Below are 41,809 nucleotides of genomic sequence, written 5' to 3' on the forward strand. Positions count from 1 at the left end.
CCTTGACGAGCATCGCCCGATCCTCGGGCCGGGTCGGTTCGCCGTCCTTGGCCTGGGTGAACTGCACCGCTGACAGGCCGTCAGCGGTCGGGTCGAGGACGATCGGGACGACACTGCCGTCCGCGTAGACCATGTCACCGGACCAGGAGTCCTTGCTCCGAAGCCGGGCGCTGGGCCGGTTCCGGCCGTGCTCCAGCCGTACCCGCTTCAGCTCGGCCGGATCGATCCGAACGGTGAAGGGGATCCGGTCACCGGCGGCCTCGCCGAGTTCCACGACGTGGTCGAGGACGTCGGAGCTGCCGTCCTCGGTGTGCTCCAGGGCGAGGACGACACCCTCCGACAGGATGGGCTCGGGGCGCAGCGAGCCGCTCAGCTCGATCAGGCCGTCGACGGCCCTGGCCGCGGAGACCTTGGCCTTGACGGTCTCCACGCGCAGGCTGAGGTGCTGGTCGGTCATCTCGGGGACGAGCCGCACGTCCTGGTCCACCCAGATCGGGGTGGGGACCTGGCCGGAGCCGGTCGTACCCTGCTTGATCCGGGTCCGCCGGGGCCGGCCGGCGCCGAACTGCGCCAGAGTGACGTCCCAGCTGCCGTCCTTCCACTCGCCGCGCTTCTTCAGGCGGTCCGGGTTGACCGCCACCGACCAGCCGGACCAGTCGGCGTGGCGGAACGGCAGGTTGGGGTTGTGCGCGGTCACATCGGGGCGGCGCACGGTGCGGGTTGGCAGCACCAGGGTGCGCTTGCCCTTCCTGCGGCGCAGCATCAGCGCGCGGACCGAGTCGTAGCGCTGCTCGGCGCCGAGGTTCTTCTGGAAGGCGTAGCCCTCCAGCTTGAGCTCGCCGTCCCGCCAGGTGACCGCGTCCAGGGTGGCGTGCAGGCCGACGGCGGCGACCAGCGACGCCACCGAATCGTCCAGCGGGGGACTGTCCTTGAGCACGGGGTAGGCCGCCTTGGGCCGCAGCGTGCCCCGGGTCGGGATGGCCCGCGGGTACTCCTTCTCGAACTCCAGGATCGCCAGCAGGTCGGCCATCCGGCGCTTGGCCGTCAGCCAGTACTTGATCCGCAGCCCCTCGGGGAGCTTGTGCAGCAGGGCGGGGTCGATGTCGTCGATGACCAGGCCGACGTGGTCCAGGAAGGCGGCGTGGTAGTCCTCGCCGGCCCTCGGCAGCGACCGGAAGAACATCTCCAGTTCCTCGATCAGGACATTGTGGTCGTAGGCGCGCAGATGGGCGTCGAACCGCGGATCGGACCCGGCCCTGGCCTTGAGGAATGCGCGGACCATGCCGATCGAGGCCAGCCGGTCGATCAGGCCCTTGGGGTCGGTGCTGTTCTGGGTGATCGACTTGGAGCCGACCTCGCGCATCCGCCACAGGTAGATCGGCTCCGACAGGGCGTCGACACGCTTGGCCAGGTAGTGCAGCGGGATGCTCACCGGGGCGTCCTCGTACAGGATGCCGGGGTACTGCATGGCGTGCTCGTCCCAGAAGCTGCGCCGGTAGACCTTGTTCCAGGCGGTGCGGTCGGTGACCAGCGCCGGGTGCTCGCTGATGTGGGTGCCGATCCTGGTCTTCCAGAACGGCGCCTGGTGCACCCAGGACGGGTTCGTTCCCACGGCGCGGAAGCGGTGCACATTGCCGGCCACGAAGTCCGACCCGGACTGCTCCAGGGTCTCGATCATCAGCTGGTACGCCGTGGGCGGAACGATGTCGTCGCTGTCCACGAAGGCCAGGAACTCGCCGTCCGGGTGCATCTCGGCGGTGCCGGTGTTGCGGGCCGGGCCGAGGCCCTTGTTCTCCTGCTGGACCAGCCGGAACCGGGGGTCCCGCTGTGCGAACGCCTCGGCGATCACGGCGCTGGAGTCCGTGGAACCGTCGTCGACCATGACGACCTCGAAGCGTTCGAAAGTCTGCGCGGCGAGGGATGCCAGGCACTCCTCGAGGTACAGCTCGACGTTGTAGATCGGGACGACCACGGAGAGGCGGGGAGCCATGAGGGGCGGCGGGCCTTTCTGGGACAAAAGGGACTCGTTCGCGCTGGCGCGGCCACAGGACACGACACCCAAGGCCGGGTCGGGCGCCCCTGCGCGAACGGGGCGATGGGTGCTCTGTCTACAAGCTAGTAGACGGTCAGCTGAACGCCTTGCAAGCCAGGCAAGAACTATGACTGAGGCTAGTTTGAAACCGCGCTCAACACGGTTAGCGCCAAGGCAACATCGGCCCAACAATCGCCGACCTGGACATGGCTCGGAGCATACCCAGAGGTTTCACAGAGATTTCCAAGGTTGTGCCCACCCGTTCAGCGAGTGAACCGACGGGCTGCCGGCTGATCCTGGATCATGGCACTGGCCTGGGCTTTTTCCGTTCCGTGGGAGGGGGTCGGAGATTGCGACGGCAGGTCGGGGGTGCACAGAAGAGGCGGGGGCGTGGCTCGCTTCCGTGTCGAACCTGTGAGCCGGGATCGGCGGCGGTGCATCAGCGGCTCGTTCCGGGTCGCCGGAGGCAGGTAAACCCAAGCGTGCGATCCACACGGTTCTCTGAACGGTCGTCCCGGGCGCGGGCCTCGCGCTGAGGCCCCCGCGGCGCACGCCACGACCCCCGGCCACCACCAAGGCCTGCGCGAACGCGACTGCCCGTGCGATTGCTTGAATCGTTTTCTGCAGCCGTGTCGACGGCCTGCGTCGGACCGCTGCCGCAGCCGTCTTCCTCTCTTGACGGGCAGAACGGGCCGGGTTAGATTGCCCCTGCGTGAAACGATTCATTAAAGATGACAGGGAACCCCATGACGGATCTGTCCGCAGTCAAGGCGGCGCTGAAGGCACAGGAGATCGAGACTCCCTCCTGGGGCTACGGCAACTCGGGTACGCGCTTCAAGGTGTTCGCGCAGCAGGGCGTACCCCGGGACCCGTTCGAGAAGCTCGACGACGCCGCCCAGGTGCACGCCGCGACCGGGGTGGCGCCGAGGGTCTCGCTGCACATCCCGTGGGACGCGGTCGAGGACTACGCCGCGCTGGCCGCCTTCGCCGGGAGCCGGGGGCTGCAGCTGGGGGCGGTCAACTCCAACACCTTCCAGGACGACGACTTCAAGCTGGGCAGCGTGACCCATGCCGATCCGAAGGTGCGCCGCAAGGCGGTGGACCACCTGTTGCAGTGCGTGGACATCATGGACGCCACCGGGTCGCGGGATTTGAAGCTGTGGTTCGCGGACGGCACCAACTACCCGGGCCAGGACGACATCACCGGCCGTCAGGACCGATTGGCCGAGGCGCTGGCGGAGGTGTACGCCCGGCTGGGCGACGAGCAGCGGATGGTGCTGGAGTACAAGCTGTTCGAGCCCGCGTTCTACACCACCGACGTGCCGGACTGGGGCACGTCCTACGCGCACTGCCTGAAGCTGGGGCCCAAGGCCAAGGTGGTGGTGGACACCGGGCACCATGCGCCGGGCACCAACATCGAGTTCATCGTGGCGTTCCTGCTGCGCGAGGGCCGGCTGGGCGCGTTCGACTTCAACTCCCGTTTCTACGCCGACGACGACCTGATGGTGGGTTCGGCCGATCCGTTCCAGCTGTTCCGGATCCTGCACGAGGTGGCCAAGAACGGCGGCTTCGCCCCGGAGAAGCAGGTGGCGTTCATGCTGGACCAGTGCCACAACATCGAGGGCAAGATCCCGGCGGTGATCCGCTCGGTGATGAACGTCCAGGAGGCCACCGCCAAGGCACTGCTGGTCGACCTGGACGCGCTGGCCGCCGCCCAGCAGGCCGGTGACGTGCTGGGGGCCAACGCGGTGCTGATGGACGCCTACAACACCGACGTCCGCCCGCTGCTGCACGAGGTCCGCGAGGAGCAGGGGCTGAACCCCGACCCGCTGGCCGCCTACCGCGCCTCGGGCTGGCAGGAGCGCATCGTCGCCGAACGCGTCGGCGGCCACCAGGCCGGCTGGGGCGCGTAGCGGGCCCCCGAGCCGCTCTCAGGATTTCTCCCCACCACGTCTTTCGACCGAGGACACCCACCATGCCGCTCCACCCCGAAGTCGCCGCGCTGCTGGCGCGCTCCAACCGTCTGGGCGCCGATGCGCGCAACACCAACTACGCCGGCGGCAACACCTCCGCCAAGGGCACCACCACCGACCCGGCCACCGGCGCCGAGGTCGAACTGCTGTGGGTCAAGGGCTCGGGCGGTGACCTGGGCACGCTGACCGAGTCCGGGCTGGCGGCGCTGCGGGTGGACCGGCTGCGATCCCTGGTCGACGTGTATCCGGGAGTGGAGCGCGAGGACGAGATGGTCGCCGCGTTCGACTACTGCCTGCACGGCCGCGGGGGCGCCGCGCCCTCCATCGACACCGCCATGCACGGCCTGGTCGACGCCGCCCACGTGGACCACCTGCACCCCGACTCCGGTATCGCCCTGGCCTGCGCCGCCGACGGCGAGAAGCTCACCGCCGAATGCTTCGGCGACACCGTGGCCTGGGTGCCCTGGCGGCGTCCCGGCTTCCAGCTGGGTCTGGACATCGCGGCGATCAAGCGTGACAACCCGCAGGCCGTCGGCTGCGTCCTGGGCGGCCACGGCATCACCGCCTGGGGCGACACCAGCGAGCAGGCCGAGGCCAACTCGCTGCGCATCATCCGCACCGCCGAGGCCTTCCTGGCCGAGCGCGGCAGGGCCGAGCCCTTCGGCCCGGTGCTGGACGGCTTCGCCGCGCTGCCCGAGGCCCCGCGCCGGGACCGGGCCGCCGCGCTGGCACCGCTGATCCGCGGACTGGCCTCCACCGACCGCCCGCAGGTGGGCCACTTCGACGACAGCGACGCCGTGCTGGACTTCCTGGCCCGCGCCGAGCACCCCAGGCTGGCGGAGCTGGGCACCTCCTGCCCGGACCACTTTCTGCGCACCAAGGTCCGCCCGCTGGTCCTGGACCTGCCCGCCACCGCGTCCCTGGAGGAGGCGAAGGCCAGGCTGGCGGAACTGCACGAGGACTACCGCACCGAGTACCAGGCCTACTACGACCGCCACGCCACCGCCGACTCCCCGGCGATCCGCGGCGCCGACCCGGCGATCGTGCTGGTGCCGGGGGTGGGCATGTTCTCCTTCGGCAAGGACAAGCAGACCGCACGGGTGGCCGGCGAGTTCTACCTGAACGCGATCAACGTGATGCGCGGCGCCGAAGCCGTCTCCTCCTACGCCCCGATCGAGGAGTCGGAGAAGTTCCGCATCGAGTACTGGGCCCTGGAGGAGGCCAAGCTCCAGCGGATGCCCAGGCCCAAGCCGCTGGCCACCCGGGTCGCGCTGGTCACCGGCGCGGGCTCCGGCATCGGCAAGGCCATCGCACACCGCCTGGTCGCCGAGGGCGCCTGCGTGGTGGTCGCCGACCTGAACACCGACAACGCCGCCGCCGTCGCCGAGGAACTGGGCGGCCCGGACAAGGCCGTCGCGGTCACCGTCGACGTGACCAGCGAGGAGCAGATCGCCGAGGCGTTCAAGGACGCGGTGCTGGCCTTCGGCGGGGTGGATCTGGTGGTCAACAACGCCGGGATCTCCATCTCCAAGCCGCTGCTGGAGACCACCGCCCGGGACTGGGACCTGCAGCACGACATCATGGCCCGCGGCTCCTTCCTGGTCTCCCGCGAGGCCGCCCGCACCATGGTCGAACAGGCATTGGGCGGCGACATCGTCTACATCGCATCCAAGAACGCGGTCTTCGCCGGCCCCAACAACATCGCCTACTCGGCCACCAAGGCCGACCAGGCCCACCAGGTCCGGCTGCTGGCCGCCGAACTGGGTGAGCACGGGATCAGGGTCAACGGGGTCAACCCGGACGGGGTCGTGCGCGGTTCGGGGATCTTCGCGGCAGGCTGGGGCGCCCAGCGCGCGGCCACCTACGGCATCGCCGAGGACAAGCTCGGCGAGTTCTACGCCCAGCGCACCATCCTCAAGCGCGAAGTCCTGCCCGAACACGTCGCAGCCGCGGTGTTCGCACTGACCGGCGGCGACCTCACCCACACCACCGGCCTGCACATCCCCGTCGACGCCGGCGTCGCCGCCGCCTTCCTGCGCTGACCCCGGCCCCGTCCGCCCCGAACTCTCCCCACCAGGTTGCTCGTGTGCCCCCACATTCGGAACTGAAGCCCCTGCCCCCGCCCGCCGCAACGCCGGCCACAAACCCGGCCGCAACGCCGGCCGCAACCCAGGCCGTCTTCGCGGCGGCCGACCTCGGCGCCACCAGCGGCCGCGTCGTCCTCGGCCGGGTCGGGCCCGGCCGGCTCGACCTGACGGAGGTGCACCGCTTCGCCAACACCCCGGTGCGGCTTCCCCAGGGTCTGCACTGGGACATCCTGGCGCTCCATCAGGGAGTGCTCGAAGGGCTGCGCGAGGCGGCCAGGTCAGGCCAGGTCGCCTCGATCGGGGTGGACAGCTGGGCGGTGGACTACGGGCTGCTCGACGCCACCGGGAGGCTGCTGGGCAACCCGTACCACTACCGGGACGGGCGGACGGACGCCGTCGCCGACCAGGTCCGCGGGAAGATCGGGGCGGCCGAGCTCTACCGGGCCAACGGACTCCAGCACCTGCCCTTCAACACCCTCTACCAGCTGGCCGCCGAGGCCGGCAGCCCGCAGTTCCTGGCGGCACGTCAGCTGCTGCTGATCCCGGACCTGCTGACGTACTGGCTGACCGGGCAGGTCGGCGCGGAGGCCACCAATGCCTCCACCACCGGCCTGCTCGACGCCGGTACGGGGGCCTGGTCGGGTCCGCTCGCCGAGGCGGTGGGTGTCAACCCGGGGCTGCTGCCGCCGCTGCGCCGTCCCGGCGACAGCTGCGGGACCCTGCTGGCTGCACCGGCCGAATCGACCGGGCTGCCGCGAGGCACCGAGGTGACGGCGGTGGCCTCCCACGACACCGCGTCAGCAGTCGTGGCGGTGCCCGCCGACCGTCCGGACTTCGGCTACATCTCCTGCGGGACCTGGTCGCTGGCCGGACTGGAACTGGGCGCACCGGTGCTCAGCGAGGCCTCGCGGAGCGCGAACTTCACCAATGAGCTCGGCATCGACGACACCATCCGCTACCTGCGCAACATCATGGGCCTGTGGCTGCTCAGCGAGTCCCAGCGCACCTGGCGGGCCCAGGGCAGGCCGTGTGATCTGTCCTTCCTGCTCGCGCAGGCCGCGAAGGCGAAGCCCTTTGCCGCGGTCATCGACCCCGACGCCCCGGAGTTCCTGGCCCCCGGCGACATTCCGGCCCGGATCGCCGGCTACTGCGAGCGCACCGGGCAGCGCCCGCCGACCGACCAGGGCTCGCTGGTGCGCACCGTTCTGGAGGGCCTGGCACTGGCCCACGCCCGGACGCTGCGCCAGGCAGCCGAGTTGTCGGGACGCGGGATCGAGGTGATCCATCTGGTGGGCGGCGGCAGCCGGAACGAGCTGCTGTGCCAGTTCACGGCCGACGCCTCCGGCCTTCCGGTGGTGGCCGGTCCCACCGAGGCCACCGCCCTGGGTAATGTTCTGGTCCAAGCGCGCGCCCACGGCCTGGTCCACGACCGGGCCGGAATGCGCCGCCTGGTCGCCGACACCCAGCCCCTGACCCGCTACACCCCGAGTGGCGACCGATCCGCCTGGACCGCGGCAGCGGCCCGTATCGGCTTGGTCTGAACGTCCACTGAACGATCGCAAGGAGCCGCGATGCGTGTCGCACTCTTCCCGACCTGCGTCAACGACGCGATCCATCCGCGCACCGGCCAGGCCGTGGTGGTGCTGCTGGAGCGGCTGGGTGTGGAGGTCGACTTCCCCGCCGCGCAGACCTGCTGCGGCCAGCCGCAGTTCAACACCGGCTACCGGCGGGCGACCGAGCCGTTGGTGCGGCGGATGGCCGAGGCCTTCGAGGGCTACGACCACGTGGTCAGCCCCTCGGGCTCCTGCACGGCCATGGTCCGCGACAACTACCCGCGGATCGGCGCCAAGGCCCGGGCCGAGGGACGCGGTGCCGGTCTGGCCCGGGCGGCGGAGTCGCTGGTGCCCCGGGTGCTGGAGCTGACCGAATTCCTGGTGGACGTACTGGGGGTGACCGATGTGGGGGCCTACTACCCGCACAAGGTCTCCTACCACCCGTCCTGCCACGGCCTGCGGATGCTGGGGCTGGGGGACCGGCCGCGCCGCTTGCTGGAGGCGGTCGAGGGCCTGGAACTGGTCGACCTTCCGGGGGCGGAGGAGTGCTGCGGCTTCGGCGGCACCTTCGCCGTCAAGAACCCGGACGTGTCGGCCGCGATGGGCGCCGACAAGGTGAACAACGCGCTGGCCAGCGGGGCGGAGGTGCTGTGCGGGGCGGACAACTCCTGCCTGCTGCACATCGGCGGCACCCTGCGCCGGGCCCAGGCGCCGATGCGTGCCGTGCACCTGGCCGAGATCCTGGCCTGCACCACGGCCGACCCCACCGGCGCCACCTGGGCGGCCCCCAAGACAGGGAGCAGCGTATGAGCGACACCTATCTCGGCATGCCCTCCTTCCCCGAGGCTGCCAGGGAATCGACCAAGGACACCCGGCTGCGGGCCAATCTGACCCATGCCACCCACACCATCCGCGACAAGCGGGCCAAGGCGGTGGCCGAGCTCGACGACTGGGCCCGGCTGCGCGAGGCGGGCAAGCGGATCAAGGATGAGACGCTGCGTCATCTGGACGAGCACCTGATCCGCCTGGAGCAGCAGGTGGTCGCGGCCGGCGGCACGGTGCACTGGGCGGCCGACGCCGCCGAGGCCAACCGCATCGTCGCCGACCTGGTCAAGGCCATCGGCGGCGCGGACCCGGACAAGCGCGAGGTGGTCAAGGTCAAGTCGATGGCCACCCAGGAGATCGGCCTGAACGAGGCGCTGGAGGCGGAGGGCATCGCCGCCTACGAGACCGACCTGGCCGAGCTGATCGTCCAGTTGGGCGACGACCGGCCCTCGCACATCCTGGTCCCGGCCATCCACCGCAACCGCGGTGAGGTCCGCGAGATCTTCGCCGAGAAGATGGGGGAGTGGGGCCGTCCGGCCCCGGAGAACCTGACCGACCGTCCGGCCGACCTGGCCGAGGCGGCGCGGCTGCATCTGCGGGAGAAGTTCCTGCGCGCCAAGGTCGGTGTCTCCGGAGCCAACTTCATGGTGGCCGAGACCGGCACGCTGGTGGTGGTCGAGTCCGAGGGCAACGGCCGGATGTGCCTGACCCTGCCCGAGACCCTGATCTCGGTGGTCGGCATCGAGAAGGTGGTGCCGACCTGGCGGGACCTGGAGGTGTTCCTGCAACTGCTGCCGCGCTCCTCGACCGCCGAGCGGATGAACCCCTACACCTCCACCTGGACCGGCACCACGGACGGCGACGGACCCAAGGAGTTCCATCTGGTGCTGCTGGACAACGGCCGCACCGCCACCCTGGCGGACGAGGTCGGCCGCCAGGCCCTGCGCTGCATCCGCTGCTCGGCCTGCCTGAACGTCTGCCCGGTCTACGAGCGCGCCGGCGGCCACGCCTACGGCAGCGTCTACCCGGGGCCCATCGGCGCCATCCTCACCCCCCAGCTGCGCGGCACCGCCAGCGCCGTCGACGCCTCGCTCCCCTTCGCGTCCACGCTGTGCGGGGCCTGCTACGAGGTCTGCCCGGTGGCCATCGACATCCCCGAGGTCCTGGTCCACCTGCGCGAGCAGGTCGCCGAGGAAGGCGTGGGCCACCGCGCCGAGCGGGCCGCGATCGGGGCCGCGACCTGGCTGCTGGACCACCCGGCCGCCCTGGGCGCGGCCGAACGCGTGGCCGCCAAGACCCGAAAGCTGCACCCCAAACGGCTGCCCGTCGGACCGGCCAAGGCCTGGACCGACAGCCGCGACCTGCCCGAATTCCCGGCAGAACCGTTCCGCGACTGGTGGAAGAAGAACCGCCGATGACCGCGCCCACGACCTCCGCCCGCGATCGGATCCTGGCCCGCATCCGGGCCGCGGTCGCCGACGCCCCCGAACCGCCACCGGTGCTCCGCGACTACCGCGACAGCCACCACCCGGCCGACCCGGCCCGCCTCCTGGACCTGCTGGCCGAGAACCTGGCCGACTACCGGGCCCTGGTCCACCGCTGCACCGAGGCCGAACTGCCGGCCCTGATCGGCCGGATCCTCGCCGAACGCGGCTCGCACACCCTCCTGGTCCCGGACGGCGTCCCCGAGCCGTGGCTGACCGACGCCCGGGTGGACCTGGTGCGGGACGACCCGCCGCTGGCACCCGACCGCCTCGACGCTGTGGACAGCGTGCTGACCGGCTGCGCCCTGGCGATCGCGGAGACCGGCACCATCGTGCTGGACGCCGGACCGGGCCAGGGCCGCCGCGCGCTCACCCTGGTCCCGGACCACCACCTGTGCGTGATCCGTGCCGCCGACCAGGTCGTCGCCTCCGTCCCGCACGCCATGCCGCGACTGGACCCGGCACGTCCGCAGACCTGGATCTCCGGTCCCTCGGCCACCAGCGACATCGAACTCGACCGCGTCGAAGGCGTCCACGGCCCGCGCACCCTGGAGGTCGTGCTCGTCGAATGAGCCCCCGTGCCTGAGCCGCGGCAGTACAGCGCCCGCCTCCCGGCCGCCACCGCCCCCCGTTCCGCTCGGGGGGCGGTGGCGGCTTTCAACGTTTCAATGGGACTGCGCAACCGACGGCGGTGACGTTATTGAATCGTGTCAATCCGGGAATGCTGCCCCGCCGACACGCATCTGCGCAGGTCGGAGTCGGTCTGCCGATCCAGGTGAACCGCTCCGAGCAGCAATCTGGCTGAATCGGGACATCGAGCATCCCTTGACGCGCCCACAGCCCGAAGCTAACTTCACGGCAACTCCTTTGAAACATTTCACAGCCCGGTCGCAGTAGCCCGGAGAGCCAGGAGACCTTCCATGACCCACCCCGCACCGGACCAGGTCCCGGTCCTCGCGCTCGAGGGGGTGAGCAAGTCCTTCGGCGCCGTCCGAGCCCTCCGCGGGGTCTCCCTGCAGCTGTTCGCAGGCGAGGCGCACGCACTGGCGGGCGAGAACGGCGCCGGCAAGTCCACCCTGATCAAGGCGCTGGCCGGAGTGCACCGGCCGGACGAGGGCACCGTGCTGCTGGACGGCGAGCCCGTCGTCTTCCACGGCCCCGCCGACGCCCGGGACGCGGGTGTGGCCGTCATCTACCAGGAGCCGACGCTCTTCCCGGACCTGTCGGTGGCCGAGAACATCTTCATGGGCCGTCAGCCGCGCCGCTCGCTCGGCCGGGTGGACCACCGGTCGGTCCGCGCCGCCGCCGCCGAGCTGTTCCGGCGGCTGGGCGTGGACCTGGACCCGGACCAGCCGGCCCGCGGTCTGTCCATCGCCGACCAGCAGCTGGTCGAGATCGCCAAGGCGCTGTCCTTCGACGCCCGGGTGCTGATCATGGACGAGCCGACCGCCGCGCTGACCGGCAGCGAGGTGGCCCGGCTGTTCGGCGTGGTCCGCTCGCTGCGCGAGGAGGGCGCCGCGGTGCTGTTCATCTCGCACCGGCTGGAGGAGGTCTTCGCACTCTGCCAGCGGGTCACCACCCTGCGGGACGGCGCCTGGATCGCCAGCGAGCCGGTCGAGGGCCTCGGCGAGGACGACCTGATCCGCCGGATGGTCGGCCGCGATCTGGACGAGCTCTACCCCAAGCTCCCCGCCGAGGTCGGCGCGGTCGCGCTCAGCGTTCGCCGGCTGACCCGGGAGGGCGTCTTCACCGATGTCTCCTTCGAGGTGCGCAGCGGGGAGATCGTCGGACTGGCCGGCCTGGTCGGCGCCGGACGCAGCGAGGTGGCCCGGGCCGTGTTCGGCGTGGACCGCTGGGACGGCGGCGAGGTCCAGGTCGGCGGCAAGCCGCTGAAGCCCGGCGCCCCCAGCCTGGCCATGGCCGCCGGGCTCGCCCTGGTCCCCGAGGACCGCAGGGCCCAGGGGCTGGTGATGGGCATGTCCATCGAACGGAACATCAACCTCACCGGACTGCGGGCCACTTCCCGCGCCGGGGTGATGAACCGCGGCGGCGAGCGCAGCCGTGCGGTCGACTGGGCGGTCCGGCTCCAGGTGAAGTACGCCCGGCTGGCGGACCTGGTCGGCACTTTGTCCGGCGGCAACCAGCAGAAGGTGGTGCTGGCCAAGTGGCTGGCCACCTCCCCGAGCGTGCTGATCGTGGACGAGCCCACGCGCGGCATCGACGTCGGCACCAAGGCCGAGGTGCACCGGCTGCTCTCGCAGCTCGCCGGCGAGGGCGTCGCGGTGCTGATGATCTCCTCCGACCTGCCGGAGATCCTCGGCATGGCCGACCGGGTGCTGGTCATGCACGAGGGCCGGATCGCCGCCGAGATCCCCAGGGCCGAAGCCACCGAGCAGTCGGTGATGGCGGCGGCCACCGGCGTCACCGGGAGGGCGGCATGACGACCACCGCGGAACCCGTGCGGGTCGCGGTCCCCCCGAGCGGGGGACTGCTGGACCGGGTGCTGAAGATGCGTGAGCTCGCCATCCTGGCCGTCCTGGTCCTGATGCTGGCGGCCACCCAGATCGACAACAGCGCCTTCCTGTCCCAGCAGGGCATCAAGGACCTGCTGCTGAACGCGACCATCCTGGTGCTGGTCGCGGTCGGCGAGGCGATGGTAGTGATCACCCGCAATGTCGACCTGTCGGTCGGCTCGGTGCTGGGCATCACCGCCTTCGCGGCCGGCGACTTCCTCCAGGGCGGCGGCAACCCGCTGCTGGCGGTGGTGCTGGCGGTCGCCCTGGGTGCGGCCTTCGGCGCGCTCAACGGCCTGCTGGTGAGCATCGGTCAGGTCCCGGCCCTGGTGGTCACCCTGGGCACGCTCTACATCATCCGCGGCGTCGACTCCATCTGGGTCGGCTCCCGGGAGATCACCGCGAGTGTGCTGCCCTCCGGTTTCGTCGACTTCGGCCACAACGGGCTCTCCGCCCTGCCCTACCTGGCGGTGCTGGCCGCCGTGGTCCTGGTCGCGGTCGCCTACTTCCTGCGCAACTACCGCAGCGGCCGCGAGTTCTACGCCCTGGGCTCCAGCCCGGAGGCGGCCGGACTGGCCGGGGTGCCGGTCCGCAAGCGGATCCTGGCGGCCTACATCGCCTGCGGCGCCCTGGCCGGACTCGCCGGCGCGCTCTACCTGGCCCGCTTCGGCAACGTCGACTCCGGCACCGGCAGCGGCTACGAGCTCACCGTGGTGAGCGCCGTGGTGGTCGGCGGCGTCGCCTTCACCGGGGGATCCGGCAGCGTCTACGGGGTCGCCCTCGGCGCCCTGCTGCTGACCTCCATCAACAGCGTCCTGCCCTCGATCGGCGTCAGCTCGGTCTGGGTCCAGGCCATCGACGGAATCCTGCTGCTCCTCGCCATCGCGGTGGACCGGGTCCTGGCCCTGCGGGTCACCGGGGTGCTGCGCAAGAGGGCGGCAGAGACAAGGAGCGCCCGCCATGGCTGACACCGACATCGGCACCGGGACCGACAGCGCCACACCCTTCACCGCCCGACCGCGGTCCTTCCGGATCGGCGACGCGGTCCGCTGGGACACCGTCGTCGGGGCGCTGCTGCTGGTCCTGCTGGTGTGCTCGTTCTCCTTCGTGGACAACTTCGGCAACGCCCTCAACCTGTCCTTCCTGATCGGCAACACCCTGCCGATCGCCCTGATCGCCCTGCCGATGACGCTGCTGGTGGTCTCCGGCGAGATCGACCTGTCGGTCGGATCGACCGCGGGACTGTCCGGGGCGGTGATGGGCGCGCTGTGGAACGCCGGCTACCCGATCGAGACGATCATCCCGATCTGCCTGCTGCTGGGCGTCGTCTGCGGGCTGGTCAACGGCCTGCTGGTGACCCGGCTGGGACTGCCCTCACTGGCCGTCACCATCGGCACCCTGGCCGCCTACCGGGGCATCGCCCAGATTGTGCTGGGGGCCAACTCGGTCACCGACTTCCCGCAGCAGTACCTGGACTTCGGCTCCGGGCGGATCGCCGGGACCTTCATCCCCTATGCCGCGATCCCCTGGGCGGTGCTGCTACTGGTGGCCGCGGTGGTGCTGCACGCCACCCCGGTCGGACGCTCGCTGTTCGCGGTGGGCGCCTCCGAGGAGGCCGCGCGCTTCAGCGGAGTGCGGGTCAAGCGGCTGAAGCTGTCCATGTTCGTCGCCACCGGCTTCATCTCCTCGCTGACCGGCGTGTTCTGGGTACTGCACTACGCCAGCGCCCGCTACGACAACGCCACCGGCCTGGAACTGTCCGTGGTCGCCGCGGTGCTGCTCGGCGGGATCGACTTCGACGGCGGCAAGGGGACCCTGGGCGGCGCGGTCGCCGGGGTGTTCCTGCTCGGTGCGCTGCAGAACGTGATGAGCCTGGTCAATGTCTCGGCCCAGTCCCAGATCGTGGTCACCGGCGTGCTGCTGGTGATATCGGTCCTCGGTCCGCGGGTCGCCCGGCAGCTGTCCGTCGCCCACGCCCGCAGACGCACCCTCACCGCATCGGCGCCGGTGCCGGTCGCGACTCCGGCCGGGCACACCTGAGCCGTCCCCTCCCTCCCTCCATCTGCTCCCTCCCTACGCATGCCACCCCCATCCGCAGGCTCCAGCCTGCCCCTGTGCTGCCCGCAGCAGCGAGAGGAACCCGACATGACCCAGAGAATCGCCCCTGCCGGCCGTCTCGGCGTCGCCCTGGCCGTCACCGCCACCGTCGCCCTCGGGCTCAGCGCCTGTGGAGGCACCACCAAGAACTCCACCGACAAGGCGGCCTCCTCCGCCCCCGCCGCCGCGGTGGGCTCCTCCGCCGACCCGAACGCGTCCACCAAGACCGGGCTGACCGTCGCCTTCCTGCCCAAGCAGGTGAACAACCCCTACTTCACCATCTCCGACAACGGCGGCAAGACCGCGCTGACCACGCTGGGCGAGAGCTACAAGGAGGTCGGCACCAGCAGCGGCACCGACACCGCCGGACAGGTCTCCTACGTCAACACGCTGACCCAGCAGAAGGTGTCCGCGATCGCGGTCTCGGCGCAGGACCCGGCCGCCCTGTGCACCGCGCTCAAGCAGGCCATGAGCAACGGCATCAAGGTCGTCACCTACGACTCGGACACCGACCCCGGCTGCCGGCAGCTGTTCATCTCCCAGGCCAGCTCCGAGGCGCTGGGCCGCAGCGAGGTGGACCTGCTCGGCAAGCAGCTCAACTACACCGGTGACATCGCGATCCTGTCGGCCGCGCAGACCGCGACCAACCAGAACACCTGGATCGGCTACATGAAGGACGAGCTGAAGAAGCCCCAGTTCGCCAAGATGAAGCTGGTCAAGGTCGCCTACGGCAACGACGACGCGCAGACCTCGTTCCAGCAGACCCAGGGCCTGCTGCAGCAGTACCCCAACCTGAAGGGGATCATCTCCCCGACCACCGTCGGCATCAAGGCCGCCGCCCAGTACCTGTCCGGGTCCAAGTACAAGGGCGCGGTGCAGCTGACCGGTCTGGGCACGCCCAACGACATGCGCGCCTACGTCAAGAACGGCACCGTCCAGGGCTTCGAGCTGTGGGACCCGGCCAAGCTCGGCAGCCTGGCCGCCTACGCCGCCACCGCGCTGGCCTCCGGCCAGATCACCGGCGCGCAGGGCCAGACCTTCAAGGCCGGCTCCCTGGGCACCTTCACCGTCGGCGCCCAGGGCGTGGTGGTGCTCGGCGAGCCGACCGTCTTCACCAAGTCCAACATCGACCAGTTCAACTTCTGACCGCCCGCCCCACCCCGTGTGCGGGTGCCGCCACCACCCGGTGGCGGCACCCGCAGAACTGGAGCACGCCGTGCAGCGCGTCTGCTTTCTGCTGAAGGTCCGCCAGGACCGGCTGGACGAGTACCGCGAACGGCACCGGGAGGTGTGGCCGGAGATGCAGGCCGCGCTGACCGCGGCCGGATGGGGGAACTACTCGCTGTTCGTGCGTGAGGACGGCGTGCTGGTCGGCTATCTGGAGACCGAGGACTTCGAGGGGGCCCGGGCCGCCATGGCCGGCACCGAGGTGAACGCCCGCTGGCAGGCCGAGATGGCGGAGTTCTTCGATTCCCCGGACGGCGCTGCGCCGGATGCGGCGATGCGTCCCCTGACCGAGGTGTTCCACCTGGTCTGACGGGTGACTTGGCGCTCGAACGCGGGCGTGACCCCATACGATGAGCAGTCACCGGAGGTCCGGAACCCTCCGGTGTCGGCATGAGGCGGCAGGACGGGCGCGTGGCACAGATGGTGGGTATCAAGGACGTGGCCCGGCAGGCCGGTGTCTCGGTCGGCACGGTGTCCAATGTGATCAACCGACCGGACATGGTCTCCGAGGAGACCCGGTTCCGGGTCCAGGCCGTGATCGCACGCCTGGGCTATGTGCGCAGCGAGTCCGCCCGGCAGTTGCGGGCCGGTCAGAGCCGGATCATGGCGCTGCTGGTGCTGGACATGGGCAACCCCTTCTTTGTGGACGTGGCGCGCGGCGCGGAACGGGCCGCGCGGGCGGCCGGGCTCGGGGTGATGGTCTGCAACAGCGGCCAGAGCGCCGCCGAGGAGGCTGAGTACCTGTCGCTGTTCGCCGAGCAGCGGGTGCGCGGGGTGCTGCTGACGCCGTCCGACGCCAGCGGGCGCAATCTGGATTCCTTCCGGCGCCACCGGATCCCGTTCGTGCTGGTGGACCGGGTGGCGGCCGGCTCGTCCGAGTGCTCGGTCTCGGTGGACGACGTGGCCGGCGGCACCCTGGCGGTCCGTCACCTGCTGGCCGAGGGCCACCGTTCGATCGCCTATGTCAGCGGTCCCGGCCATCTGCAGCAGATCAAGGACCGCCGGCTCGGCGCGCTGGCCGCCATCGACGAGGCGGGTCTGTCCCCGGAGGTCCTGCAGGACGTGCCGACCGAGGGCCTGAACGTCGCGGCCGGCCGGGACGCGGGCGCCAGGCTGCTCGGCCTCACCAGCCGGCCCACCGCCGTGTTCTGCGCCAACGACCTGCTGGCCCTGGGCGTGCTGCAGGCCTTCTACGCGGCCGGCGTCAGCGTGCCGGACGAGCTCGCCATCGTCGGCTACGACGACATCGAGTTCGCCGCGGCCGCCGCCGTCCCGCTCACCTCGGTCCGGCAGCCGGCCCTCACCATGGGCGCGATGGCCGCCGAACTGCTGCTGGAGGAGACCGACGACGAGGCCGGCACCCACCGCCACCAGCGGGTCGTCCTGCAGCCGGAACTCGTGGTGCGCAACTCCTCCCTGGGCCGCCGCAAGCCGTCCTGACACCCGGAACCCGCTTCTCGCGTCGCTTCTATTGACGGCTCACAGCCAACGCTCATAGATTTCCAGCAGGTAAGGCAATGAAACGTTTCACGCTCCTCTCCCTCGGCATTCCCCCTACGGAGAACCTTTTATGACGACGCCTCAGCGCGCTCCTCGCCGACCAAGCCGGAAACGAAGCACCGCCCTCGCCGCAGCCCTGGCCGCACTGGCCGTCGCGGCCCTGCCGGCGGCGCACGCCAGCGCCTCAGCCGTCCACCCCGCCCCCGGCGCGCCGACCGCCCGCCCCTGGGACGCCTACAACCTGGCCCCCGCGAGCCGCACCGTCAGCCCGGTCCGGGTGACCCGTACCACCGGCACGGTGACCGGCGCGAGCACGGCGCCGCACGGCGGGGCGGTGACGCTGACCGGAGCCGGCTCCTCGATCACCCTGGACTTCGGCAAGGAGGTCGGCGGACTGGTCAGCCTGCACTTCACCGCCGCGAGCGCGGCCGGCCAGCAGCTGGGCCTGGCCTTCAGCGAGTCCTCGCAGTACATCGGCCCGGACGGCGACGCCAGCAACGGCGGCTCCGGCACCGACGGCGCCGTCTACGCCGACACCGCACCCGGTACCGAATGGACCCTGCCGCAGGCCTCGCTGCGCGGCGGCTTCCGCTACCTGACGCTCTTCGACAAGTCCGGCGGCCCGATCTCGTTCGACCAGGTCTCGCTGGCCATCAGCTTCGCGCCCACCATGGCGGACCTGCGCGACTACGACAACTACTTCTACTCCAGCGACCCGCTGCTCAACCGGATCTGGTACGCGGGCGCCTACACCGTGCAGACCAACACCATCGCGCCGGCCACCGGCCGGATCTGGGGCCCGCCGGCCACCGGCTGGGACAACAGCGGGACCGTCGGCACCGGCGCCACCGTGCTGGTGGACGGGGCCAAGCGGGACCGCACGGTGTGGCCCGGCGACCTGGGCGTTTCGGTCCCCACCCAGTACGCCTCGCTGGGCGACCTCACCCCCACCCGCAATGCGCTGACCACCCTCTACCAGCACCAGGCCGCCTCCGGCGAGCTGCCCTTCGCCGGTCCCGAGGTCAACTTCTACGGCTCGGACACCTACCACCTCTGGACCCTGATCGGCACCGCCAACTACTACCAGTACTCGCACGACAAGGCCTGGCTGGACACCGAGTGGTCCAACTACCAGCGCGCTCTGGCCTTCTCGCCCGCCAAGGTCCAGCCGGACGGGCTGATGTCGGTCACCGGCACCGCCGACTGGGCCCGCAGCGACCAGGGCGGCGAGAACATCGAGGCCAACGCGCTGTTCCACCAGGCCTTGACCACCGGCGCCGCACTGGCGGCCATCGAGGGCGACCAGGCCTCGGCCACCGCCTGGAGCACCGCCGCCGACAAGGTCGAGACCGCCGTCAACGCACTGCTCTGGGACGACGCGGCGGGGGAGTACCGCGACAACCCGGCCAGCGACCTGCACCCGCAGGACGGCAACTCGGCGGCGGTCTGGTTCGGACTGGCGCCGGCCGGCCGCGCCAAGCGCGTCAGCGCCTCGCTCACCACCGCCTGGAACGCCTACGGCGCCACCACGCCGGAGAAGAACTCGGAGATCGCCACCTTCCCCGGCTCCATGGAGATCCAGGCCCATCTGCAGGCCGGCGACGCCACCCAGGCCCTGGACCTGATCCGCCGCGAGTGGGGCTACATGCTCGACTCCCCGCTCGGCACCGGCAGCACCTTCTGGGAGGGCTACCTGGCGAACGGTCAGTTCGGCTACGGCGGCGCCTACATGAGCGCCTCGCACGGCTGGGCCACCGGGCCGACCTCGGCGCTCACCTTCGACGTGCTGGGCATCAGCCCGCAGTCCGTCACCGGCGGCTACGCCCTGAAGCCCCAGCCGGGCGACCTGGCCGACGCCCAGGGCTCGCTGAAGACCCCGCTCGGCGACATCAAGCTGGCCTGGCAGCACAACGTCAAGGACCGCAGCTTCACCGAGCAGGTGGACGCGCCGACCGCGGCGGTCGACGAGGTGGACGTGCCCACCTTCGGCGCCCCCGTCCAGGTGGCCGTCAACGGCAAGCGGGTCTGGAACGGCCGCACGGCCACCGGCTACGGCGCGCACCTGGCGGGCGACTACGTGGTGCTGCACGGCGCCCCGGCCCGGGCGTCGATCAGCAGCCAGGCGGTCGCCTCGGTGCCGACCACGCTGACCGTGGCCGCCACGTCCACCACGACCGCCCCGCTGCAGGCCGGGCACACCATGACGCTGCCGGTCACGGTCAGCGCGCAGGGCGACAGCCTGCTGCACGGTCAGGTCACCGCGAAGCTGCCGGCCGGCTGGACCGCCGACCCGGCGGCCTTCACCCTGGACACCCGCGACGGGCCGACCGACGCCGTCGTCCGACTGACCCTGCACGCACCGGCCGGCGCCACCGGCGCCCCGCAGTCCGTCGGGGTCACCGCCACCGCCGGCCGCGCCACCGCGCGGACCAGCACCCCGGTGCTGGTGTTCGGCAGTTGGCCGCAGGCCACCACCGCCGACGCGTCCAGCGCCCACGCCCCCAATGTCTTCAACGGGCAGACCCGCACCTACGACGCGGCCAACGCCGTCGACGGCGACCTCGCCACCTTCTGGAACGACGACACCTCCGGCCGGTACCCGGACACCCTCAGGGGCACCTCGCCGTCACCGGTCACCCTGAACGGGGTCGGCTTCGCCTCCATCGTCGACGGCGTGCCCACCGACTTCACCGTGCAGACCTGGGACGGCACCGCCTGGACCACCCGGGCCACGGTCGCCGGCAACACCGCGCTGGACCGCTGGATCCCCTTCGACAGCCCGGTCACCACCTCGCAGGTCCGTCTGGTCGTCACTGCTTCGCAGACGCAGAACGGCAATTTCACCAGGGTCGCCGAATTCACCCCGTAAGTCCGGAACGCTCCCGGAAATCCCGCGGACCAGCGGTTTCCGCAGGCCGATCCAGACTTCTGATTTGAAACGTTATACCCCGCTGTCCACCCAACAGCACCACAGGAGCCCGCCATGCCCAGCCCACTCCTGCCCGCCCGCCGTGCGCGGACCGTCCAGGCCGCAGTCGTCGTCGCGGCCCTCACCGCCACGCTCTCCGTGTCCCATCCGGCCTCGGCCCACCCCGCCCCGGCCGCCCTGAGCCGCGGATCCGCGCCCGACTGGCAGCAGTACGTCCAGGCGCCCGCAGGCCGCTCCGTGCAGCCGGTCGCGGTCGTCGCCACCACCGGCAGCGTGACCGAGCCGAAGGGTGCCCTCGGCAAGGGGACCGCGACCCTCACCCGGGCCGCACCGGCCGCCAAGCCGGCCTGGCCCACCGGCACCACCGCCACCGCCTCCTCCTTCCACGACGGCAACAACGGCAACGACGGCCTCCCGCGGACCTACGTCCCCGGGAACGCCGTCGACGGAAGCACCGACACCTTCTGGAACGACGCCTCCGCCGCCACCTATCCGGCCTGGCTGCAGATCACCAGCCCGACCGCGGTGGAGCTGCCCGGCATCACCGTGCTGTCCAACAGCGACGGCGTCCCGCAGGACTTCACCGTGCAGACCTGGGACGGGACCGTCTGGACCACCCGGGCCACCGTCACCGGCAACACCGACGTGCAGCGGGCCGTCTCCTTCAGCGCACCGGTGAGCACCACGCAGGTGCGCATCACCGTGACCAAGGACCAGGCCAGTGCCAAGGGCGAGTACACCCGGATCAACGAGGTCTGGCCCGGACCGGTCGCCGCCGATCCGCCGGCGCCAAGCATCACCCTGGACTTCGGCAAGGTGGTGGTCGGCTACCCCAGGATCAGTTTCGCCGGGGCCTCCGGGAACAGTCCCGGGGTCCGCCTCGCCTTCTCGGAGACCCTGCAGTACCTCAGCGACCGCTCCGACTTCACCCGCTCCGACGTCGGCGGCGGCCCCGGCACCGACCAGTACGCCGTGCCCCCGCAGGGAGGCGTCTGGACCGACAGCAAGACCTGCCTGAGCGGGACCAAGGTGTGCTCGGACGGCCTGCACGGCTTCCGCTACCTGAAGATCAGCCTGGACGCGCTGCCGGCCGACGCGCCCTACACCCAGGCCCAGGGCGCCGTGAAGATCAACGGCGTCTCCCTGGACTTCACCCCGTACCTGGGCACCCCGGCCAGCTACACCGGCTGGTTCGAGTCCTCCGACCAGCAGCTCAACCAGTACTGGTACAACGCCTCCTACACCAACGAACTGGTCACCGACACCTTCCGCTCCACCGACGTCGACCCGCGCGGCGCCGACAGCCCGAGCCTGGACGGCAAGCTGGTCCTGCAGGACGGCGCCAAACGCGACCGCGACCCCTACGTCGGCGACATCGCGGTCTCCGGTCGCACCACCTACCTCACCCACGACACCGCGGTCGCGGCCCGCAACGTCCTCGCGGACCTGGCGGACCACCAGCGCTCCGACGGCTGGATCCCCCCGGCGTCCATCAACAACTACACCCTGCCGCTGTTCGACTATCCGATGTGGTGGGTCACCAGCAGTTGGGACTACGTGCTCTACAGCGGCGACACCGCATACGCCAAGAGCTACTACCCCAACCTGCTCAAGGTCCTGGACAGCTGGTACCCCAGCGTCACCGACGCCGACGGCCTGCTCTCCAAGGGCCTCAACGGAACCGGCGGCTACGGCGACTACGCCTTCCTGCCCCGCGCCGGCGAGGTCACCTACTACAACACCCTGTACGTCCAGGCCCTCAAGGACGCCGCGGCCCTGGCCCGCTCGCTGGGCCGCACCGCCGACGCCGACCGCTGGCAGCAGCGGGCGGGCACCGTCGCCACGGCGATCAACGCACACCTGTGGGACAGCAGCACCGGCGCCTACCTCGACTCCGCCACCGGACCGGCCCGGCACGCCCAGGACGGCAACGGGCTCGCCGTCGTCGCCGGGGTCGCCAGCCAGGCGCAGGCGACCTCCGCGCTGGACTACCTGGCCCAGAAGACCGCACTGCCCTACGGCAACTCCTTCATGGACAACGACACCCTGGTCTCCGACGGCGCCCAGCGCGTCTACGCCTTCACCTCCTACCCCGACATCCAGGCCCGCTTCCTGAGCGGACAGGCCGACTCCGCGATCGACGAGATCAAGCGCCTCTACGGCTGGATGACCGACCACGGCCCCGGCATCACCGACTGGGAGGGCATCGGCGCCGGCGGGTCGCTGTACGAGGGCGCCTACACCTCCGCCGCCCATGGCTGGTCCACCGGCGTCGTCCCGGCCCTCACCAACGACCTGCTGGGGGCCACCCCCACCGGACCCGGCTTCAGCACCTGGACGGTCCAGCCCCACCCCGGCACGGTCACCTGGGCCCGCGGCCAACTCCCCACCCCGCACGGACCGCTGACGGTCAGCTGGACCCGGGGCAGCGGAGCCCAGCAGTTCTCACTGACCGTCACCGCCCCCCACGGAACCTCGGGGGAGGTGTCCGTCCCGGTCACCGGCACGGCCGTGGTCCGCCTGGACGGACACACCGTCTGGAACGGGAGCAGCGCCACCCGATCGGGCGCCACCCTGCAGAACGGCTACCTCACCCTGTCCGGGGTGCAGCCAGGCACCCACACCGTCACGGTCACCCGCACGGGCGCATAGCCCGCAGCCACCGGCCGACCCCCGACGAGAAGGAGAACAACCCCCGTGACCTGGTTCGGAACGAGAAGGGGCCGGCCCCCGCGCCGGGTCGCGTTCATCGCGGTCCTCGCGGCCCTGCTGGCCGCACCCACCGCGGCGCCCGCGCTCGCCGCCGCCGCACCGCAGCAACCGCCCGGCGCCTCCGGCAGCGCGCTGGCCCCCACCGGTCTGAAGGTCGACGGCCAGAACCCTGGCCTGCCGGCCGGCGAGGCGCGGCCCACGCTCTCGTGGACCCTGAACGACTCGGCCCGGGCCGAGGGCCAGACCGGCTACGAGATCCGGCTCGGTACCGGCCAGGGGCACACCTGGGACTCCGGCCGGGTGGCCTCGCAGAACTCGACCGACGTGGGGTACCCCGGTCCCGCACTGGTCAGCAACAAGACCTACACCTGGTCGGTGCGGACCTGGAACCGCCAGGGCGAGGCCTCGCCCTGGTCCGCGTCCGCCTCCTTCGACACCGGACTGCTCAACCCCGCGGACTGGTCAGCCTGGTGGCTGCAGGTCGGCGACGGCGCCCTGGTGCGCGGCGACTTCACCGTCACCAAGCCGGTGGCCCGGGCCCGGCTCTACTTCGCGGCCCAGGGGCTGGTCGAGCCGCATCTGAACGGCGCGCGGGTCGATCCGACCGAGGTCCTCGACTCCTCGGTGACCGACTACCGGTCCCGGGTCCTCTACCGCGACCTCGACGTCACCTCCCAGCTGCGCCAGGGCAGCAACGCACTGGCATTCATGGCCGGCAAGGGCCAGTTCGGCGGGCAGCCGACCTTCGTCGCACAGCTGGACGTGACCTACACCGACGGCTCCACCGCCACGTTCGGCACCGATCCGACCTGGCGGACCACGGCGGGGCCGGTCACCGGCGACGACTTCTACTACGGCGAGACCTACGACGCGCGCAAGGCCGTCGCAGGGTGGGACACCGCCGGACTGGACGACAGCTCCTGGGCCGCCGTGCACGCGGTCGCACCGGCCTCCCACCAGGTGAGCCTGGCCCAGGGCAAGCCGGTCACCTCGCTGGACACCACCAGCTGCTGCGGCTGGTCGCCCGCCGCGCTCACCGACGGCGTCGACGGCTCGACCGACGCCTCCGAGGGTTACCACTCGGCCATCGAGTCGACCGCCGACAGCACCAAGTGGGTGCAGACGGACCTCGGCAGCGACCAGAGCATCCATCAGGTCGCCCTGTACCCGGCCAGGCCGACCAACGACCCGGCCGGCGACTTCCCCGCCGCCGGCTTCCCGGTCCGCTACCTGGTCCAGGTCAGCGACGACCCGACCTTCGCCACCGCGACCACGGTCGCCGACCGCACCGGAGCCGACCAGCCCTCGCCCGGCACCGCCCCGGTGGTCCTGGACACCGACGCCACCGGCCGCTACGTCCGGGTCACCGCCACTGTGCTGCGCTGCATCGGCACCAGCTGCACCTTCCGGCTGGCCGAGCTCGGCGTCTACGGCGCCCACCCCGCCACCGGCTACTCCGCTGTCGCCGCGATACAGGACGACACCACCCCGCCGACCACCGTCGTCACGACCCTCACGCCGGTGAAGGAGACCCGGCCCGCCGCCGGGAAGCGGATGTACGACTTCGGCCAGAACATCACCGGCTGGGTGACCGTCACCGCGAACCAGCCCGCCGGGACCACCGTGGACATCAAGAAAGGGGAGATCCTCGACTCCGCGGGCGAGGTGACCACCTCCAACATCAGCTTCTCCGCCGGTGACCCGCCGCGCCAGACCGACCACTACACCTTCGACGGATCCGGAACCCAGAGCTACGCCCCGCACTTCAACTACTCCGGCTTCCGCTACGCCGAACTCACCGGCCTGCCGGACGGCGCGACGGTCACCGTCACCGCGCAGGAGGAGCACACCGCGGTCGCCACCACCGGCAGCTTCAGCTCCTCGGACGCACTGCTGAACTCGATCCAGGGCGCCGTCGCGCAGACCCAGCTCAACGACCTGCAGTCGATCCCGCTGGACTGCCCCACCCGGGAGAAGCACGGCTGGCTCGGCGACGCCGCCGACTCGGACGTGGAGGCTATGGCCAACTACGACATGCAGTCGTTCTACGACAAGTGGCTGGGCGACGTGGTCACCAGCCTCAACCCGGACGGCAGCATCCCCTCGGTGGCGCCGACCAACGGCAGCACCGGCTGGGCCACCGACCCGGCCTGGGGCACCGCCTACCCGCAGATCATCTGGGACAGCTACACCCAGTACGGCAGCAAGCAGCCCATCACCGCCAACTACCAGCACGTCAAGGCATGGGTGGACTACCTGGGCACGATCAGCGACGCCGACCACATCGTGGTCAACGCGCCCACCTCCTGGGGCGACGACTGGGTCGCCACCGTCAGCACCCCGCACGACTACTTCCAGACCGGCTTCTACTACCTGGACGCCCAGCTGCTCGCCAAGATGGCGAACGTGGTCGGCAACCGGGCCGACGCGACCAAGTACACCGCGCTGGCCACCCAGATCGCGGCCGGGTTCACCAAGCGCTACCTGGACACCGCCACCGGCGTCTACGGCACCGGCACCCAGCTGTCCTACGCGATGCCGCTGGTGCTGGGCATCGTGCCGGCCGCCCGGGTGCGGACCACCGTCGACCGCCTGGTGCAGGACATCGCCGCCCGCGACGACCACCTGACCACCGGCTTCGTCGGTACCACCCTGGTGTTCCAGGCCCTCGGCGCGTACGGCCGCAACGACGTCGCCCTGGCCGTCGCAGAGCGCACCGACTACCCCAGTTTCGGCTACATGCTCGGCAACGGCCCCGGCACGATCTGGGAGAAGTGGATCGACTCCTCCGCGCCGGACGGGACCTCTTCCAAGGACCACATCGGCCTCGGCGGATCCATCGGCCAGTGGTTCTACCAGCAGCTGGCCGGCATCCAGCCCGGCAGCACCGGGTCCGGGTACAGCAGCCTCACCCTCGCCCCCAGCGTGGTCGGCGCGCTGACCTCGGCCTCGGCCCAGCAGCAGACGGTGCGCGGAACGGTCGTCAGCTCCTGGCAGCGCAACGGGTCCACACTGACGTACCACGCGGTCGTCCCGGTCGGCAGCACCGCGACCATCCGGCTGCCGCTGCTCGGCGGAGCGCAGTCCACGGTCAGGGAGGGCGGGCGTACCCTGTACGCGGCCGGCCACCGCGAGCAGGCCGACCCCGGCCTCGCCGTCGGCACGGCGGACGACCAGATGCTCACCCTCACTGCGGGCTCGGGCGACTACACCTTCACCGTGACGCCGCCCAGGACCGCCTTCACCAGCGTGTCGGTGACCGCGGCCCAGCCGGCCCCGATCACCGCGGGCGGCAGCGGCGACATCACCGCGGTGGTCGAGGCGCGGTCCACCGGCAACGGTTCGGCCACCGTGGGCGCCTCGGTGCCCGCCGGCTGGACGGCCACCGCGACCCCCGCGGCGGTCCCGCTCACCCCGGCCGCCACCGAGACCCGCAGCACCGTCCGGATCACGGTGCCGGACGGCACGCCGAGCGGGGTGTACCCGGTGACGCTGAAGGTACGGGCCCCCGACGGCTCCGTCGCCACCGCGGCCGCGCAGGTGCAGGTCTTCGGGCACTGGCCGGCCGGGACCACAGCGAGCGCGTCGAGCGAGCACGCACCCAACGTGGTCAACGGCGTGACCCGCACCTATCTGGCGTCCAACGCGATCGACGGGAACCTGTCCACCTTCTGGAACGATGACACTCAGGGCCAGTTCCCGGACACCCTGACGGTCACGGCGCCCTCCGCGGTGCCGCTGGCCGGGGTGGGCTTCGCCTCCAACCCGGACGGCGTGCCGACCGACTTCACCGTCCAGACCTGGGACGGCTCGCAGTGGGTGACCCAGGTGCCGGTGTCCGGCAACACCGCGGTGTACCGCTGGATCCCGTTCCCCGCGCAGGTGACGACCACACAGGTACGGGTGGTGGTCACCGCCGACCAGGACGGCTCGTTCACCAGGATCGGCGAACTCGCCCCCTGAGCGCACCGCAGCATCACCTGGCCGCGCATCCCCGCCTACCGGCAGGGGTGCGCGGCCTGTGCGGCCTTCGCGTAGGCGTGCACCATCGGCCGGGTGTCGCCGGCCCGCCAGGCCAGCGCGAAGCGGGACGGCGACAGACCGCGGACCGGGAGGGTGACCACACCGCCCCGGGTCAGCAGCGGTGCGTTGCCCGCGCCGAGCAGGCAGACGCCCTGCCCGCCCACCAGCGCTTCGTAGGTCTCGTCGACCCCGCTGATCTCCGCGCCGACCAGCGGCTCCCGGCCGCCGCGCTCGTCGGTGGCCAGCCAGTGGTCCCGCAGCACCCCGGCGGTGGGCGGCAGCGCCAGGAAGGGCTGGTCCAGCAGCTCGGCGAAGTCGACGGACTCCCGTCCCGCCAGCGGATGGCTCTCCGGCAGGGCCACCAGCCGCGGCTCCTGGGCCACCACCACCCAGCCCAGCCGCTCCGGCTCGGGCTGCGGCAGCCAGACGAAGGCGACATCGCTGGAGCCGTCGGCCAGCCCGGCGCTGGGGTCGGTCCAGTCGACCTGGCGCAGGACCAGCTGCGCGTCCGGGTGGTCCGCGGTGAAACGGGACCGGATCGCCGGCAGCATCCCGTTGCGGCCCGGGCCGGTGCTCATCCCGATCACCAGCCTGGTCCGCGCCGCCGCCTTGGCCGCCGCGACCGCCCGCTCGGCCTCCGTCCACTGCTCCAGCATCCGCCGGGCGTGCGGCAGCAGCGCGGTCCCGACGGCGGTGAGCCGCACCTCGCGGTGGTCCCGATCGAAGAGCGGCGCGCCCAGGGCGCGTTCCAGCATCCGGATCTGCTTGCTCAGTGCCGGCTGCGAGACGAACAGCAGCTCGGCCGCCCGGGTGAAGTGCAACTCCTGTGCCACCGCGGCGAAGTAGCGAAGGTCCCGCCCATGCACGTCCATAGCCCATGGTTATCACGGAAGGTCTTGGACGCGCGAGGCGCCGCCCAGCAGGCTTGGTTCCAACAGCGGGACACGGACCATGAGGAGTGGCAATGAGCAGGGTATGGCTGATCACCGGCGCCAACAGCGGCTTCGGCCTGGCGCTCACCGAGGCCGCGGTGGCGGCGGGCGACGTCGTGGTCGCCACCGCCCGGCGGCCCGAGGCTCTGGCGGAGCTGGTGGCGGCCCACCCCGACCAGGTCGAGGCGGTGCGGCTGGACGTCACCGACCCGGCCGGCGTCGACGCCGTGGTCGCTGATGTGACGGAACGTCACGGCAGGATCGACGTCCTGGTCAACAATGCGGGCCGGACCCATATCGGGGCGGCGGAGGAGACCACCGACGCCGAGCTGCGCTCGCTGTTCGAGGTGCACTTCTTCGGCCCGGCGGCGCTGGTGCGGGCGGTGCTGCCGTCCATGCGCAGCCGTCGCTCCGGGGCGATCGTGCAGTTCAGCAGTATGGGCGGGCAGATGTCCTTCGCCGGCTTCTCCGCCTACAGCGCCACCAAGTTCGCCCTGGAGGGGTTCTCCGAGGCGCTCCTGGACGAGGTCGCCCCGCTGGGAATCAAGGTGCTGGTGGTGGAGCCGGGTGCGTTCCGCACCGGTCTGATGGGCAGTCGCAGCGCCAGCGCCGAGATCGACGACTACTCCGGCACCGTCGGCGCGACCCGGGCCATGGCGGCGGCCGGCGACGGCACCCAGCCCGGTGACCCGGCCAAGGCGGCCGCCGCGATCCTGGCCGCCCTGGCGGCCGAGAACACCCCGCTGCACCTGCCCCTGGGCAACGACGGGGTCGATGCGGTCCTGGGTCACCTCGACGCCGTCCGCGCCGAGGTGACGGCCTGGGAGAAGACCGCCCGCGACACCGCCCTCGACTGATTCCCTCACCCGGACCTCGGATCTGACGCCGCGTCGGTGCGGCGTCGGATCCGAGGTCCGGGTACGGTATCGTCGGCCCGCGTCAGGGGTGGGCGGGTACGGCGGCTGGAGGGGCTCGTGACGGAGGACAGGACCTGGATGCAGGGGACCGGCGAGCGGCCGCCGTCGGCGGACCTGCATCCGGAGGTCGCCCATCCCGCCCGGGTCTACGACGTGTGGCTGGGCGGCAAGGACAACTTCGCCTCCGACCGTGCCGTCGCCGAGCAGCTGGCGGCGTTGACCCCGGACGTGGTGAACGCGGCCCGGGCCAACCGGGCCTTCCTGGGCCGGGCCGTGCGCACCGTCTCGGCGCTGGGCGTCAGCCAGTTCCTGGACATAGGCACCGGCATCCCGGCGGCCGGCAACACGCACCAGGTGGCCCAGCAGGCCGACCCCTCGGCCCGGGTCGCCTACGTGGACAACGACCCGATCGTGCTCACCCACGCCAGGGCGCTGATGAGCGGCTCCGGCCACGGCGCGACCACGGTGACCCAGGCCGACCTGCGCGACCCCGAGGCGATCCTGGCCGCACCCGGGGTGCGCGACCTGCTGGACTTCAGCCGCCCGATCGCGTTGATGCTGGTCGCGGTGCTGCACTTCATCGGCGACGACCAGGACCCGCAGGGCATCGTCAAGCGCCTGCTGGAGGCCCTGCCGACCGGCAGCCACCTGATTCTGACCCATGGCACCGGCGACACCCTGCCGCAGGAGCTGGCCCAGCGCGCCGAGCAGTCCTACGACCGGGCCGCGGCCCATCTGCACCTGCGCCCGCAGCAGGAGGTGCAGCGGTTCTTCGGCGGCGGCGAGCTGCTGGAGCCGGGCCTGGTGCTGGCGCCGTACTGGCGTCCGGACGGCCCGCTGCCCGAGGACGCCGCGCGCCTCGGCATCTACGCCGGCATCGCCCGCTACTGAGCCGTCGGGTACCGGGCCGCCTGCCACGGCACGGCGGCGTCCCGGCATGCGGCGCGGCCGCATCAGGGGTATGCAAGGAGGATGGATGCGCCGGAGGGGTTGACCGGGTGGCGCTCACGGCGGCCGCGGGCGGGCCTGGTGGCCGTCGCGCTGGCGGTGATGGCGGTGATCGCCGTCGCGGACGTGCTGTCCCCGTCCGACATCCATCTGGGCCCGCTGCTGGTGGTTGCCCCGGCGTTCACGGCATCCTTCGCGGGTCCGCGGCTGACCGGGTTCATCGGACTGCTGGCGGTGCTCACCCTGGTCTGGGTGGGGCTGGCCCGCGGAGTGGTGGGGACCGAGAACCTGATGGTGCAGATCGGCTCCATGATCGCCCTCTCGGCGCTGCTGGTGGTCTTCTGCCGGCTGCGGGAACTCCGCCTCGGCGAGCTGTCCCGGGCCCGCTTCGTCTCCGAGGCCACCCAGAGGGTCCTGCTGCCGCCGATCCCGGAGGTCTCAGGACCGCTGCGGATCGCCTCGCGCTACCGCGCCGCCGAGGCGGACACCGGCATCGGCGGCGACCTGTTCGCGCTGGCCCGCACGGCCGGCAGCACCCGGCTGCTGATCGGCGACGTCCGCGGCAAGGGGCTGTCCACCCTGGACGCCACCGCGATGCTGCTGGGCGCGTTCCGCGCGGCCGCGCACCGGGAGTCGCCGCTGCTGGAGCTGGTCTCCTACCTCGAAGGAAGCGTCTGCTGGGGGCTGGGGCAGTTCACCGAGGCCGAGGGCGACGTGGGGGAGCGGTTCATCACCGCGCTCGTGCTCGACATCCCGGACCACGACCAGGTCGTCCACCTGGTCAACTGCGGCCACCCCCCGCCGCTGCTGCTCGGCCGCCGGCACCCGGTCCAGCTGCTGGACCGGACGGCCCCGCCCCTCGGTCTCGGCGCCCTGGCCAGCGCCCCGTACGAGATCACCACCTTTCCCTTCGGACCCGAGGACCTGCTGCTGCTCTACACCGACGGGCTGATCGAGTCCCGGGACGGGGACGGCCGCTTCTACCCGCTGGCGGAGCGCGCGGCCCAGTGGGGCGCCCGGACGCCGGGCTCCTTCCTGGACGCGCTCTGGACGGACCTGGAGTCCCATCGGGACGGCCCGCCCCAGGACGACATCGCTCTCATCGCCCTGCGCCGCGCCGACACGCCTTAGGGCTCCGGCTTCTGCAGGGGCACCGGGGCGGGGGAGATCGCGGCGCTCAGGACCGCGTTGTTGGGCAGTAGGACGGCGCCGTCCTCGGTACGGAGCTGGACGAAGAGCAGGGTCATGTCGGTGACGTGGCCCTGGATCCGGCCGCCGAGGGCGCCGGACTGGATGGTCACGTCCTGGCCGACATGGAACGGGCGGGCGGTCAGCAGTACCAGCCCGGCGAAGATGTTGCCCAGCACCGGCTGCGCGGCGATGCCCACGATCACACCGGTCAGCGCGCCGCCCAGGATCAGCCTGCTCCACGGGACGTGCAGCAGGCTGAGCGCGCCCAGGACGACCAGTGCGTAGCCGCTCAGCAGGCACAGCATCCGCAGGGTGGTCACCCGGGTGTCGCCGAACCGCTGGGGCACCAGCGCCACCAGGTCCTGGGTGGCGCCGCGGACCGCGATCAGCGCGAAGACCAGGAAGACCAGGGCGCTGACCGCGGCCGCGGTGCGGTTGGCCAGCGAGTGGTGCGAGGACGCGTCGCCCAGCACGCCCCCGTAGTACGTGGACACCCCCAGCCCGGCCAGGGCCATGGTGGTGGTCACGAGGGCCTTGCGGGTGCGGATGGCTCCGTGCCAACGGACCGGGCGGACGGCGCGGCCGCCGTTCTCCTCGGCGGAAGCGGCCTCATCTGGTGTTTTCACGCTCCGTATTGTGCAACAGACGGCTAAGCCGCCGTCAGCAGCCGCGACAGCCCGGTGGCGTTCAGTACCCGGAGCAGCAGCGGGCCCGCCTGGACCAGCCGCAGCGGCACCCCGAAGTCGGCCGCCAGGTGCTGGGCCCGGATGAACACGGTGAGGCCGCCGTAGTCGCAGGAGTCGACCAGGGCGACGTCGACCTCGATCCGGCGCACCTGGGGGTCGATGAGCAGCGACTCCAGGGCCTCGTCGAGCAGCGCGTCGGCGCTGCGGTCGACGCGCCCCGCGAGCATGATCTCCGCGGTGGCGGAGCCCTCCGGTACGAGCACGGTCACGGCTGAAATCTCGCCCATGAATCCCCCGATGCCGCAACAATAGTGGGCAGCAAGCTAGTTGAACCGGCCGCGGCTCGTACACGACATCCGCAGGTTCCTGGGGGCATCGTGTCTCTGTCGTTACCGCCGGGGCCGGGGAGCAGCGCATCCGGGAGCCGTCTGCTGGGCGGCGAGCTGCCGGTCACCCGGCTGGGCCACGGCACCGTGCAGCTGACCGGGCCCGGCGTCCGGGGGGACGCCGAGGACCCGGCCGAGGCGGGACGCGTGCTGCGGCGAGCCGTCGAGCCGGGCCGTCCGTTCATCGACACCGCCGACGCCTGTACGGCGGCGTGACGGCTACCGGCGCGGCAGCTTCCAGCCCGGGCGCGGGAAGTGGCAGGTGTAGCCGTCGGGGTAGCGCTCCAGGTAGTCCTGGTGCTCCGGCTCGGCCTCCCAGAAGTCGCCGACGGGCTCGACCTCGGTGACGACCTTGCCGGGCCACAGGCCGCTGGCCTCCACGTCGGCGATGGTGTCCAGGGCGGTGCGGTACTGCTCCGCGTCCGCGTAGAAGATCGCGGAGCGGTAGCTGGCGCCGATGTCGTTGCCCTGCCGGTCCACCGTGGTGGGGTCGTGGATCTGGAAGAAGAACTCCAGCAGGTCGCGGTAGGAGGTCCTGGCGGGGTCGTACTCGATCTCGATCGCCTCGGCGTGCGAGCCGTGGTTGCGGTAGGTGGCGTTGGGGGTGTCCCCGCCGGAGTACCCCACCCGGGTGCGGGTCACCCCGGGCAGCTTGCGGATCAGGTCCTGCATGCCCCAGAAACAACCACCGGCCAGAACGGCCTTCTCCGTGTCCCCAGCCATGGCTTCTCCCTCAGTCTCGTCGGGCAGTCTCGTCGGGGCCGAACGCTCCGCTCGGCTCCACTCTTGCCGGGGCCGTCGCCGGGGTCAAACGAAGGGGCGGCAGGGGCTAGTCTGTGCATGATCGTTGGGCTTGCGTTCGAGCGAGTAGGGTGGCGTCGTGGCTGAGGACTTGGGCTGGATGAAGCCGGGTGACGACCGGGTGCCGTCGGTGGCGCTGCGCACGGATGTGGCGCACCCCGCCCGGATCTACGACTTCCTGCTCGGCGGCAAGGACAACTTCGCGGCCGACCGCGACGCCTCGGTCGAGATCACCGGCGTCTGGCCCAACCTGCCGAAGTCGATGCGGGCCAACCGCAGCTTCATGCGTCGGGTGACCCACTACCTCGCGGCGGAGCAGGGCATCCGCCAGTTCCTGGACATCGGCACCGGGCTGCCCACCTCGCCCAATCTGCACGAAGTGGCCCAGGCCGTGGACCCCGGGGCGCGGGTCGCCTACGTCGACAACGACCCCATGGTGCTGGTGCACGCCCGCGCCCTGCTCACCAGCACGCCCGAGGGCCGCACCACCTACATCGACGCGGACCTGCACGACCCGCAGGCCATCCTCAACGCCCCGAACCTGCGGGCCACCCTGGACCTGGACCGGCCGGTCGCCCTGAGCCTGATCGCGGTGCTGCAGTTCATCACCGACGAGGACGAGGCGCACGCCATCATCGACGGACTGATGAAGCACCTGGCACCGGGCAGCTTCCTGGCCCTCTCCACGGTGACCGCCGACAGCGCCCCCGAGGAGGTCACTCGCGGCATCGCCGCCTACGAGGCCCGAGGCATTCCGGAGCGGATCCGCGATCGGGCCGAGGTCGAGCTGCTCTTCGGCGACCTGGAGCTGGTGGACCCCGGGGTGTGCCTGGTGCACCGCTGGCATCCGGACGCCGAGGCCGAGGCCACCTCCGACGCGCATGTGCACATGCACGGCGGCGTCGCCCGCAAGCGCGGCTGAGCCGAGCCCGGGCTACGGCCGCCGGCCGGGGCCGCCGAGCCCTCCAGGTCCGTCAGACCTGTCAGTTCCGCTTGGGTGAGGACCCCGGCAGCGGCACGGTGTGGAAACTGCCGAAGGGGACGCCGCTGAGTGCGCCGCCCATGGCGTCGTGCCAGATCGGCCCGGCGATGGTGCTGCCGAAGACCTGGCCGGACCCGTAGGAGACGCCGCCGATGGACTGGCCGTCCTCCAGGCTGGAGATCCTGGCGCCGGTGTCGCTGACCACGGTGGCCCCGGAGAGCTGCGGGGTGAAGCCGACGAACCAGACCTGCTTGTGGGAGTCCGTGGTGCCGGTCTTGCCGGCGCTGGGGCGGCCGTCGGAGAACCCGTCCTGGGCGCCGGTACCGTCCTCGACCACGCCCTTGAGCATGCTGGTGATGGAGTCGGCGGTGCTCTGCTGCATCACGGAGTGGCAGTTGGCCGAGGGCACCGGCAGGCTCTTGTGGTCGACGTCGGTGACCGAGGTGATCGCGGTGGGCGAGCAGTAGACGCCGCGGGCGGCGAAGGTGGCGTAGACGTCGGCCATCTCCAGCGGCGTCAGGCTGTTGGTGCCCAGGGTGAGCGACTGGACCTGGGCGATCGGAGCGAGGGTCTGGGTGCCGGGGGAGTAGGTGGCCTGGGTGGTGATGCCGAGCTTGGCCATCATCTTCACCACGTTGCACAGCCCGGCGTCCTTCTCCAGCGGCACGAAGTAGGTGTTGACCGACTTGGCCATCGCCTCCGGCATCGTGAACGGGCCCACCAGGGAGGGGGAGTCGTTCTGGTTCGGGGGATTGTCGGACTCCGGGAGCCGGTTGCCCTGGCAGTCCCGCATGGCCGGATAGGGCTCCTGGTAGGGGGCGTTGTAGCTCTGGTCCATGCCGATGCCGTTCTCCAGCGCGGCCGCCGCGGTGATCGGCTTGACCGTGGACCCGGTCGGGAACCCGCCGCCTCCGCCCATGGTGCGGTCGACGTTGTAGTTCAGCGTGGTGACGGCGCTGCTGGTGCCGTTGCCGTAGGGGCGGCTCTGGCCCATCGCGACGATCCTGCCGGTGCCCGGTTGGACCATGGTCATCGCCGTGGCGGCCTTCTCGTCAGCGTGGACGTGCGAGGTGACCGACTGCTGCAGGGCCCACTGCGCACCGGGGTCGAGCGTGGTGTGGATGCTCAGCCCGCCGTGCTCCCACAGCGCCAGACGCTCGGCGCCGGTGCTTCCGAAGGCCGGGTCGCCGAGGAACACGTGCTCGACGTAGTCGCAGAAGAACTGCTCGCCGTTCCTGGCGGTGATGCAGCCCTCCTTGGGACGGCTCACCTTCAGCCCCAGCGGCTGTGCCTTCTCCCGAGCCGCCCGCGCCGGGGTGATGGCGCCGTACTTCCCCATCGCGTCCAGCACCTGGTTGCGGCGCACCAGGGCGGCCTGGGGGTCGATGAGCGGGTCGTAGCGGCTGGGCGACTGCACCAGGCCTGCCAGCAGGGCGGCCTGAGGAACCGTCAACCGGTCTGCGGAGACGCTGAAGTAGCGCTCCGCGGCGGCCTCGACGCCGTAGGCCTGCTCGCCGAAGAAGGCGATGTTGAGGTAGTCCGTGAGGATCTGGTCCTTGCTGAGCGTCTCCTCCAGCCTGATGGCGGTCTTCAGCTCGGCGACCTTGCGTGCGACGGTCTGCGCCTGGGCCTCACGCACCTTGGCCGGATCGTTCCCGGCCAGCTCGACGTTCATGTTCTTCACCAGCTGCTGGGTCAGCGTCGACCCGCCCTGGGAGGTGCCGGAGGAGGCGTTGGTGGTGAGCGCCCGCAGAGTCCCCTTGAGGTCGACCGCGCCGTGCTGGTAGAAGCGGTTGTCCTCGATGTCGACCAGGGCCTGACGCATCACCGGGGCGATCCGGCTGATCGGCACCACGATCCGGTCCCGGGCGTAGACCTTGGCGATCACCCCGCCCTTGGCGTCGTAGATGGTCGACGACTGCGAGAGGACCGGCTCGGTCACATCGGCCGGGAGTCTGTTGAAGTCGGTCACCACCGCCTTGGCCCCGAAGCCGATCGCTCCGACCGCGGGGAGTGCCAGGCCGGCGACGAGTGTGCCCGCCAGCACACTCGCGCCGACCGCCGTCATGCCCAGGCCGAACCTGCGCAGGACACCGGGGGAATGCTTGGCCGCCATGTTCCCGCAGATACCCGGATTCTGCGGTCCCAGCCCCTCCCGGCCCCTCGATCAGTGGTTCGGCCATGTATTCGGCCAGAGTCGGGCATGGTCTCGGGCATCGGTAGGGCCGGTCAGGGCTTCGGCAGTGAGTCCAGCAGCTCCTTGAACCGGCCGGAGACCACCATCCGGAAGTCGCTGCCCTCCCGCAGACGGGCGTTGAGGCTCTCCACCTTGCCGTCGAAGGTCCAGTACAGGTCGCTGCCGAAGAGTTCGGCGTTGGGCGACCGGAGTTGGCGGGTCAGTTCGATCAGGAACGGGATGCCCTGGAGCGACGCGGAGGTGCGGATCGGTATGCCGCACACCCCGTTGTTGTTGGGCAGCGACACCACCGCTCCGTAGGGGAGCGGGACGCCGAAGGCCGTCTCGGCACTCAGCGCCTGGGCCGCGCCCGGCCAGCCCGTGCCGTTGACGACATGGAGCTTGTCGCCGTTCTGCCCGTTGAACTCCTTGCGGTTCAGCTGCTCGCGGCCGAGTCCCTCGTGCGCCCAGGCCCAGAGCTGCTCGCGGTCGACACCCCACCGCTCGACCAGGTGCTCGGGCACGACCAGGGCCTCGGCGGCGCCGTCGCGGCCCCGCTTTCCCTTGACGCACAGGAGCGTCACCAGCTCGCCGTCGAACGGCTGGACCATCGGATCGGAGCCCAGCCCCGCATCCGTCTGCGAGACCAGCAGCCCCAGCCGTGACGGGAGCTCCTTGGCCGGGATGGCGGCCAGCGCACGGCACGGGCCGTGCTCGGAGCACGCCGCCGAAGCCCCTCCTGGTGCGCCGGTCCCCTCGCTGCGGTTCCTGCGGCCGAACAGCGGCATGGATGTCCTCCCCCTCTTTGACGGACCATCAGCAGATCAACCCCCGCAGCCCGTTCGGGCTGCAGCAGTATTCGACCATGGGAGAGCTTCCGACAACACCCGTTATGCCCAGAACGTGACCGAGCCCGGCCTGCGGTCTTCGAGGCGGAAGTCCGGCTCACCGCGAACCGGCGGTGTCCTTCTCCCTGGGACCCTCCGGACCGGGCAGGCTGGACAACGGACTGGAGATGTCCTCCAGGGACCTGCCCTCGGCGTTGACGCCGAGGAAGACCTCGACCACCGCGCCGACGAGCATCACCGCTGCGCCGATCAGGTAGCCGATGAACAGCTTGAAGTGGTCCTTGCCGTCCCCGATCAGCTGCCCGTAGAGCCAGGGGCCGAAGGCGCCGAAGGACTGGGCGATCACGAAGAAGACCGCGATGGCCTTGGCCCGGACCTCCACCGGGAAGATCTCGCTGACGGTGAGGTAGGCGGCGCTGGCGCCCGCCGAGGCGAAGAAGAAGATGACGCACCAGCACGCCGTCTGGGTGACCGCGTTGAGCAGCCCCGCCTTGAACAGGAAGGCGCTGACGGCGAGCAGGATCCCGGAGACGAAGTAGGTCCCCGAGATCATCCTCTTGCGGCCGACGGTGTCGAAGAGCCGTCCGATGGTCAGTGGGCCGATCAGGTTCCCCAGCGCGAAGAACATGAAGTAGTAGGCGGTGTCGCCGCTGGCCACGCCGTAGATCTTGGTGAGCACCAGGGTGTAGGTGAAGAAGATGGCGTTGTAGAGGAACGACTGGGTGATCATCAGCGACGCGCCCAGTACCGAGCGGCCGGGGTAGCGGGTGAACAGGGTCCGGGCCAGGGTGACGAAGCCGATGTTGCCCGCGGCGGCGACCCTGATGGCCTTGGACTCGTCCACCGGCTCCATCGTGCCCCCGCCGGCGTCGACTTCGCGCTCGATCTGACCGACCGCCTGTTCCGCCTCCTCGACGCGGCCGTGCATCACCAGCCAGCGGGGGCTCTCGGGAAGGTTCTTTCGGACGAACAGGATGATGAAGCCCAGCACCGGGCCGCTCAGGAAGGCCACCCGCCAGGCATAGCTGTCCGGCAGGTTGTTGACCACGCCCAGGGTGATGAAGGTCGCCAGCAGGGCGCCGCCCCAGTAGGTGCCGTTGATGGCGATGTCCACCCGTCCGCGGTAGCGGGCCGGGATGAGTTCGTCGATGGCGGAGTTGATGGCCGCGTACTCGCCGCCGATGCCCATGCCGGCGATGAACCGGGTGGCGTTGAGCCAGATGACCCAGCCCTGGCTGTGCCCGGCGGTGCAGGCGGTGAGTCCGCCGCCGACCAGGTAGACGCCCAGGGTGATCATGAAGAGGTTGCGCCGGCCCCACTTGTCCGACAGCCAGCCGAAGAACAGCGCGCCGGCCACCTCGCCGAGCAGGTAGACCGTGCCGACCGAGAAGCTGACCGAGGCCGAGGACAGGTTCAGGGTGTTCTTCTGGGTGAGGATGCTGGTCACATTGGACGCGATGGTGATCTCCAGGCCGTCCAGCACCCAGGCCACGCCGAGGGCGATCACCAGCCTGGTGTGGAAGGGGGACCAACCGAGCCGGTCCAGCCGGGCCGGGACCAGGCTGCGGATGCCCTGCCCGGCTCCCTGCCCGGCTCCCGGCACCGCGGCTGTGCCTCCGGAGGCCCCGGAATCCGATGGATGGGTCATCAGGCACCTCCGATTGGCGCGTGGTTGGCCGGGACTCGCCCCCGGCGCGGGCCACAGGCCCGGCAGCCTCGTTGCTGTCCGGTGCGAGCGGCCCACCAGCGCCTCTGCCCGGTTCTTCTGCAGGCTAACGCGGCCTGCGCGTATTGCAGGATGTGACGCGCCGTGACCGACCGTCAGCAGCAGGGCAGGCGGCCGCGGAGGAAGCGTCGTTCGGCTTCGGTGGGCGCGAGTTCCAGCGCGGTGCGGTAGCTCGCATCGGCCTCGGCGCTGCGGTCGAGGCGGCGCAGCAGGTCGGCGCGGGTCGCGTGGAGCAGGTAGTAGCCGTCCAGCCGTCCGGTCGCGGCGAGTGCCTCGACCAGTGGCAGGGCGGCCTGCGGTCCCTCGGCCATGCCGACCGCCACGGCGCGGTTCAGATCCACCACCAGACCCGGTGCCACGCTTGCGAGTTGGTCGTAGAGCCCGACGATCTGCGGCCAGTCGGTCCGCTCCGCCGACGGCGCGGTGGCATGACAGGCGGCGATGGCCGCCTGGATCTGGAACGGCCCGGCCCGGCGCCGCCGCAGCGCCCGTTCGACCAGCGTGCTGCCTTCGTCGATCTGCGCCCGGTCCCACCGGGAGCGGTCCTGCTCGGCCAGGGTGACCAGGTCGCCGGCGGCGTCGGTCCGGGCAGCCCTGCGGGCGTCGTGCAGCAGCATCAGTGCGAGCATGCCCAGGGCCTCGGGCTCGTCCGGCATCAGCGCCGCCAGCACCCGGGCGAGCCGGACCGCCTCCTGGCACAGCCGGCCCCGCTGCGGGTTCTGCGGGTCCCCGTACCCCTCGTTGAACAGCAGGTAGAGCACATGCAGCACGGCGGGCAGGCGTTCGGGCAGCAGATGGCCCGGCGGCACCCGGAACGGGATGCCCGCGTGCTTGATCTTCTGCTTGGCCCGGAACAGGCGCTGGCCCATGGTGCGCTCCGGCACCAGGAACGCCCGGGCGATCTCGGCGGTACCCATGCCGGTCAGGCTCCGCAGGGTCAGCGCCACCTGGGCGTCCAGGTTCAGCGAGGGGTGGCAGCAGGTGAACATGAGCTCCAGGCGCTCGTCCGGGATCTCGTGGTCGCTGACGTAGGGCTGCGGTTCGGGTTGCATCGCGGCTGCCTCCCGCAGCTTCTCCGCCTCCTTCGACGCCCGGCGGATCCGGTCGATCGCGCGGTTGCGCGCGGTGGTGGTGAGCCAGGCCAGCGGCTGGTCCGGCAGGCCGGTCTCCGGCCACTTGACCAGCGCGCGGGCGAACGCGTCCTGCGCGCACTCCTCGGCCAGGTCCCAGTCACCGCCGGTGAACCGGATCATGGTGGCCACGATCCGGCTCCAGCCGTCGGTGTAGATCCGGGCGATCCGGTCCTCCACCTGCTCTGCCACGAGCGCCCTCTTCGGTCCTCGTCAGTCCTCGTCGTCCGGCCAGAACGGACGGAGCTCGATCATCCCGGCCCACGCCATCGGATGCTTGGACGCGACCTCGATGGCCTCGTCCAGATCGGCGCAGTCCAGCACGTCGAAGCCGGCGATCTGGTCCTTGGTCTCGGCGTAGGGGCCGTCGGTCAGCAGCACCTCGCGGTTGCGGACCCGTACGGTGGTGGCGTCACTGGCGGGCCGGGTGCGGTTGCCCAGCAACCGGATCCCCTTGCCGTCCATCTCGGTGACCCAGTCCTCCACGTCCGGCGCGCCCTCGTCCTGGCCGGGCTTGAAGTCGGGGTCGGTGCAGACCAGCATCAGGTACTTCATGGCGGTACTCCCATCGCGTTTGTCTACGGTGACCAGGCGTCCGTACATCCTCGTCGGGTGATTGACGATCGAGCGGGACGCTCCACTACCGAACTGCGCGAAATATTCTCCGATCGGCCGGGCGGCCCCGCCTCAGGTGGGCTCGGCCGAGCCGGAGAGCTGCAGTTTCCGCTGGGCCCGCTGGTAGAAGGTGGTCTGGCCGAGGCGCACGATGCGCGCGGCGCCGGGCAGCATCGTCACCTCGACGACGTCCCCCGGGAAGACCTCGCCGACCAGCCGGCCGTCGGCCTCGATGGCCAGGTCGCCGCTGCTGGGGAGGATCTCCAGGGTGAGCCGCTCCCCGCTGGAGAGGAACAGCGACCGGTTGAACGCCGAGTGCGGCGCCACCGGGGTGACCAGCAGCCCCTCGGCGTTGGGGGAGACGATCGGTCCGCCGGCGGAGAAGCTGTAGGCAGTCGACCCGGTAGGGGTGGCCACCACGATCGCGTCCGCGCTGTACTGCACGAACGGCTGGCCCTGGACCCGGACGGCGACCGCGGCGGACCGGTGCCCGGGGGAGCGCAGCAGCACGATGTCGTTGAGCGCGGTCTCCAGGCCCGTGCCGAAGCGGACCTGGACCCCCGAACGGGGCTCCACGGTGAAGCTGTGCTGGTCGATGGCGTCCAGCGCGGCGGGGAGGTCGGGCATGTCGATCTCGGCGAGGAAGCCCAGGCGACCGACATTGACGCCGAGCACGGGGGCCCGGCCGCCGACCGCCAGCCGCATCGCCCGCAGCATGGTGCCGTCCCCGCCAAGGCTCACCACCAGGTCGGCGGAGACGTTCATCTCCTCGGCCTGGACCGGCACCGCCTCGCAGCCGATCCGGGCCACCTCCTCGGCCAGCCCCAGCACCTTCGCGTCCCGGTCCCGGCTCCACCGGACCACGGTGTCCACGATCGACGCGCAGGTGCGTTCGGGGTGGAGCACCAGCCCCACCGCACTGATCAGTCCCATCGGCTGAGTCCTCCCGGAGCGCCTCGATGTCGGCCGGTCGCCCGATGCTCCCAGTCAGTCACAACCGGCGGGCACGGACAAGACAGCACTGTCAGGACTCTAGGGCCTGTCCGGCAGCCGGGCCGCTCCCGCCGCGCCGCGCCCGGAGCCGGCACGGGCCACGGTCGACCGTGCCGGCGCCGCCGGGTCAGCGGCGGGCGGCGGCGTAGGCGCGCACGTCGGCGACGCTCCACCAGCTGCCGCTGGCGGCGGTCAGGGTGAGCCGTACATAGCGCGTGGCCCGGCCGTCCAGGTCCACCGCGGTGAACTGGCCGGTGCCCTGGGCCGCCGATCCGACGGGGGCCCAGTGCTCGCCGTCGGTGCTGGTGGTGACGGTGTATCCGCGCGGGTAGTCGCCGGTGGAGGCGCCGGTGTCGAAGACGACCTGCTGCGGGCGCTGCACCTTGCCGAGGTCGACCTGCAGGTACTGGCCGGGGGCCTGCGCGGTGCCGGAGGAGAAGCGGGTGCTCGCGTCGTCGTCGACGGCGTCGGCCGCCACGTCGGTCGTGCTGCTGGTACTGGCGGTGGGGCTCCATCCGTCGGG

32 protein-coding genes are annotated in these 41,809 nt (G+C 71.3%); 20 read left to right on the top strand and 12 right to left on the bottom strand.

What is annotated here, in order from left to right; genetic code table 11:
• Positions 1–1,990: glycosyltransferase family 2 protein (locus TR46_RS24555; protein ID WP_152626658.1), on the bottom strand; the 1,990-nt coding region annotated here is incomplete at its 3' end.
• A 788-nt stretch (positions 1,991–2,778) separates the two neighbouring features.
• Here TR46_RS24555 and rhaI point away from each other — a divergent pair.
• The 15 genes from rhaI to TR46_RS24630 all read left to right on the top strand — a co-directional run bounded on the left by rhaI (position 2,779) and on the right by TR46_RS24630 (position 26,895).
• A complete protein-coding gene (gene rhaI, locus TR46_RS24560) occupies positions 2,779–3,945 on the top strand; it encodes an L-rhamnose isomerase (RefSeq protein ID WP_042405008.1) in 1,167 nt (388 codons plus the stop codon).
• Positions 3,946–4,007: 62 nt separating this feature from the next.
• Entirely contained in the window at positions 4,008–6,047 is a 2,040-nt protein-coding gene (locus tag TR46_RS24565) for a bifunctional rhamnulose-1-phosphate aldolase/short-chain dehydrogenase (protein WP_042405009.1), read from the top strand.
• A 71-nt stretch (positions 6,048–6,118) separates the two neighbouring features.
• Complete coding sequence (locus TR46_RS24570) at positions 6,119–7,633, top strand: rhamnulokinase (RefSeq protein ID WP_042405124.1); 1,515 nt, start codon at positions 6,119–6,121, stop codon at positions 7,631–7,633.
• 30 nt (positions 7,634–7,663) lie between these two features.
• Complete coding sequence (locus TR46_RS24575) at positions 7,664–8,455, top strand: (Fe-S)-binding protein (RefSeq protein WP_042405011.1); 792 nt, start codon at positions 7,664–7,666, stop codon at positions 8,453–8,455.
• Positions 8,452–9,888 carry a LutB/LldF family L-lactate oxidation iron-sulfur protein gene (locus TR46_RS24580; RefSeq protein ID WP_042405013.1) on the top strand — a complete coding sequence of 479 codons (1,437 nt, stop codon included), beginning with the start codon at positions 8,452–8,454 and terminating at the stop codon, positions 9,886–9,888. The genes TR46_RS24575 and TR46_RS24580 overlap by 4 nt, the downstream gene beginning before the upstream one ends.
• Positions 9,885–10,526: a LutC/YkgG family protein gene (locus tag TR46_RS24585; protein WP_042405016.1), complete on the top strand. Its 642-nt coding sequence runs from the start codon at positions 9,885–9,887 to the stop codon at positions 10,524–10,526. The genes TR46_RS24580 and TR46_RS24585 overlap by 4 nt, the downstream gene beginning before the upstream one ends.
• Before the next feature lie 348 nt (positions 10,527–10,874).
• Positions 10,875–12,395: a sugar ABC transporter ATP-binding protein gene (locus tag TR46_RS24590; RefSeq protein ID WP_042405018.1), complete on the top strand. Its 1,521-nt coding sequence runs from the start codon at positions 10,875–10,877 to the stop codon at positions 12,393–12,395.
• Positions 12,392–13,435 (top strand): ABC transporter permease, encoded by a 1,044-nt coding sequence (locus tag TR46_RS24595; protein WP_042405020.1) that lies wholly within the window; start codon positions 12,392–12,394, stop codon positions 13,433–13,435. The genes TR46_RS24590 and TR46_RS24595 overlap by 4 nt, the downstream gene beginning before the upstream one ends.
• Entirely contained in the window at positions 13,428–14,507 is a 1,080-nt protein-coding gene (locus TR46_RS24600) for an ABC transporter permease (RefSeq protein WP_084718892.1), read from the top strand. Before TR46_RS24595 ends, TR46_RS24600 begins: the two co-directional genes overlap by 8 nt.
• 105 nt (positions 14,508–14,612) lie before the next feature.
• Positions 14,613–15,710 carry a rhamnose ABC transporter substrate-binding protein gene (gene rhaS / locus TR46_RS24605; RefSeq protein ID WP_042405022.1) on the top strand — a complete coding sequence of 366 codons (1,098 nt, stop codon included), beginning with the start codon at positions 14,613–14,615 and terminating at the stop codon, positions 15,708–15,710.
• Positions 15,711–15,780: 70 nt separating this feature from the next.
• On the top strand, positions 15,781–16,101 hold the full coding sequence (locus TR46_RS24610; protein ID WP_042405025.1) for an L-rhamnose mutarotase: 321 nt from the start codon (positions 15,781–15,783) through the stop codon (positions 16,099–16,101).
• A gap of 101 nt (positions 16,102–16,202) precedes the next feature.
• Positions 16,203–17,231: a LacI family DNA-binding transcriptional regulator gene (locus tag TR46_RS24615; protein WP_042405026.1), complete on the top strand. Its 1,029-nt coding sequence runs from the start codon at positions 16,203–16,205 to the stop codon at positions 17,229–17,231.
• 130 nt (positions 17,232–17,361) lie between these two features.
• The gene (locus TR46_RS24620) at positions 17,362–20,160 is read left to right on the top strand and encodes an alpha-L-rhamnosidase-related protein (protein ID WP_052433071.1); all 2,799 of its coding nucleotides are present in this window, start codon (positions 17,362–17,364) and stop codon (positions 20,158–20,160) included.
• A gap of 114 nt (positions 20,161–20,274) precedes the next feature.
• Positions 20,275–22,872, top strand: coding sequence for an alpha-L-rhamnosidase-related protein (locus TR46_RS24625; RefSeq protein ID WP_042405028.1), 2,598 nt, complete (start codon positions 20,275–20,277; stop codon positions 22,870–22,872).
• A 45-nt stretch (positions 22,873–22,917) separates the two neighbouring features.
• Positions 22,918–26,895 carry a family 78 glycoside hydrolase catalytic domain gene (locus TR46_RS24630; protein ID WP_042405030.1) on the top strand — a complete coding sequence of 1,326 codons (3,978 nt, stop codon included), beginning with the start codon at positions 22,918–22,920 and terminating at the stop codon, positions 26,893–26,895.
• A gap of 35 nt (positions 26,896–26,930) precedes the next feature.
• Here TR46_RS24630 and TR46_RS24635 read toward each other — a convergent pair whose 3' ends face one another.
• Complete coding sequence (locus TR46_RS24635; protein ID WP_042405032.1) at positions 26,931–27,827, bottom strand: LysR family transcriptional regulator; 897 nt, start codon at positions 27,825–27,827, stop codon at positions 26,931–26,933.
• Positions 27,828–27,919: 92 nt separating this feature from the next.
• Between TR46_RS24635 and TR46_RS24640 the strand changes: the two genes are divergently transcribed.
• The 3 genes from TR46_RS24640 (at position 27,920) to TR46_RS24650 (ending at position 30,883) form a co-directional block, all read left to right on the top strand.
• A complete protein-coding gene (locus tag TR46_RS24640) occupies positions 27,920–28,744 on the top strand; it encodes an oxidoreductase (protein WP_042405034.1) in 825 nt (274 codons plus the stop codon).
• Positions 28,745–28,861: 117 nt separating this feature from the next.
• On the top strand, positions 28,862–29,695 hold the full coding sequence (locus TR46_RS24645) for an SAM-dependent methyltransferase (protein ID WP_369406008.1): 834 nt from the start codon (positions 28,862–28,864) through the stop codon (positions 29,693–29,695).
• Between the two features lie 81 nt (positions 29,696–29,776).
• Positions 29,777–30,883 (top strand): PP2C family protein-serine/threonine phosphatase, encoded by a 1,107-nt coding sequence (locus tag TR46_RS24650; RefSeq protein WP_042405035.1) that lies wholly within the window; start codon positions 29,777–29,779, stop codon positions 30,881–30,883.
• Here the strand turns inward: TR46_RS24650 and TR46_RS24655 are convergent.
• Entirely contained in the window at positions 30,880–31,569 is a 690-nt protein-coding gene (locus TR46_RS24655; RefSeq protein WP_052433072.1) for a mechanosensitive ion channel domain-containing protein, read from the bottom strand. The genes TR46_RS24650 and TR46_RS24655 overlap by 4 nt on opposite strands.
• A gap of 23 nt (positions 31,570–31,592) precedes the next feature.
• The gene (locus tag TR46_RS24660) at positions 31,593–31,898 is read right to left on the bottom strand and encodes an STAS domain-containing protein (protein ID WP_161790190.1); all 306 of its coding nucleotides are present in this window, start codon (positions 31,896–31,898) and stop codon (positions 31,593–31,595) included.
• Positions 31,899–32,006: 108 nt separating this feature from the next.
• Between TR46_RS24660 and TR46_RS24665 the strand changes: the two genes are divergently transcribed.
• On the top strand, positions 32,007–32,231 hold the full coding sequence (locus TR46_RS24665) for a hypothetical protein (protein ID WP_042405038.1): 225 nt from the start codon (positions 32,007–32,009) through the stop codon (positions 32,229–32,231).
• Positions 32,232–32,234: 3 nt separating this feature from the next.
• Here TR46_RS24665 and msrA read toward each other — a convergent pair whose 3' ends face one another.
• Positions 32,235–32,738 carry a peptide-methionine (S)-S-oxide reductase MsrA gene (gene msrA, locus TR46_RS24670; RefSeq protein ID WP_042405041.1) on the bottom strand — a complete coding sequence of 168 codons (504 nt, stop codon included), beginning with the start codon at positions 32,736–32,738 and terminating at the stop codon, positions 32,235–32,237.
• Between the two features lie 178 nt (positions 32,739–32,916).
• Between msrA and TR46_RS24675 the strand changes: the two genes are divergently transcribed.
• Positions 32,917–33,738 carry an SAM-dependent methyltransferase gene (locus tag TR46_RS24675; protein ID WP_042405043.1) on the top strand — a complete coding sequence of 274 codons (822 nt, stop codon included), beginning with the start codon at positions 32,917–32,919 and terminating at the stop codon, positions 33,736–33,738.
• A gap of 61 nt (positions 33,739–33,799) precedes the next feature.
• Here the strand turns inward: TR46_RS24675 and TR46_RS24680 are convergent, their stop codons facing one another.
• The 7 genes from TR46_RS24680 to TR46_RS24710 all read right to left on the bottom strand — a co-directional run.
• A complete protein-coding gene (locus tag TR46_RS24680; protein ID WP_052433073.1) occupies positions 33,800–35,914 on the bottom strand; it encodes a transglycosylase domain-containing protein in 2,115 nt (704 codons plus the stop codon).
• Between the two features lie 113 nt (positions 35,915–36,027).
• Positions 36,028–36,762, bottom strand: coding sequence for a hypothetical protein (locus TR46_RS24685; RefSeq protein WP_042405044.1), 735 nt, complete (start codon positions 36,760–36,762; stop codon positions 36,028–36,030).
• Positions 36,763–36,919: 157 nt separating this feature from the next.
• Entirely contained in the window at positions 36,920–38,470 is a 1,551-nt protein-coding gene (locus TR46_RS24690) for an MFS transporter (protein ID WP_084718893.1), read from the bottom strand.
• A gap of 173 nt (positions 38,471–38,643) precedes the next feature.
• Positions 38,644–39,870 (bottom strand): RNA polymerase sigma factor, encoded by a 1,227-nt coding sequence (locus TR46_RS24695; RefSeq protein WP_042405053.1) that lies wholly within the window; start codon positions 39,868–39,870, stop codon positions 38,644–38,646.
• 21 nt (positions 39,871–39,891) lie between these two features.
• A complete protein-coding gene (locus TR46_RS24700; protein WP_042405055.1) occupies positions 39,892–40,233 on the bottom strand; it encodes a YciI family protein in 342 nt (113 codons plus the stop codon).
• A gap of 132 nt (positions 40,234–40,365) precedes the next feature.
• Complete coding sequence (locus TR46_RS24705; RefSeq protein WP_152626659.1) at positions 40,366–41,226, bottom strand: NAD(+)/NADH kinase; 861 nt, start codon at positions 41,224–41,226, stop codon at positions 40,366–40,368.
• Between the two features lie 187 nt (positions 41,227–41,413).
• A partial coding sequence (locus TR46_RS24710; protein ID WP_042405062.1) for a discoidin domain-containing protein occupies positions 41,414–41,809 on the bottom strand: 396 nt, incomplete at its 5' end.

Source organism: Streptacidiphilus carbonis (genome assembly GCF_000787775.1).
GTDB classification, from domain to species: Bacteria; Actinomycetota; Actinomycetes; order Streptomycetales; family Streptomycetaceae; genus Streptacidiphilus; species Streptacidiphilus carbonis.

Excerpts from the sequence above, each read along its gene's own strand:
- TR46_RS24700 (WP_042405055.1), bottom strand. The coding sequence starts at position 40,233 with ATGAAGTACCTGATGCTGGTCTGCACCGACCCCGACTTCAAGCCCGGC.
- TR46_RS24675 (WP_042405043.1), top strand. The coding sequence starts at position 32,917 with ATGAAGCCGGGTGACGACCGGGTGCCGTCGGTGGCGCTGCGCACGGAT.
- TR46_RS24585 (WP_042405016.1), top strand. The coding sequence starts at position 9,885 with ATGACCGCGCCCACGACCTCCGCCCGCGATCGGATCCTGGCCCGCATC.
- TR46_RS24590 (WP_042405018.1), top strand. The coding sequence starts at position 10,875 with ATGACCCACCCCGCACCGGACCAGGTCCCGGTCCTCGCGCTCGAGGGG.
- TR46_RS24635 (WP_042405032.1), bottom strand. The coding sequence starts at position 27,827 with ATGGACGTGCATGGGCGGGACCTTCGCTACTTCGCCGCGGTGGCACAG.
- TR46_RS24640 (WP_042405034.1), top strand. The coding sequence starts at position 27,920 with ATGAGCAGGGTATGGCTGATCACCGGCGCCAACAGCGGCTTCGGCCTG.
- TR46_RS24600 (WP_084718892.1), top strand. The coding sequence starts at position 13,428 with ATGGCTGACACCGACATCGGCACCGGGACCGACAGCGCCACACCCTTC.
- TR46_RS24580 (WP_042405013.1), top strand. The coding sequence starts at position 8,452 with ATGAGCGACACCTATCTCGGCATGCCCTCCTTCCCCGAGGCTGCCAGG.
- TR46_RS24705 (WP_152626659.1), bottom strand. The coding sequence starts at position 41,226 with ATGGGACTGATCAGTGCGGTGGGGCTGGTGCTCCACCCCGAACGCACC.
- TR46_RS24620 (WP_052433071.1), top strand. The coding sequence starts at position 17,362 with ATGACGACGCCTCAGCGCGCTCCTCGCCGACCAAGCCGGAAACGAAGC.
- TR46_RS24565 (WP_042405009.1), top strand. The coding sequence starts at position 4,008 with ATGCCGCTCCACCCCGAAGTCGCCGCGCTGCTGGCGCGCTCCAACCGT.
- rhaI (WP_042405008.1), top strand. The coding sequence starts at position 2,779 with ATGACGGATCTGTCCGCAGTCAAGGCGGCGCTGAAGGCACAGGAGATC.
- TR46_RS24680 (WP_052433073.1), bottom strand. The coding sequence starts at position 35,914 with ATGGCGGCCAAGCATTCCCCCGGTGTCCTGCGCAGGTTCGGCCTGGGC.
- rhaS (WP_042405022.1), top strand. The coding sequence starts at position 14,613 with ATGACCCAGAGAATCGCCCCTGCCGGCCGTCTCGGCGTCGCCCTGGCC.
- msrA (WP_042405041.1), bottom strand. The coding sequence starts at position 32,738 with ATGGCTGGGGACACGGAGAAGGCCGTTCTGGCCGGTGGTTGTTTCTGG.
- TR46_RS24685 (WP_042405044.1), bottom strand. The coding sequence starts at position 36,762 with ATGCCGCTGTTCGGCCGCAGGAACCGCAGCGAGGGGACCGGCGCACCA.
- TR46_RS24575 (WP_042405011.1), top strand. The coding sequence starts at position 7,664 with ATGCGTGTCGCACTCTTCCCGACCTGCGTCAACGACGCGATCCATCCG.
- TR46_RS24595 (WP_042405020.1), top strand. The coding sequence starts at position 12,392 with ATGACGACCACCGCGGAACCCGTGCGGGTCGCGGTCCCCCCGAGCGGG.
- TR46_RS24690 (WP_084718893.1), bottom strand. The coding sequence starts at position 38,470 with ATGACCCATCCATCGGATTCCGGGGCCTCCGGAGGCACAGCCGCGGTG.
- TR46_RS24625 (WP_042405028.1), top strand. The coding sequence starts at position 20,275 with ATGCCCAGCCCACTCCTGCCCGCCCGCCGTGCGCGGACCGTCCAGGCC.
- TR46_RS24650 (WP_042405035.1), top strand. The coding sequence starts at position 29,777 with ATGGATGCGCCGGAGGGGTTGACCGGGTGGCGCTCACGGCGGCCGCGG.